Genomic DNA, 52,106 nt, shown 5'->3' with positions numbered 1-52,106 from the left:
TCGTTTGGATCACGCCCGGCGCGGGCCAACTCGACCATCTGTCGGCGGAACTCGGTGGGGTAAGGGGGACGACTCTTCGGCATTTGACAAACACCTCACGCGAAAGCGTTCTCGGTGTCCACCAAACAGGGGCAATCCCAGACCACCACCAGGCCGCGGCCTTGTCGGGCATGGCCCAATTCATCGGCTACGTTGGGGCTGCGTTTGGTCCACTTCTCGTGGGCCTGCTGCATGAAGCGACAGGCGCGTGGTCCGCACCGATGTGCCTGCTGGTCGTGGCGAGCCTGTTGGTGATGGCATTCGCGACGCGGGCTGGTCGCTCCCGCTTCATTGGAGAGGCATAAGGCTTTGAAGCAGAACGGACTGGATCGCGCAGAAGGGTTCGCCCAAATTCCGGAACTACCGCAACGCACAATCGTTGCTGCGGCGCACGTCTCAACAGCGTGTAGCCCACTCGTGGGCGTTTCCTCCCTTGACTTGGGCCGCTCCTCTGTAGGGGGCGGCCCTTTTTCGTGCGCGGTTGATACCTCCACGTCACGTCGGTATTTTTTGGGTATGCGCGAACGGACCGTCGCTGTTGGTTCAGTATAGGTGCATCTTCTCCAGACCACCGTCCCCGGCCGCTTTCGACCCTACCCGGTCGTCGGGGACGTAGTCTTGGTGTTCGGGAAGCGGACGTTGCAGCGATCACGGGCGGGCTCGGCGGTTCTCGCACGGGCAGAGGCGAACCTGGAGGGCGGCCTCATCCTGCGATGAAGGAAGCCAGCTCATCCGGCGTCCCGTCGGGAAACGCCTGCTTCAGGTGGTTCAGGAAAGCCGACACGCGTGCGCTGAGCAGCCGGCGCGTCGGATAGAGGGTCCAAAGTACGATGTCGGGTGCGTCGACGTCGCCCCAGTGGATCAACCTCCCAGCAGCCAGATCGTGGCTCACGAGCGAGACGGGCAAGCGTCCCGCACCGACGCCCGCCCGAACCGCATCGCGAATCATGACGAGCGACGACAGGCCGAGAATCGGCTCGACCTCGATCGTTTCTCGGCCGGCCGGCGTCCTCACCATCCATGCAGTGCGATCGCTCCCTCCCCGCAGGACGGCTGGAACAGTCATGCCGTCGGTGGGCCGGGCGAGGTCGGGGCTCGCCACGACAACCAAGCGGTCGTGCAGGAATGCGCGGCCAACGAGGCCCTCGTCCGGATCGGGGTTGACCCGGATGACGAGGTCGAAGCCTTCTTCGATCATGTCGACGGTCCGATCCTCCGTCGTGACTTCGAGCCGGACCTCCGGGTGCTTCAGGACGAAGCCCGCGGCGAGCTTTCCCATCGCGATCTGCGAGAACAGCAAGGGCGCGCTGATCCGCAGCCGACCCCGCACGCGGTCCCCGCCGGAGGCGATCGCCGCTGCCGTCTCCTCCAGTTCGGTGAGCAGCGCGCCGGCCCGCTCGAACAGCGCGCGCCCTTCCTCGGTCAGCTTGAGAACGCGGGCCCCGCGCTCGAACAGGCGTAGGTTCAGGCTCGCCTCCAGCTCTGCCACGCGCCGGGACAAGGTCGCCTTCGGACGCCCGGCTGCCCGCGCAGCCTTTCCGAACCCGCCATGGCGGGCGACGAGGGTGAAGTCGGCGAGGGCGAGCAAGTCCATTGCGTTCCACCAGCGAGACGGAGCGTCCAAATATAACGGCTGTTGGCGCAGGAGTGGATCGCTCATCTTGAGGTCAGCCAAACGGCTCAACCCGAAGGAGCGATCCCCATGACCATTCTCGTCACCGGCGCCACCGGCCGTGTCGGCCGCCACGTCGTCGAACAGCTCGTCCAGCGCGGCGCCGATGTGCGTGTCCTCACCCGCGATCCCACGAAGGCCGCCTTCCCGGCGAGCGTCGAGGTCGTGCAGGGCGATCTTCTGGACATCACGGCGCTGCGCATCGCCATGACCGGCATCCGCACCCTGTTCCTGCTCAACGCGGTGACGGGCGACGAATTTACCCAGGCGATCATCACGCTGAACATTGCCCGCGAGGCCGGCGTCGATCGGGTCGTCTACCTGTCGGTGTTCGAGGCCGACCGTGCGGTGAACGTGCCGCACTTCGCGGTGAAGTTCGGCGCCGAGCGGATGCTCCAGGCGATGGACTTCAACGCCACAATCCTGCGCCCGAGCTACTTCATCGACAACGAGGTGATGATCAAGGACGTCATCCTCCAGCACGGCGTTTACCCGATGCCGATCGGGGCCAAAGGCGTCGCCATGGTCGACGCGCGCGACATCGCCGAGGTCGCCGCGATCGAGCTGATCCGCCGCGACGCGGCGCCGGGGAAGATGCCGATCGAGACGATCAACCTCGTCGGCCCCGACACGCTCACCGGCGTGGACCTCGCCGCGATCTGGACGGATGTCCTCGGCCGCCCGGTCACCTATGGCGGCGACGATCCGAGCGGGTTCGAGGCGAACATGGCGAGCTTCATGCCGAAGTGGATGGCATACGAGATGCGCCTGATGGCCGAGCGCTACGTCAGCGACGGCATGATCCCGGCGGAGGGCGACCGCGAGCGCCTGACCACGCTGCTGGGTCGCCCGCTGCACACCTACCGCGAGGTTGCCACCGCGCTCGCGTCGGCTTGACCCTCACCGCTGAACGGAAAGAACCGGCTATGCCGACCATCCTCGTCACTGGCTGCTCGTCAAGCTTCGGCCTGGCGACCGCTCGCCGCTTCGCGGATCGCGGGGGGCACGACATCGCCACCATGCGCGCCCCGCGTGAAGACGTGCTGCCGCCGTCCGACCGGCTGCGCGTCCTCCCCCTCGACGTGACCGATCCCGCCAGGATCGCGGCACTGGTGGCGGCGGCGGACAAGGTGGCCGAGGAGATCTGGCGCGCCGTCACCGACAAGGACGCGCCAGCGCACATCCTCGCTGGGGCCGATGCGATGGCTTGGGCGGCTACGATCTAAGACCGCAGCGCCATCGAACGGACGCGCGCCGATGTGCCGAACGCCTTTGACCTGATGAAGATAGGTCGAAGGCGCGCTGGATGAGACGGGCAGGAGGCAGGCGCTCGTGTCGTCGTCATGCGGCCGGCCTGGAATAGCTTTTCAGGTCGTGTTCCGCAGTTACGATGCTCCTGCGTCGAGAGCGACGGCTTCGTCGAAGGTGCGGCGGGCCGCCTCGATCAGGGGCCAATGCTCTCGGATCCAGCCGGTAAAACCCTCCAAGGCCGGCAGCACGCTCGCGCCCATGGCGGTCAACTCGTACTCGACGCGCGGTGGAACCTCCGGGAAATAGTGTCGGACGAGGAGCCCGTCCCTCTCCAGGTTACGCAGCGTCACCGTCAGCATGCGCTGCGTGATGCCCTCGATGCCGTTCTTTATCGCCGAGAAACGCAAACGATGGCCGGGAACGATGGCCAGCAGCAGAAGCGTGAGGATGGTCCACTTGTCGCCCATCCGGGACAGCACGTCGTGCGGCGCACAGGGTTTCAGCCTCGGGCCACGCTCGCTCTCCTCGTAGAGGCGGCCGTACAGGGTCTTTGCCATGGGTGCCCTCCGTGTGCCCGAGGCACATCTGCGTGCCGTCTTCCGGGGAAATCACAGCGGTATACATAGGTAACCATCGAGGCACGAGATGGGCGGAAGCATGCTGCTGTATCAGTTCCGGAAGGGCACGAACCCGCGGCGCGTCATCATCTACCTGGCGGAGAAGGGGATCGACGTCCCGCGTTACGAACTCGATTACGCGAACGGCGAGCATCGCTCCCCGCGCTACCTCGGCATCAACCCATCCGGCCGGGCCCCGACCCTGGTGACCGATGACGGTCTCGCGATCACCGACTCCGCCGCCATCGTCGAGTACCTGGAAGAACTTCACCCCGAACGGCCGATGATCGGCACGGACCCGTCATCGCGTGCGCGGGTTCGCGCCCTGGAGCGGCTTGGCGGCGACTTGGTCGCCCGGAGCCAGCTCTGGCTCTGGAACCGGACCGAAGCCTTCTCGGCGAAGGAGCCGTCTCCCTCGAAGGAGACCGCGGACCGGACGCATCGCTACGTGACGGAGTTGCTGGACATTCTGGAGGTGGAGATCGGCTGGAACGCGTTCCTAGTCGGCGAGGAACCGACCATTGCGGACTTCACGACCTTCACGATCTTTCAGACGGCGCGCGAGCGGTTCGATCTTCCCTACGGAAGCGAGCATCCGCGGCTGGACGCTTGGTACAAGCGTTTCCGGTCACGATCAAGCGCAGACTACTGATAGGTGTCGTACATGTCACGTACCGACAGGAATAATCGTCTAATCTTCTGTTTGCTGATCTTCTGTGCCGTCTATCCGCTCGTGACGGGGCTGGCCTACCTAATGCAGGCTGCGGCCTACGAATGGGAAATCTGGCAACGTCACCTTGTCGTTGTGCCAATCATCGTGCTTGCAATGGTTTTCGTCATCATTCCACGCATACAAGGTTTACTTGCATACTTGATCAATCGCGAACGGTCACCTTGAAGCGACACCTGATCCCGAAAACCATGACCTTATCACGTCCGCTTTCTCATCGTCCGTGCCCGAGAGCGGACAGTCACAAAAACCACCCATAGCAGCCGATCGGGCCGGTACGGTTTGGGTATGGCCCAGGCGAACATAGCCATCAATCTTTTTTGAAAATCCGACGAGACTATCCAAAAGAGGCTTTCTTAACCGAACCAATCATAACAGACCGACAAGCCAGAAGGCTGCAAAGCAGGCGTTGTGAGGTTCTGCTTGGGATAATGAGCGGGCGCTGTGGCGACGTCCGCTTCCATGCATTGCTGCTTGATAGCGGACCAACGGAAATCCACCCAACCCGGTCGGAAACCTCTTCCTTGTCAGCGGACTGGAAGCGGACTTTTCCAAGACGCACAATGAGTCGCGAGTGGCTGCTGAACGTCACAGTATGCTTGGTTCAGTAGCGTGCCCTTATGCGAACGGTGACGAACCGCGAAATTTTCTGGAAGCTGTCTGATTTCTGTTGGATGCCTATCTGGTTTCCGATAGCTTTCCGGGGGTTACCCTCTCTTGTTGACAGCCTCGTAGGCGTCGAGCGCCTTTTCCAGTAGCTCGCCAAGCACCAGTCGCTTCTCGTCGGCCAGGCGGGTGAAGCGTTGAGCGGTCTCCTCCGTTACCTTGAGGCTGAGCTGTTTGTTGCGGCCGGTGCGGTAGCGGCGCTGTTCAACCTTGGCCGCTGCTGGCTTCGCCTTTTCGCGTGGGGCGGACTCGCGGCTGGGGAAACCCTCCGCTTCTGAGACGGCGCGAATTGTCTCGACCGGCGGCTTCGGCTGCTGGGCTGCGCGCGGCGTGGGCTTGAAGTCGTCCAGTCCGCCAAGGTCGAGCTTTCCAAGCGGATCAGTACGTTCAGGCTTGGGCTGGCCGGGCATCACGCAACCTCCTTAGCCTGGTCGCGGCTGTCGCGCAGGCGCTGCACAACCTCCGCGGCGAACTCCGCCGCGTTGTTGATTGCCACAGCAGTGTTAGCGACCCCCTTCCCTGCTAGGCCCTGTAGCGTGCCACCATAGGAGAACATGGCCCGGTAGGCCTCGCGGTCGCACAGGCGGGTTTTTAGCACCGGGATCGCGCGCTCATCGAAGCTCTGCAAGATGTGCTTGAGGGTGTGGGGCATGATCGCCGGGTTCGTGCGTGTGATGAGCACCGTGTAGGGAATGGCCCTCCCCCCGCGCTTCTCAGTGCGCTTGATGAGCCCGATCTGACGAGCAGCCTGCGAGGCATCGAACTGCGAGCCCTGCACGGGGATCACCACTAGGTCGGACATCGAGATTGCGTGGCTGACCATGAGGCTCGCCACGCCCTCCAGATCCACGATCACGAAGGCGGTTGTAGTGGCCGCCTCCTCGATCTTATCCATGATCGTCTCTTCCGTCGCACCGCCCATGACGCGAAGGGTCGTGGGCAGACCCGGCAGCTGTGCCCATTCTTGGACGAATTGATTGGGGTCGGCGTCAATTACGGTGACGGTCGCCCCCTGCTCCGCCAGCATGCTGGCGAGGATGCAGGCAGCTGTAGTTTTACCGGCACCGCCCTTTGGCGACGAGAACGTAATGACGGGCATAGACACCTCTTTGGAAGCTGTCTGGCTTCAGGAAGCTACCGGGCATCTTTTAGACTCCGGGAAGCTGTCAGAAAGCCATCGGGTTTCGGGAAGCTGCCAGCTTAAGGGTAAGCGCCAGGTTAAAACCCATGGCGTCCTGTTTGGAACCAGAAAGCTGTCGGATAGCCGTCAGATTTCGGGAAGCTGTCAGGATACCATATTATAACCGACCACTGTTAGGCGCGTCGGCCAGTTGCTGCCAGGGAGTTACCAGACAGCTGTCAGGAAGCTGATTGGTTTCCATAAAACCATAAAACTTGGCCGTTTTGCTCTGCGATTGAACGGGGCTTATGCGGGTCGAGCTTCTGGCCGAGACACTGCGCGCTCCTGTAAATGTTGTCGCCACGGTCGCCCCCGTCCGACCGCAAACTCTGACCCTGCTGGCGTGGCACGCGCGCAATGATCATCGAACAAGGAGAGATGCATGCCGGAATATGGGGAGGTTTAGGGAGGCGAGGAGGGCGTTATCCGCCACACATAACGTTGACTTAGCCGTGCAGCCCGGCCGAGATGGGCAGTCACGGCCATACTCGCCTTAACGAGTCGCGAGCTGGCCATTCAGGAGAGCAATCGCTGCAGTAGGACCCTGAAAAGCCAACGGGCCCCCCGTCGCCAAACGAGGAGCCCGTCGAAAATCGAAATGGCCTGTGGAGGCCCGGTTCACATCCCCCACAAGCCATGAAGCGCCCACGGGCGTCAAGTCGGAACCCTGGTTCCGGCAACGATATCGGCTTGTCTTGAACGGAGCGCACAACCTGCGCCGCCGATCGTCCCCCTGTGGCCCTGTGGAAAAGGGCCGAGACACGTGTTTGCAGACGAAATCCGCCGCGCGATCGAAGCGGCCGACCGAATCACCCTGCCGCAGGTGACGGCACTGCTGTGGCGTGCCTACGGGGAGGGGAAGGTCACGGAGGCCGAGGCCGAGGCGCTGTCCGGGCTGATCGAGGCGCGCACCGATGCACCGGCAGCCCGACGGTTTTCCCTAGCTCCGCCGGTACCATCGGCCCCAGGCGACAGCCTGCTCCATCAGGATCCCTCAGCATCACGCCGGAGGTCCGTGGGCTCGCGCCCGCGCACAGATGCCAGCATGGAGCGCCGTCGCCGCTGGGCCGCCTCCGGCCGCCTGCCCCCTGGTCTCGCTGCCCGGTTCACGCTGGCCGAGCAGGCGGTCCTCTCCTTGGTGGCCGCCGAGGTCGTGCGTCGGAAGGATTGTCGCCTCGCCGTCGGGCACCTCGCGGCAATCGTCGGCGTGGCCGAGACCACCGTGCGCAACGCCATCCGGGAGGCCGTGAAGCTCGGGCTCGTGACTGTGGAGGAGCGGCGCATCACCGGCTTCCGCAACGCTACGAACATCGTCCGCATCGTCTCGTCCGAGTGGACCGCCTGGCTGCGGCTGGCCCGCAAAGGCTCGGTGCTGAATACCCACTCCTCCCTCCCACAAGGGGGAGGGTGCAAATCCCCGAAGCGCACGCCTACTCAAGTTCTAGATCTGAGGGATTCGGGGAAAACGGAACCGAAAGCAAGCTGCCGAGGGGCAGCGGGCGACCTCGACCGATCAGGCCGTGCAGGAATCCATGTGGGTCGTAAGGCAGGCCGAGCCATGCGGTAGCTGCACGCGGCCGAGCTGCGGCGTCCGCCCTATCGAACGCGCCTCCCGGACGGGGCGGGGCCCGGATCGCTCTGAGCCCCGACACCCCGTCAGGCGGGCCACCTTTTCGCTCCTCGACTGGTCACGTGCCCGGCCGGGGAGACGGCGATTCGAATGTAGGACCCGCACCGATTCGCGGGAAAAGGCGCTGCGCGGGTGGATTACCGAGCCCGATAGCGACCCTGGACGCCCGCCGGCGGCTACCGGGAGGCCAAAAGTGCAGCTCTGCAGCTGCACTGGCCACACAGTTTTGTCGGAAGCCCGCTTTTTCGGGCTCCGTACCCCACCGCGATTTTCGGAGTGGCATCCTGGAGTGTCCGGCCGCCGGCCAGACTTTCATCAGGGGGTCCGCGCACATGCGCATCTCACCATTCACCAAGCAGGGCCTGCGCACCGCCGCGGCTCACATCATCTCCTTCAGCTCGGACGCCCCGAGCAAGGAAGCCTTCGCCAGCTACATGGAGGCCGTGACCGCGTTCTCCGTCCTGGAGAGCGATTTCGTCCCCGTCGGTCAGACCGATTCGCGGTTGCGCGACGACGTCCGGAGCCACCTCAAGGCAGAGCCCATCGCCCCGGTGGCGGACCTCTTCCGGCGGCTCATCACCCGCCGCGGCCCCGTCGGCTCCATCGAGTACGAGGACTGGTCCTGGCAGATGCTGGGCGCGATGGAGACCGTGGACGAGGTCGCCGCGACCCTGGGCACCCTGCACGCGCGCTGGCTCCGTGTGACGGCCTACAGCGCCCTCATCGCCTACGGGACCGCGGGCGCGATGCTGCCCGACGCACCGGAGGGTCTCGCCATCAACGTGGGTCTCGTGCCGTACGATAAGCCGGGCCGGCGCTTCGTCGATGAGGACGACGACGAGGGCGCCGGCGTCCCGGTAGCGGTCCTCAAGCGCCGCTGACGGGCGCCGTGCGGTCGACATCATCAGGGCCGCGGGGCGGGTGCTCCGCGGCGGAGGCGCCGGGGCATCTCCAGCGTCCTCTTGGCCCGCTCCGTGTCGGCGACGTACCGGATGCGAGCCGCCACCAAGGCCGCCTGCGCGGCGAGTTCCGCGAGAGCCCGGACCCGCGTCCGGATGCGCTTCTCCAGCGGCACCAGCGCCCGCGCGAGGAGCCGGCGCCGAGCCTGGGCTGGCAGGACGGTCGAGGTCTTGTCCCGCCCCTGGCGGGTCTCGATGCGCACCAGGCCCAGCCGGAAGACGCTCTCGGCCGCGCGACGGGCGACATGCGCCCGCTCCATCAGGTCGAGGGCCGTCTCGCTCGCCGGCCGTCGGGAGAAGGCCGCCGCGGCATGGCTCCAGATATCCGTCGCCCGGATCGGGCGCGCATCGCCGAGAGGCCTACGCGCGGACACAGCCCGGCGCTCGGCGCCCTCCCCGAGCACGATCCACGACAGGCTGCGGTGGCGCGACATGGCGACATAGAAACGCCCGGCGTCCATCCCCTCCGAGCCGCGCGGAAGCGCCAGGCAGCAGTCAGCGTCGGAAGTCGCACCTTGAGCGCTGTCCACGGTCAGACAGTCTCCCTGGCCGATCAGGATCCGGCCCGTCTCGCGGTCGCGCAGGGCCTGCCATGGGACGAGCGCCTCGCGGCCGGAGGCGGAGCGCAGGATGAGGCCGCCGCGCTCGACACCCTGCACCGTCAGGATCGACCCGTTCACCCCGAGCGCGCCGCGGCCGGCCCCGCGGCCGTAGGTTCGGCGGTAGAGCCGCACCCGGTCCCCGATCGCCACCGGCAGCTCGAACACCGCCCCGGCCTGATCCACCGCGTCGAGGTGCGCCACCTCCGCCCCACGCACGCCCTCCGCTTGTCGCCGACGCCGCATCGCTTCGGCGACGAGCCGCGCATCAGCCTGCGTCAGGGCGAGCATCAGCATCGCGCCCTCGCCGACGGCCTGGACGCGCTCCCACCACAGCGCTGCGGCGGCGTTCGCGGCGTCGGCCTGGGTGCCAGGCGCGAGGCGGGCGCGCCCTTCATCGCGCAGGGTATCGATGACGTCGGCCGCCCGGCCGGCGCGCGCGAGACCCGCGAGCTCGCGCTCTCGTTCGACGCGTTGGCGGACGGTGCTCGTGACCTCGGCGACCGTACCGCCCAGGGCCCGCGAAAGGAGCGACACCGTTCCTCCGGCCTCTACGCTTTGCGACTGGAGCGGGTCCCCCACCGCCAGCAAAACACACCCCGAGGATTCCCGCAGTTCCAGAAGCTCCAGGGCTTGTCTGGACGACGTGAGCGACACCTCGTCGAGCACGACCACGTCGTCTCGGTCGAGCTGCAGCACACCGCTTCGTACGCGGGCGAGAAGGGCGGCGACCGCGAGGCACTGGTCTTGCGGGATCCCGGCATCCGCCAGGGCAGCAGCCTGCCGCCACGCGACGGCGGTGCCGTGCACGCGCCGGCCCTTAGCGGTCCAGGCAGACACCAGTGGTCGCATCAGTGTGGTCTTGCCCGCCCCCGCGCTGCCAATGAGGAGCTGGACGCGGCCGCCCGTGCCGATCGCCTTCATTGCGGCGGCCTGGGCTTCTCCATGCGCGCCGGTGAAATCGAGGGCGGTCGCTGCGGCAGCCGCTTCGACCTCCTCGACGGTAAGGGCGCCCGAGCGGTCCGCTGCTGCCTGCCGGGCAAGGTCTACGAGCCGGGTCTCGCGCGCGACATGCGCGGCCGTCGTCAGCCGAGTTTCGGTCCGGCCGCGTGCGCCCCGAACCTCCCGCACGATCACGGGTGCCGGAATGCCCGCATCCTCGACGTCGGCCGCCAACAGGGCCGCGGTTACATCGTCGATCTCGCTGGCATCCTCGACGCCCGAAGCGACCAACCCGCGCGCGGCGGCGATCCTGGCCGCGGACCCGTCGAGAACCGCCTCGCCGAGAAAGTCGCGCTCGAGGAATGGTGCCGCGGCGGCGCGGGCGATCTCCAGCCGCTCGGCCCTGGTCGGGAGCGGGATCGCCTTGTCCAAATTGGACACACCGGCCGGCTGCCAGCCGAGCGCCTCGGCCTCGCGGCGCCAGCTCTCGACGTCGGCCACATCGTCGACCTTCGGCGCTTTCGGGTTTCCCTGGACGCCGGTCTTGAGCAGCCCCACCCGGCGCCGCGCGTCGAGAGAGTCCCAATCGAGACCTTGGGTGGCGGCATAGGCCCGGGCTGCGGCCTCGCCCTGGGCGGTGCGGCGCGAGAACGCGGCGCGGACCGCCTCCGGCACGGCTCGGACGCGAGCGGCCCCGGTGTCCGGATCCAGGTCGACGGCGACGCCAAGCCTCCGCAGGCCGGTAGCAACATGGGCTTGGTAGAGGGCACCCCATTCGTGCAGACGCCCCCGCAGTTCGGCGAGGTCTGGCGCGCCGACGTGGCCCGAAGGCGTCAGCACCACCGCCGGCACACAGACGTGCGTGTGGATCTGAGGTGTGCCAGCGGCCCGGATGACGGCGAGGTGGCTATAGGCCTCGCCCGTGGCCGCATCCCGGTCCGGGATCTCCACGGTGGGCCGGCTGGTCCAATGGTCGAACGCCAGCCACGCGAGGCGCCCGGCCTCGGTGCCGCTGCGGCCGCCTTTGCCGCGCCGCGCCCGCCCGAGCACCACCTCGATAGCCCGCATGGTCTCGCTGACCGCCTCGCAGTGGACGGCATGAAGCGCGGCTCGCTCGGCGGCCGTCGGTGCCAAGAGCGTCGCGACGGACAGCGCCTTATCGGCACTGAAGCAGAGGTCACAGTAGCCAACGGCCGCCCGGCTGGCCGTGACCGCGTCGCGGTAGGCGGTGGGGCGCAGCGGTCCGCCGTCGGCGCGCCGACCGTGGGCGAGTGCATCCAGGACCTCGCCGGCCGCTGTGGTCTCGGTCGCCCCGAGCAGCTGCAGGGTGCGGGCGCGCAGTATCCCGACGCGCTCCGTCGGCAGAGCCTCGCCCGTCGCGGCATGTCGGCTGGCGAGCACGCGCTCGACTTCCTCGGCGGTCGGCAGCCGGTCGGTCGGGAGCCCTGTCTCCTCGGCCAGCGAGACCGTTGTCGGTCGCTCAGTGCGGCCCGGGATGGGCGCGCCGTCGGCGCGGTGTCCGGCCAGCAGGTGGGCGATGGCGTCGGCGTCCGGCGGTCGGCGCGGGTCGAGGCTGAGGAGACGGCCAAGCGCGGGATCCAGATCCTCGCGCACTCGCGGGAGCGTCACCGTGAAGGCCTCCGATGGCGCATCGGCCGCGCCGGGGGCGCAGCCGTAATAGGCGGCGAGCCTCGCCATTTCGGGCGGGAGCGTCGGCTCCATGAGGTGCGCTGTCATAGCCCGTGCGCCGCTCAGGCCGCCCGCCGATCCGACCCTGTAAGTCAGCACCTGGACGGCTCCTCAAGCGGCCCGTGCGGTGCCGAGCGTTGCCGCCACGGCCGCAGGGATTGCATCGAGACCGGTGCGCATGCCGGCCAGCGTCTCGCCCTGCTCGTCCAGGCTATCCGCGATCCGGCCGAGCGCCTCGGCCAGCCCGTCGCCGCCACCTTCCTCGCCGAGGTCGGTGACGGCCGAGAGAAGCGCCTGCAGCAGCGCCGTATGCGCCTCCTGGCCGGCGACCAGCTGCGCCATGCAGGCGGTCAGCGCGCCGACCTCGCGGCGCAGGTCCGACACCGCCACCAACAGCGCCCCGAGGGCTTCCTGCTCCGCCACCGTGAAGGTCTCCGAGGGTCGACCCTGGCGTTCGCGCCGGCCGACGATTCGGATTGTACCACCCGCGCAGCGTGGCTCACCCGAGCACTATGGGTGCCTTGGTCTGTAGGGGCTGAAACCCGTTCCCCGCGCCCCGCTCGTCCCCGGATGCGGCACCGCTCCGGGCCCCATACTGCCCCTCTCCTCCAGCGGGAGAGGGCACCCTGATGCCCCGCCACGACAAAGGAATCGCCGCCGTCTTCGCGCGGGCCCGGGCAGGGGATCGAAGGCTCTCCCCGTGGATGACCCGGCATCACGACGAGCTGGTGCGCGAGATCGGGACCGGCCGCGTGGAATGGGCTGCAGCCCTCTGCGCCTTCGCCGACCTCGGTCTGACGGATGAGCATGGCCGGCCCCTGACCCGAGACACCGCATCGAGGACCTGGCGACGGGTGCGTGAAGCTGTGGCCGCGGGGCGGCAGGCCGAGGCGACCGCCCGCCCATCTCCGGGTGAACTGGTCCCCGGTGTCCGTCTCATCGCATCCGCTCCGGCGTCTATGCCGGTCAGGCCCCCGCCCGCTCCCGCCGCCGCGCCGATCGCGGGGACGCCGGCCGGCGCCGTCGAGGCGACCGAGCACATCGCGGCCGTCCTCGCCGGCATGAGCGCCAGCCGTGTGCCACTGCCGTCTCAACCCTCGCGCCACCCGCAGCCGGTGCCGATGCGCCCGGTCCACGAAAAGGATCCGACCCCATGACGAAGGCCAAGACCGCCACTCGCCTCGACGAAGCTGTCGCTGCACCATCGCCGACCGTCGATGTCCGCCCGAAGCTGTTTCTGCTGCTCGGCCGCGGCTCCCGCGGGAAGACGCTTTTGGCGCGATGGATGATCGATCGCGCCGCGAACGCCGGCCGGCCGGTCATCCCCGCCGACGGCGACAGGACGAACCAAACCCTCGTGCGCTTCTTCCCGGGTGCCGTGAGCCCGCCCTCGGCCGACGACGCTGACGTGCGAGGCTGGGTCGCCGGTCTCGTCGAGGGGCTGCTCACCGGAGGGCACGACACCCTGCTCGATCTGGGCGGTGGCGATCTCATCCTGAAGGGCGTCGCCCGCGACATGGACCTCTTGCCGTGGCTCATGGGCCTGGGTGTCGAGGTGGTGGTGGTGCACCTCCTCGGACCGTCCATCGACGATGCGACTTACCTCCAGAGCGTCGAGGAGGGCGGTCTCCTCGCGAGCCCGGCGACGATCCTGGTGCTGAACGAAGGCGTCGTGCCGGTCGGTCGATCCGCGCACGCGGCCTTCTCCGAGACCATCCAGACGCAGCCCGTGTTCGGCGCCACGGTCGCCCGGGGTGCGCGTCTCGTCGCGATGCCACGGCTCGAACCGGCGCCTGATCTGGAGGGGACGGGACTGACCTTCCTCTCGGCCGCGCAGGGCCACGCACCGGCCGAGGGCCGCCCGCTCGGTCCTTGGAAGGCTCAGCAAGTCGCGATCTGGCTCCGACGGATGGAAGCCAATTTCGCTTCCGTGTTGGAGTGGCTCCCGTGACCCGGGGCGCCATGCTGGTTCCGGGGCAGGCCCTTTCTGGGGGCCAGCCCGCGAGCTCGGGCGACGCGCTGCGCGAGGCGGCACGTGCGTCCGGGCTCCAACCCGGTGATCCCCTCTGCCCTCTCACGGAGGGGCTGGCGGTGCATGCCGATCACCTCGACGCATGCACCGATGCGCTGGTGGCGGCGAACGCGGCGACGGTCGACGAGCTGCGTTCTCTCCTCGCCGAGGGACGCGAGACCGCCGACGCCGCGGCGGCGCGGTTCCGCGCAGAGTGCTGGGCGACCGAGACCGCCACCGTCGCCAGCCTGTCGACCGCCCTGGCCGATGCCTCGGCAACGGCCTTCGCGGGTCGGGTGCGAGCAATGGACCGCCGCACCGCCGCCCTGGTGTCGATCGGCCTGGTGGCAGCCCTGGCGATGGGCGCGGCCGGCGGCTGGTGGACTGCCGTGACGACGACGCGCGGGGCGATCGCCGAGACGGAGGCGGGACTGCGGGCGGCATTCCGCAACGGGCCCGAGACCGCCCGGCTCTGGCGCGAGCTGATGGAATGGAACGACGCGCGCACGGCCATCGTGAGGTGTCGGGATGGCGGCCACATCCAAGAGGAGGGCGGTCGCAAAACCTGCCGCCTGCTGTTCTGGGTCTCGCCTCCGCTCGCAGCGCCGACGCTGTGAGATCCTGCTCCGCACGCACGCACTGGCTGGCCGGCGGCGTGGCGTGGTCGGTGGTCCCGGGCGCCACCACCAAATTGCTGAGCCCCCCAATCAATAAACCCATCTTTTTAGCGGATGGGGTATTGTTGACATCCGTTTAACGGACTATGTTTCTCTGTAGTCAGCAAGGCGTAGCGATGGGCAAGCTCTACCAGTTCGGAAGCGTCATCGTCCGCGTCTACGCCAACGACCACCTGCCGCCGCACTTCCACGTGCTTACGCCCGACGACGAGGCCCTGGTGGAGATCGCCACGCTCCGGATCATGGCTGGCTCACTCCCAGGCAAGATCGAGCGCGAAGCGCTGGCCTGGGCCGCCGCGAACCACGCCGCCATCGCGGCCGAGTGGAACCGTACCAACACCCGATTTCCGATTGCCTGAGGAGGACTCCGTGACCAAGCCGCTACCCCGCATCGCCACCATCTCGCGCCTCGGCCCGACTGTCCTTGGCGTGATGTGGCGCGATGGCCCGTCCGACCGCGTGAACCTTACCGGATGGATCGCCACGGGCGGAGAAGTTCTAGCCCCGTTGAAGGACGCGGCGGTGTTCGCGACCGCCCGCCTTGGGGATCACGGCGCCTCGGTCGAATGGGGGGATGAGGATGGGGATCTTGCCATCGACGCCCACCATCTGCGGCTCCTGGCGGATGAGCAGCGGCGGTTCGGCCACGAGGAAGCTGCGGCTTGGCAGGCGGCGGCCGGCCTCTCGAACCAAGAGGCCGCCGACTTCCTTGGCATCTCGCTCAGCACGTGGAACGCCTACAAGGCAGGGGCCAACACGGTGCCGGCGTCGGTCTCGATGTCGTGCAGAGCAGCGCTGCGCGACCCCATCCTGCTGCAAGCGCACTACCGCCCTCGGAAGGCTGGACGGCCGCCCCGGGTGAGCCGAGTGGGCGCAGCGTAATGTCGGGCGCTCCTGGTGGGTTTCCGGCGGGGCAGCACTTCATTCCGGAGATGCTGCAGAAGCGGTTTGTCGACCACCGCGGCATGCTGTGGGTCCACGACCGCCGAAGGCCGGAGCGCGGTTTCTTCCGCAGCACGCCGAAAGGAATTTTCAAAGAACGGCACCTTTATACGGTGGCTGGTCCGGATGGTTCACCAAGCGCTCTAGTCGAGCGGACGCTCGGGCATGTCGAGAACGCTGCGGGACCGGTCCTTGATCGCGTGGTCGAGCACGTCCGCGCTGGCGGCAGGTGGGACCTAACGAGTGAGGAGAGGGTGCTCCTGCTCTTCTTCCTCTACGTCCAGCTCAAGGGGTGCCCGGAATTCTTCCGAGGCATTCCTCTCGATGAATCTATGGAGACCTTTGCCGAGGGGTTAATCGCTGCCTGGGAGGACGCCAACGGCCCAATGCCGCCTGAAGATCGGGAACGGCACCTCTCGGCAGACAACCTGGAGGACCTCCAACACTCTGCGCGAATGAAGTCTCTGATGACGCTTTCGCCGCGTGTTCTCGAAGCACTCTACACACGAGGGCTCACGGTAATACACATCCCCCGGCCCGACCGGCAATTCGCCTTGGCCAGCCTTCCGGTCGTTCGACTGAAGTCACCAAGCGGTCGCATGGATCTCGGTGATCCGGAGGTGGAACTCTCGCTACCGATCGCACCGGATGTTGCTATCGCGTCCTACGGCATGGCTGACCTCAACCAAATCGTGCACATCACACACGATACCTCAATTCGAAGGGTCAACTGGGAACTCGCCCGGTCGAGCAACACGATCGCCTCATCTTCGCGCGAGCTGCTGCGATCGCTAACACGCCGATTGCCACCGCCCGTCTGAGGATGACAGCCATGCAGGATCCCGCATGGCTCGTGACCATCGAGACTAAACCCATGTGTCCGTCGCACGATTGCCGGCGAGGCAGAGCCCGGGCATCCTGGTGACCATGCCCGCATAGATATCCACAAGCGTACAGCTGCTACGCTTCGGTGCTCGGCAGGGAACAGGGGGTTAAGACGGTATCGCGGACCATGATGGCCCCATAGCCGGTGCCTGCTTCCGATGCCCCTCCTTGTCCCTCGCAACCACGTTCCTGTCTCGTTCGCGACAGTCTTTCTCATCGCAAGCATCTTATACGATCAGACCAATAAACTTTCTGAAGCTCCTAGAGACGAATATTTCGAAAGATATTTTCTGCCAATTGCTAGCTGTAACAACGGAAAAACACGCAAAGTTGGATCGAATAGTGTAATTCGGCACGAACTGGTAGCAGTAGCTCTGGAGATTGTCCCGAGCCCAGCCAAGCCTATCAATCCATATATATATGATGCGGTTCGAATTGCATTCCGAGATATATATGACGCCCCATTCAGTAAACCATTGGAAAACTCTTCGTCGAGCGGGCCGGATCCATTCTATCATCTCAACCTGACGCTTCGACCGCCATACAACACCTGCCTTTCCCCCGATAACATCCGTCGTAGCTTAAATGGTGGCCTACTGCGTGCCCTTTCGCCTCTTCCAGAGGGCTTCGGCATGACCTTTCCCGACTTCGAGGACGACGCCAAAACCCGCTTCCGACAGGCACTCGCCGAGAAGAGCCTCAGCGCTGTGGCGCTCGAAGACAGCGGGCGTGTCACCCCCATCCCGGACTACTTCTGGCGCTCGGAGGCTGCCGAGGCGGTGTTTCTCGAAGACGCGCCGATCGCCTTCGAGGTCGACGGCCGCCAGGTCACCGGAAGCCCCCTCGTGGACATCATGGCACTGCGAGACGGCTGGCGGTCCGCCTTCACGGGTGCACCTGCGGCCATCGGCATGACGGAGCGGAGCTATAGCCCGTACATCGACTTCCTCATGGATGTCGTTCGCGACCTGGGCATGGTCGATGGCTGCGATGCGCAGGGCAATCGGATCCCCGTCGAGCAGCTCAGCGATCGTATCGTGGCCATGTGGAAGGATCGGAACAAGGGAAGGAAACCGATCCCCTACAGGCTCAGGATGATGACCACGATGCTCCGGCATTTCGATCATGCAACAGGTGGCGCGCTGCCGAAGGGCGCTGAAGAGGCAGCCAATGCCCTTCGAGTGAAGCAGGCAGCGACAACCCCGAAAAAACGGCCGCGCGTCCGCGCCAAATAAGCAATGTGGGGCAATGAGTTAGAGCTTTAAACGCGCTTTTTTAAAGCTATAACGCAACACTTCAGCCCTGCTCTGAGCGATCCTTCGACCATCGTAGCTCCCAAGGCTACTTGGTTCGGAGGGCAACAATGGCCAAGCAGAAGTCGCTCGATCTTAAGGACGAGCCCGCGTTCACCACCGGACCTGCGGCCCGGTACATGGGCGTTGGTCACTCAACACTTAACAAGTGGCGCCGCGAGGGTCGCGCTCCGGCGCACTTCACCCTGAGCTGGAGGAAGTTTCTCTGGCGGAAGCATGACCTGGACGCCTTCATGGCGGCCCGTCGGGTCGAAGCCGCCGTCCCCACCTCGACCGAGGAGGGCCGGTCGTGAGGTTCTACCTGCCCGCCCCCTCGTCGGTGGCTACCATGGCCGATGCCATGGGCGACCACATGGGTCCGCTCCTCCTCCTCGCGGCGCATCGCCAGTGCGCGCTCGGTCTCCAGGACCAGGACCTCGCGCCCTTCCCGGTGCCGCACGTCGGACCTTGGGTCGCCATCATCGGTGACGATCCGCCCTGGGCCGACGGAGCGCGGGGACCGGGCGCGTTCCACGCCGGTTCCCTCGATGCCCTTATGGGCGCTGCCTACGACGTCTCGATCATCTCCCGCAGCGAGATCGTGCCGGACATCTACGACCGCGCGGCCGCTCTCGCGATGGCCGGCCACTCGTCGGTGATCATCGAGACCCTCGCCCAGCACGAGATCGCCTGGGCGGCGCTCGTCCGGGAAGCGGCGCCGGGGAAGCTGAGCTTCATCGCCTGTGACCTGCCAGCAGGGTGGGCGTAATGAGCCTGCCGCCCATCCAAAACCCGGGTCCGACACCTGCGCAGCGGCGGCCGGTCTACCGGCTGCCTCTCCTCCGGGCCGTGTGCCGGCACGGGGCCGGCCTGGTCGTCGTCCACCCCATGCCTGATCCCGTCAGGAACCCCGGCGCGGGGCCCTTCGCCGCCATCGTGGACGATCGGGCCGCACCGGCGGGGCCGGACGCCTTCGACGTGGCAGCCCTGCGACGGCTGCTGCGCCGGGTGCACGGCGCGCTCGTGCTCCTGAACGACTGCACGTCCTCGTACGAGATGGCGGCCTCCGTCATCCGTTACGGCCGCGCCTCGGTGGTCCTCGTCGAGACCACGCCCGCCCATGGCGAGGCGTGGCGATCCCTCCTCCGCCAGGGGCCGCAGGCTCCGGTGGTCGTCCTCAAGCAGCACTGACGGGGCGGGTCGTGGTCACTCTCGAAACCTTGCATAGCGTCCTCGGCGGGAAGATCTGCGGCAAGCGCCTGCGCACCGCTGCCATCGGACGCCCGAAGACGGATCGGTCGGTGTCCATCTGGATCGAGGAGTCGGCGCCAAACGGCTACGCCCTGAAGTGCTTTCGGGTCGGAGACGACCAAGCCGAGCACCGCCATTTCGTGAACGCGGAGGCGAAGCTGGGGCCGGACAGGCGGACGGACGCCGAGCGGTCGGCTCTGCGGAAGGACGCCGGGCAGTCCGAGAGCCGTTCTCCGGCTCCGAAGCTGTCCGACGTGCCAGTGCCGGAGATGACGCCGCCTGAGCCGGGCGAACGCGCGACGAAGTTCCAGGCTGTTGGCCGGCGCGAACCGCCTCCGGTCGCGGGTGAGCTGAAGGGGCGCCGGCACGCCTACATCCGCGACGGGGCGCCGGTGCGCTTCAAGATCAAGAAGACCGTCGGTTCGCCGTGGATCGACTTCTATCGGGTCCTCGACTCGAAGACCGGTCGCACGGGCTGGCAGGCCAGGCGGCCCGCAGGCTTCGTCCCCTGCCCCTACGTCGCCAGCGCCAACCCGTTCGACCCCGTCTTCTCCGGGGAAACGGTGTTCTGGCCAGAGGGTGAGAAGGACGTCGACACGCTCGCACGCTTCGATCTGCCGGCCTTCACCTTCGGTGGCGCCACCGACGTGCCCGAGGGGTGCGGCGAGCTGCTGGCCGGCCGCGACGTGGTGATCCTCCCCGACAACGACGGCGGCGGGCGCATCGGGACCCGCACGAAGATCACTGAACTGGCCGGCCACGCTTCGCGGGTGCGGGTCGTCGATTTCTCTGACCTGGAAGAGGGCAAGGACGTGACGGACTGGATGGAGGCCGGAGGCACCGTCGAGGCGCTGTGGCAGCGGGTCGATGCCGCGACCGAAGTCCCCGTGGCAGCTCCGACGCGCGAGGATTCCTTCGAGCCGACCGAGGCTCGCGCCCCGGATCAGCCCGTCCTGGATCAGCCCGCCCCGGACGAGCCGCCGCGGATCCCGACCCTGGACGAGTTCCGGGCGGTGGGGTTCGTCTTCGACGGCGATACACCCCTGGAGCCGCCCCGGTACATCGTGAAGCCCCTGCTGCCCGCGAAGGGCGTCGGCATCCTCGGCGGCCAGTCGGGGGCGGCCAAGACTTTTTCGGCCATCGAGCTGGCCAACTGCCTCGCGGAGGGGCGCGACTTCTTCGGCCATCGCGTCGTCGAGCGCGTCGGGACGCTGATCATCGCCGCCGAGGGCGCCGGGACCCTGGCGAACCGCCTCGACGCGGTTCGGAAGGCCAAGGGCGGCAGCAAGAACCAACCGATCGTGCGCAGGGAGAAGGTCCCGAACCTGTCCGATCCGGCGCAGGTCTTGGAACTCCAGCGGTGGATCCGTGGCATCGACGCGTGGATGCGCCGGAAGTTCGGGGTGCGCCTGGGCCTGATCGTGATCGATACCCTCATCGCCGCCTTCGGCCTGCAGGACGAGAACAACAGCGCCGAGGCGCAGCGCGTCATCACCCACATGCAGATGCTGGGGGAGCCGATCGACGCCTTCGTCCTGGCGGTCCACCACTACGGCAAGGACGAGCACACCGGCCTGCGCGGCTCCTCTGCATACCGTGCCGGTGCCGACGTCGTGCTGTCCCTCCTGGCCGAACGCAACCAAGCCACCGGCGAGGTGAAGGGGCGGTCGCTGAACAAGGCCAAGCTCCGTGATGGAGAGGAAGGCCGCATCGCCGGCTTCAACCTCCGGTTCGTGGAGCTGGGCACCGACAACGATGATGAGCCGTTCGGTGCCTGCGTCGTCGAGCCGGACCTCGATGCCTCGGCGGTTGCTCCGCCCCCGCGGAAGGAGGCGCTCCCGATCCGCGCCTTCCGCGAGGCTTTCCACGAGGTGATGATCCAGAGCGGCCGAGAGGTGGAGGTGCGTGGGTCCGGGCCTCGGGTGCGCGCGATCACCCTCGAAGAACTGAGGCCCGAATTTCGGCGTCGCTACACGACGGTCGACACCGACGAGACCAAGGCCGACGCGGCGATCCGCCAGGGGCTCAAGCGCGCCATCGACGCCTGCCCGAAGCAGGGTTTCGAAACGGCGACGTGGGGCGGCGAGAAGTGGTTCTGGCGGGTCGATGCGTGACAGCGTGACAGGCGTGACAGGACCGGCTCATGTCACGCTGTCACGGCAGGCCCGAAGCCGTGACGGGACGTGACCCTGCAGGGACCCCCTACGAAGTAGGGGGCCCGCGGGTCACGCCGGTCACGCGGGCCGGATCCTCGGTCTGGTGGAAATTGGGATAGGCATTGGGTGGAAGCCGATGTCACGCGGATCCGGGTTCATCCTGGCGGATCAGAACGGGAGGTCGTCGGGGCGCATCTCGGACGCCAGGTCGATGCCCCGCTCGCGCATCAGCTCGCCGGCGGCACTATCGGCGAGGGTGTTGGCGCCGCGGCCCTGGCTGCCCCGGGGCGGATTCTGGCCCTAGCGGGCTCCAGAACGGGCGCTGCGGCTTCCCGATGGCCCGAGACCCGTCCGAGCCCAGCCACGGGCGTCCTGGGCCGCGCTAGCCCGGTTCTTACGGCCCTCGCGGGGTTCCGGCTCCTCCAAGAGGACGTTCCACCGGGCGATGTAACTTTGATCGCTATTTGGCACTGGTCATCAGCGGTTTCGGTCACCTTGGTTCGGGGAACGCCGACGGGGTCTGCTCCCGCGTCGATCGTGATGAGGCGCCCGTTCAGGCCGCCGCGACGGCGGGCGTGGCCGGCTGGCGCTCCAGGGTCCGGTAGACCGTCGGCCGGGAAATCGAGAACAGCTCGGCCAGGTCGCTGATCGCGTACTCGCCGGTGTCGTACATCCGGCGCAACTCCTTCTGCTGGCGGTCCGAGAGCTTGGGCTTCTTGCCGCGCAGCTTCCCCTTGGCACGCGCCACCGCCATGCCCTCGCGCGTGCGCAGCCGGATCAGGTCCGCCTCGAACTCAGCAAACGTCGCCAGGATGTTGAAGAACAGCTTGCCCAGCGGGTCGACCGGGTCGTGCACGCTGGCGCCGAGCTGGAGCTTCACACCTCGGGCCGTGAGCGCGTCGCCGATCGCGCGCGCGTCCGGCACGGAGCGGGCTAGCCGGTCGAGCTTGGGCACCACCAGGGTGTCGCCGCTCCGGACCGCGGCCAGCGCCTGATCTAGGCCCGGGCGAGCCCGGTTCGTCCCGGTGAAGCCCTTGTCGGTGTAGATGCGCTCGGGCGCCACCCCGAGCTGGACCAGCGCGTCGCGTTGGGCGGCGAGGTCCTGCTTGTCGGTCGAGCACCGGGCGTAGCCGATCAGCACATGCGTCATGAGCTGGACCGTAACGTAAAGGGTCCCCTCATCGCAATTCTTATCGTACCATTCCATTGAGACGCCGCCCGCGCAGGCGGAGCGAGCCTCTGCGGGTGGATCGGCTAAGCGTCCGCTGACCGATCCTCAAACGGACACGCATGCAAAAGCGCCACACAGCCGAAGTGAGCCAGCTCCTGGCAGGGCTGACGTTCAAAGTTCTTTCTGGCATGGATTGAGACTTCTGGCGTACGCTCACGCCTATGGCATACATTGGAGGCGTCCCATGAAAGCAAGGGTAATGCAGGACGGGCGCGTGAGCCTACCGGCCGATCTGCGCAAGCGGCATGGCCTTGCTCGTGGCGGTGAGGTCATCGTCGAGGATACGGGCGACGCCATCGTGCTCCGGACCCTCGATCAGGTCGTCGCCCGAGCACAGGCCCTGAGTCGCAGGCTGGTCGGTGACACGACAGGCGCGTCCGTGGCAGACTTCCTCGCCGACCGAGCCTCTGAGGCCGAAGCCGAATGACGGGCTTCGTCCTTGACGCGTCCGCTCTGCTAGCCCTGCTGCTGGCCGAGCCAGGAGCGGATCGGGTGAAGGCCGTGCTCGACGGGTCTGTCATGACGACCGTCAATCTGGCTGAAGTAGTCAGCCACTACGCCAAGCTCGGGGCTGCACGCCCTGATCTCGAAGCGCTGTTGCGCCCCATGCCGATCCGATGGGCTGTGGTCGATGCCGCGCTGTCGTACGAGGCCGGCATGCTGCGTCCGATCACGGTCGAGGGTGGCTTGTCGCTCGGGGATCGATACTGTCTGGCCCTTGCCAAACGTGAAGGCCTGCCGGCGCTTACCGCAGAGCAGCGCTGGTCGACGATCGCTGAGGCCGCCGGTGTCGTGGTCGAGATGATCCGCTGAGGGCTGCGCTGCAGGACTAGGTCGAGGGTGGAGAGGCGCGTGAAGCCGACGCGCACGTCGGGATCATGCCAAACCGGCGTTTGCCCGCCAATAGAAAAGCCGACACGTTTTTCCGACAAAGATCGGACTGGTTCGAGCGGCAAGCAACACGCGCCACCGGATCGTCGGTAAAACGATCGTTTTAACGACAACGTCGCGTTTTGCGTCGTGCCGGGGAGGCAAAACGCTCGCGGTGGCGTTGTATCCGGTGTGCCGTGAGCCTCGGCGCAGCGTCGAGGAGTTTACGCCGCATGCCGATGGACGAAGTCACCGCCCCACGCCCGCCAGCCCAGGTGCCGCCGCCTTTGGTGCCAGGGCTACGCGGCTTGCTCACCCTCGCCGTCGGCGTCGTGCTGATCGCCGCCCTCTACTTCGGACGCGAGGTGTTCATTCCCCTAGTACTGGCGGTGCTCCTCAGTTTTGTCCTCGGACCGGTCGTCAACCTACTCCGGAGGATCAAGCTCGGACGGGTTCCGTCGGTCATTGTAGCCGTCCTTCTTGCAGTCGCCGTCATCGGCGGCTTTGGCGCGGTCATCGGCACCCAGGTCGCCGGGCTCGCCGGCAACCTGCCGCAGTACCAAGTGACGGTGCAAAAGAAGTTCGCCGGCCTGCAGCAGGGATGGCTCGGCGAGGCCAACCGGGTCATTCAGAAGTTCAACCATCAGGTTCACGACGCGACCCAGAAGGCCGACGCCGCCGGTACGGCAGCGTCGACGGGACCGGCCGGCGACACCCCGAAGGCGCAGCTTGTGCGGGTCCAGGAGCCCGAGATCTCACCGCTGGCTCTGGCCGAAAAGGTGCTCGGTCCGATCTTCGAGCCGCTGACCACGGTTGGCATCGTGCTTGTCGTGGTCGTGTTCCTGCTGCTGCAGAGGGAGGACCTGCGCAACCGCATGATCCGCTTGTTCGGGTCGAGCGACCTGCACCGCACGACGGTGGCCATGGACGATGCGGCCGGTCGGCTCGGCACCTACTTCCTTGCCCAGCTCGGGATGAACGCTGCCTTCGGCATCATCATCGGTGTTGGCCTATGGCTGATCGGGGTGCCCAACCCCCTGCTGTGGGGCGTGTTCTCGGCGCTGATGCGGTTCGTGCCCTACATAGGCGCTTTCATCTCGGCTGTGTTTCCCCTCGCGCTCGCCGCCGCGGTCGACTCGGGCTGGACCATGGTCATCGCCACGGCCGCCTTGTTTCTGGTAGCCGAGCCCCTGTTCGGACAGGTGATCGAACCGCTTCTATACGGGCACTCGACCGGCCTCTCACCCTTCGCGGTGATCGTCTCGACTCTGTTCTGGGGCTTCCTGTGGGGGCCCATCGGCCTGATCCTGGCCACGCCTTTCACGGTCTGTCTCGTGGTGCTCGGTCGCCACGTCGACAGCCTGGAGTTCCTCGACATTATGCTCGGTGATCGGCCGCCACTGACGCCCGTGGAGAACTTCTATCAGCGCATGCTGGCCGGCGACCCAGACGAGGCGCGCGATCTCGGCGAAACCATGCTGAAGGAGCGTTCCCTGTCCTCTTACTACGACGAGGTTGCGCTCAAAGGCCTCCAACTGGCGGCCAACGACTATCAACGTGGGGTTGTCACGCCAGCGCAGCTGGAAAACATCCGCGCCTCGGCACGTTCCCTTGTCGAAGATTTTGAAGTGCACGAAGATGTCGAGCCTGCGGGAGACGCGAAAGCGATGAACCCGAGCGAGACCCTGACCTTAGCTGAGCGAGCCCATCCCAGAAATGAAGCCGTGCCAGGGCAAGCGCCACCGCAAGAGATGCTTCCCGAAGCGTGGAAAGGCGAGACGCCCGTGCTGTGTGTGGCAGGACGCGGCCCTCTCGACGAGGCCTCCTCGGCTATGCTGGCCCAGCTGCTGCGCAAGCACGGACTTGGAGCACGGGTCGCCGGTTACGAGGCTGTTTCACGCGACCGCATCCGCGATCTCGACCTGACCGGCGTGGCGATGGTGTGCATCTCCTACCTCGACATCACCGGCAACCCGGCGCACCTGCGCTACCTCCTTGAGCGGCTGAAGCGACGCGCACCCGACGTTCCGGTCCTAGTCGGCCTCTGGCCGGTGGGCGATAAGGTACTCACCGATGCCAGCGTTGGACGCCAGGTCGGGGCCGATGCCTATGCGTCCTCGCTCCGGCAGGCCGTGGAGGCTTGCCTGGCCGCTGCCAGTGCAACTCAGGTCAGTACCGCCCAGGCGGCATAAGCGGGCTTCTAAAAACATGTACTAGCATGACATCATCTTGATCGCTCGGAAGGATAACCACGACCTACGGTAGGTTGCGGGCAGGCACACCGGAGCACAAGCGCGGTGCGCCTGCTGTTCTGAGCAGCGAACTTTAGAGCGGTTCAAGCAGCCGCCTTCTCGACCGTCTCGGCAAGCTGACTGGCGAGTTCGTCGCCCTTGTAGATTTCGTCCACCGCCTGCTTCAGCTTGGCCGCATCGTCTGTGCGACCGAGGGCTTTGGCGTAGGCGGCGGCCGAGCCGAAGCCGGCGAGGCCGTAATGCGACATGCGCTGGTACTGCGCGATGATCGCTACGTCGCGCAGCTTGCCGTCGCTCGACGCCTCCTTGCCGCCGTGCTTCAGGGCCTCGGCCACGAGGCCCTCCATGCCCTTGCAGTGCTCGGGCTTAGTCTCACCGCCATTGGCTTGGATCAGGCTCCTGAGCACGTCGGTGTGCTTCTGGATCCCGCCCACCGATTTTTCCAGCATCTGCTTCAGTTTGGCGTCGCTAACCTGCCCGTTGAGCTGCTGCACGGCCCGGACCATCTGGTCGTTGGCCGACCAAAGATCCTGCATCTCGTCGAGATAAACCTCTTTCAGGCTGTTGGGTGCTGACATCGTTTCCTCCATTGGGTTGTTGATGCCTCGCAAACCGAAGGGACATCACGGCGTTCCGGTTGCCGGCATTCCCGCGTCGTTCCGCCCAGGGTCACAGAAGGGGACACGTCCGGAACCCCACGACTGCCGTCGAAGATTTCACTTCAGCCACCGTCGTTCGCACCAGGGCTTTCCGCACGTTCGAACGTTAGCGTTCCGCGAGGAGAGACGCCGATGGTCGATGACACGCGTCACATACAGATGCGGCAGATCGTGGCTGGCCTGTCCGAGGGCGTGATCCTGATCGAGCCGGATCAGACCATCGCCTACGCGAACGCCGCCGCCGTGATGATGCATGGAGTTGCCGACGCCGGCGATCTCGGCGCCACCGTGTCCGAGTACCGTGCGAACTTCACGCTGCACTACCGCAATCATCGGGAGATCGGCCCGCTGCAGCATCCCCTCGACCGGGTGCTCGCCGGCGAGGTGTTCCGCGACGTCGTGGTCGAGTTAGTCCCGAAGCGGGATCCCACACACAGGTGGATGCATCGCATCCGTAGCCTGGTGACCATCGACACGGATGGCACGCCGAGTGGCCTCGCCCTGGTGATGCAGGACGTGAGCGAGCGCTACCAGGCCGAGGCCCGGTTCGAGCGGATGTTCAACGCCAATCCGGCCCCGGCGATCATATGCCGGATTGCCGATCTGCGCTTCGTGCGGGTCAACCACGGCTTCCTCGACCTCACCGGCTACCATCGCGACGATGTGCTCGGCCGGAGTTTCTGCGAGATCGACCTGCTACGCGAGGCCGAGCGGCGCGAGCTGGCGATCCATCGTCTGCATGAGGGTCGTACCATCCCACAGATGGAGGCTCAGCTCGCAACGCCTTGTGGGAGGGGCCGCTACGTGATCGTGGCCGGGCACGCTATCGAGATGCCGGGCCCGGGCGGCGTCGAGCCGTGCATGCTGTTCACCTTCGCCGACCTGGAGGATCGCCGGAAGGCCGAGATGGCCTTACGTCACAGCGAGGAGCGCTTTGCCAAGGCGTTTGACCTGTCCCCCGTACCGAGCGCGTTGATGGATGCGGACGGTTTGGAGATCACCAGCGTCAACCAAGCCTTCGTCACCACCTTCGGGCAAGTGCCCGAGGTCGCAGGTGGTCAGTTGCTCACTGACCTCGCGCTCTGGGTCGACCGCGCCGAGCAACGCAAGTTCTCCCGCGATCTCAGGAGGCTCGGCAGCGTTCGCGGCTTCGAGGCCGCGCTGCAGGATGCGGCGGGCACCGAGATCGACTGCCTCGTCTCGGCCGAGCGGGTGAGCATCAACGATGAGGCGTGCGTGCTGTGCGTCCTGCAGGACATCACCAGTCGCAAGCGCTCGGAGCGGGAACTGATCACCGCCATCGAGGCGGTGATGGCGGACGCGTCGTGGTTCAGCCATGGGGTAATCGACAAGTTGGCGACCCTACGTCACCCGTCACGCTCCGTCCGGCCGTCGGTCGACATCGAGAACCTGACGATCCGCGAGCAGGATATGCTCACGCGGATCTGCCAGGGTGCCACCGACCACGAGATCGGAGCCGAGCTGAAGCTGTCGCCGAACACCGTGCGCAACCACGTCTCAAGCCTCTACCGCAAGCTCGGGGTCAACCGCCGTAGCGCGGTGGTGGTGTGGGCGCAGGAGCGCGGCATCGGGCCGAACACGCGGCACGGGCGCTGAAGCCGACGAAAAACCGTGACAGAACTACCAAACCGATTTGGTGCAAATGTACTTTATGTAAATCGTCGGAACTTCGAGTAGATCACCTGATTACGCAGTGGTAGCTCTGCTCACGCGAGCATCTCGGAAGATCATCCCAGTGGGTTGATACGAGGAGATCCGTGTGACCGGGCGTCGGAAGGTGCTCTCGCCTGACCATGCCCGGGCGCTGATCAAGGAAGCCATCGGCATCATCGAGGGTGACCGTGCGATCCAGGCGGAAGCCGCCGCCGAGATCGCCGCGATCGAAGCCGCACATACGTCGTCGAACCCTGGGCCGAGATCAAAGCGCGCGATCCGCACGTGATGCTGGGTCACGAGCGAACGCGTGGGCTGCAGTCGCGGCTTCTGCGCGCCCCGAGCGTGCCTGAGGTGAAAGACCCCCAACGCTGACTGAGAGAACTGGAGCCGAACCATGTCACTCCTCGCCTGGATTGTGCTCGGCCTCGTCGCCGGCTTCATCGGCAGCAAGGTGGTCAACAACACGGGGCAGGGGTTGCTCGTCGACATCCTGCTCGGCGTGGTCGGGGCGGTGGTCGGCAGCTTCCTGTTCAAACAGTTCGGTGAGCCCGGCGTCTCAGGGCTCAATCTCTACAGCCTGGTCGTCGCCGTCATCGGCGCCGTCAATCTGCTGTGGCTGTACCACGCCCTGATCGGCCGTCGCTGGGTGCTCTGAACCCTAGCAAAACCCGCTTCCGCCGCTTCCGGCGGAAGATCGAACCACTAACCTGAGAGTACCGAGCATGGCGCTGACACCCGACACCACCCGTCCGGCCTACGACCGCGACCTCCCCACCGACAGCGCGGTCACCCCCGCGGAGGACATGCGCACGATGGCGCTGCACTCCATCTCCTGGGGCGCGGTGTTGGCCGGCGCGGTGATCGCGCTGGTCGCCCAGGTCATCCTCAACATGATCGGGCTCGGCATCGGGCTCTCGACCGTCGACCCGGCTGGCAACGGCACCCCGACGGCCGGCAGCTTGTCCTCGGGCGCCGGGATCTGGTTCGTGATCTCAGGGATTCTCGCCTCCACCGCCGGCGGCTGGCTCGCCGGGCGCCTCTCGGGCAAGCCGGCCAACACCACCACCGCCTACCACGGGCTGATCGCCTGGGCGGTCTCGACGCTGGTCGTCGTGTACCTACTATCCTCGGCAGTCGGCGGCGTCGTCAGCGGCGCGTCGAGCGCGGTGTCGAGCACGCTCGGCGGTGCCGGCAATCTGATCGGTGGCTCGGTGAAGACCGCCGCACAGGCCGCCGCCCCGTCACTGCCAGGCATGGACAACCCGTTCTCGAACATCGAGAGCCAAGTCCGCAACGGAACCGGCAATGATCCGGACGCCCTGAAGAACGCCGCCGTCAGCGCGATGCGCGCCGCGGTCACCGGTGATGCCACCCAGCAGAAGGACGCGCAGGAGAAGGCTGCCCAGGCTCTCGCCAAGGCGCAGAACATCCCGGTCGATCAGGCCCGGACCCAGGTCGCCCAGTATGTGCAACAGTTCAACGACGCGACAGCCAAGGCGAAGGAGCAGGCCAAGCAGGCGGCCGATGCCGCCGCCCGTGTCGGCTCGCAGGGGGCGCTCTACGGTGCCTTGGCGCTGATCCTCGGCGCACTATCGGCCTTCTTCGCGGGTCGTGGCGCCGCCGTCGACCCAGTCGTGAGCCGCACCGGCGTCGCCATCACGAGCCAGCGTCGGGTGTGACCATGAGCGATCCCGCCGCCACCGAACCGCACCTCCTAGGGATGCAGGGCGAACACGCGACGGAGATCGCCGTCGGCGAGACCGTAACGCTCCCGCTGATCGCCGAGACCGCCCGCATTGACAAGCGGGCGGTGGAGACCGGGCGAATGCGGGTCTCGACCCGGACCGAGACCATCGACCAAATCCTGCGCGAGACCCTGCACAGCGACATGGTCGGGGTCACCCGAGTGGCTATCAACCGGACGCTGTCCGAGGGCGAGGTGTCCCCGGTGGTCCGCGAGGAGGACGGGGTGACCATCATCCCCGTCCTCGAAGAGATCCTCGTCGTCGAAAAGCGCCTCGTCCTGAGGGAGGAGGTGCACATCCGCCGGACCACGGCGGATGAGGAGGTCGAGGTGCCGGTGACGCTGCGCAGGCAGCACGCCGTAGTCGAACGCGTGTCCCCGGACGGGCACGTCACGCAGCAAAGCATCCCGCATCCCACTGAGGAGACGAAATCATGAGCCAGACCATCACCGCATTGTACGACGTCCTGAGCCAAGCCGAGGCTGCACAGGTCAAGCTGGTCGCCGCCGGGATCCCGCAATCCGCGATCCGGCTCGTGCCGGGCACTCGGACGGGCACGACTACCACGACCGCACCGGCCCGCGAGGAAGGCTTCTGGGGTTCGCTGAAAGACATGTTCATGCCGGAGGAGGATCGGCACACTTACCAGGAAGGTCTGAGCCGCGGCGGCACGATGCTCACCGCCACAGTCGAGCAGGCACAGATCGAGACCGCCTACGACATTCTGGAGCAGCACGGCTCGGTCGATCTCGACGAGCGCGAGGCGACGTGGCGCAAGGAGGGCTGGAGCGGCTACACCGGTGAGACGGCAACGGGCGCGACGGCGACCACCGGTGCGCTGCGCAACCCGACCACGGCCGAGGTGGCAGGTGGCATTCCGGCGACGGGCGGCACGGCGGCGTTCGCGGCCGGTGAGCGCGATGGCATAACAAACCGCGAGACGGTCGCGGGTACTGCGGGTGATACCGAGTATATCCCGGTGGTCGAGGAGCGCTTGAACGTCGGGAAGCGCGTGGCCGACAGCGGCCGCGTGCGGGTGCGCTCCTACGCCGTTGAGAAGCCGGTCGAGGAGCAGGTGACGCTGCGCGACGAGACCGTGCACGTCGACCGCCGCGCCGTCGATCGCGCGCCGACCCCGGTCGATGAGGCGTTGTTCGCAGAGAAGACGATCGAGGCTACCGAGATGCGCGAGCAGGCGGTGGTGTCGAAGGAGGCCCGGGTGGTCGAAGAGGTCGGGATCCGCAAGCAGGCCGCTGATCGGGTCGAGACGGTGTCGGACACGGTCCGCCGTACCGAGGTCGAGGTCACGGACGAGCGCGGCAACACCAGCCGCACGGGTACGACTGGCAACACCACTGGAACCGATCCGCGCAAGCCGCTTTAATACCGCCCTGGACGAAAGCGGCGAGGCGACGGTGTGCCCGCCTCGCCGCTACTCCCACCGAAACTGCCTACCCACCCCGCACTGATGAAATCGCAGTCTGGGGTAGGCAGCGCGTACGATGCACAGCGCCAGGGTCGTCAGACTGGCCTTGATCTGGCGGTTGCCCCACCATGAGTGCAGAACCGGGCATTCACCACGATCCGACGGGGCATAAGAATTGGACGCTGCAGGCATAATCGTCGGCATCCATGGCCTAGAGAACAAGCCCCCACGCGATGAGAAGTGGCGGTGGTGGAGAGCAGCCGTCGCCGAGGGCTTGCTGCGGAACTGCGGCCGGGACGGCGGGGAGTTCTCGTTCGAGTTCGTGTACTGGGCCGACCTACGCTACGACCATCCGCTCCTCGGTGAGGCCAACGACGAGCCTTACCGACCTGACGAGGGGTCCGGACCATTCCCGCGCCATCAGCCGGGATCCGACGCGACCTTGAACGACGGCGTTATCGGCAAAGTCTACCGCGGCTTGGCCGCGCTCCAGTCGGCGACGGGAGCGACGCCACTCGACGACGCGATCCTCGAACATCGCTTCGACGACCTGTGGCACTACCATTCCGAGACGCCGTTCGCCCGACAGGTTCGGCGTCGGCTCATCGATGTGCTCGAACAGCATGCCGGGAGGCGAACGTTCCTGATCGCGCACTCGATGGGCTCGATCATCGCCTACGACGCCCTACGCATGCTCGAACGCGAAGCGCCATCCGTACGAGTCGAGCATCTGGTGACATTGGGTTCACCGCTCGGCCTCGCGGAGGTGCGGGCGAAGATCGGAGAGGAGAACGGTGAGGCTCGGGTTCCCAACAACGTGGATCGGTGGACGAACATGGCCGACAATCGCGACCTCGCCGCGGTAGCCGGTGAACTCTCGGACACCTTCGTGCCCAACGACCGCGGTGTTGGCGTGACGGACATGGCGGTAGTGAACGCCTACCTGCGCCCGAACGGTTCGGCGAACCCGCACAAGTCCTACGGCTATCTTCGAACGCCAGAGCTCTCGGAGCTGGTGCTCGGCTTCATGTCACAAGCACGCACCGAGCGCGAGCAAGGGTAAACCGCTCCGATGTCAGGTCATCAGCGGCACTCTTGGCCAAGATTTCACGCAGAGGCCACGGTATGCCACACAGCGCCGTTTTGTTCCAATAGAGCTTGCTCTAGCGGAACGCACCAGAAGTGAGCAGCGTAGCCGTTCCATCGAATATTTTTCGACTTTTGGAACGCGCCGGCGCGAACATCCTGGACCCTTGTGGAACGCGGCAAGACAACTACGCACCTAACATGACTGACGAACAGGCTTCCGCGCGACATTTGTAGGAAAAATCATCGAATTGCCGACATATAGACTGATAGGATAGCAGTCTTGTTTGAGTGTAGTGGTGATGCAAGCTATCTCGGATCAGCGATCGGCCCCCTGAAGAGATACGGGAACCATCTCACGGTCCTGGCGCAACTGGGCTTAACGCGGTGAGACGAGCCAGGCGGTGGACGGCCCGACACACAAGCCGCGACAAACCGTACGTCAAACAATCCGGCAACCATGCACCGCAAATTAAAACATTCGTTCTTATAACGGCCCTATTAGCTATCTTGTGTGCTGCCTGACAGCCTCAATCTAGGGCCCTCGTGCGATGAGCGCTGATCTGCACCACCTCGGCGCGGCGCAGCGCAAAATCGTGCTCCCTGCGATCCAACTGGATCCGAGTGTTGCCCCGCTTCTCACCTGGAACCGATATCTCGATGTGATCCGGCACGGCCTGTTGATGATCGACGCCTCGGGGCGGGTCGCTATATCGAACAATCCAGCCGAGCGCCTCCTCTCCAACATGAAGGTCGAGCAGACGGCTAATCTATCCGCGATGCAGTTACTTCGTGCCTTGTGCGCGGGAGCTTCGCAATCGCGGCAAGAAATCTTCAAGTCTCTGCGACGCGCACTCGACCTTCAAACATCCGCTTCGTTCGAAGTGACGGGCCAGGATCACACGCTGCAGGTCGAGATCCGTTCCATCGCGGGTGAAGGTTGGGTTGCAACCCTAGAAGATGTCAGTGCGCGCAAGGCGAGCGAGGCGCGCGCAGACGAATTGGCGCGTCTCGATCCACTTACCAGCCTACCAAACCGCCTGCTCTTGCGAGAACGTCTGGCCGAGGCTCTGGCACGCTTGCAGCGCAACGGCGAGGCATGCGCTCTACTGCTCATCGACCTCGACCGGTTCAAGCCGGTCAACGACACGCTCGGCCACCCGATCGGCGACGCACTTCTCGCGAAGGTCGCCGACCGCCTGCGTTCGACCGTGAGGCCCACAGACACGGTGGCCCGGATTGGCGGCGATGAGTTCATCATTCTGCAAATTGGCATCCGCGAGGCTGCCGACACACAGGCGTTGGCCCGGCGCCTCGTCGATCTGATCGGCCGGACCTACATGGTCGAGGGCCACCTTCTGACGATCGGAGCTAGCGTCGGCGTAGCGCTCGCGCCCGCAGACGGGACGAGTGCGGATAAGCTCCTGAAGAACGCCGATCTAGCCCTGTACCGGGCCAAGCTTGACGGGCGTGGGACGTACCGCTTCTTCGAACCGGAGATGGACGCGCGCATGCAGGCGCGCCGCCGGCTCGAACTCGACATGCGTCAGGCTCTGGCCCGACGCGAGTTCCAGCTCCACTACCAGCCCCAGATGCAGCTCGAGGGCGATAAGCTGATCGGCTGCGAAGCCTTGATCCGCTGGAAGCACCCTGAGCGCGGGATGATCTCGCCACTTGATTTCATCCCGCTTGCCGAGGAGATCGGCCTGATCGTGCCGATCGGCGAGTGGGTCCTCCGTCAGGCCTGCCGCGATGCGATGACGTGGCCCACTGCGATGTCGGTCGCGGTGAACGTCTCCCCTGCTCAGTTCAAGAGCGACCGGCTTGTCGAGACGATCCTCTCGGCGCTCGCCAGCTCAGGTCTGTCGGCCAAGCGGCTGGAGGTTGAGATCACAGAGGGCGTTCTCCTGCAGGAGAGTGAGAAAACCTTGCAGACGCTCCATCGACTGCGTGAACTTGGGGTCCGCGTTTCGATGGACGATTTCGGTACGGGCTACTCGTCCTTGAGCTACCTGCGCAGCTTCCCGTTCGACAAGATCAAGATCGACAGGTCGTTCGTGAAAGACCTGTCGAGCAAACCCGATGGGGATGCGATCATTCGGGCGATCGCGGGCCTCGGCAAGAGCCTCGGTATGACGACAGTTGCCGAAGGCGTCGAAACGCCAGAGCAGATGCAGCGCATTCGCGATGAAGGCTGCACAGACGTTCAGGGCTATCTCATCAGCAGGCCCATACCGGCGGAGGATCTTCTAGAATTCTTGGCGAGCTACCAACCATAAGCTTAGTCCACACAAATTATTGGACATCCTATGAGCGAACTCTACCGCCTCGTCTACGCCAGTAAAAACTTGTTTCAAGGATCGGAGGCCGAGCTAACGGCAGCCGTCGGGCAGATCCTGGCCGCATCGCAGAGGAATAACGCTCGGTCGGATGTGACCGGCGCGCTGATGTTCAACACCGGCGCCTTCGCCCAGGTCTTGGAGGGACCGCGACAGGGAGTCGAAGAAACCTTTGAGCGGATCCAGTGCGATGATCGCCACGGCGACGTGACGGTTCTTCAGTGCGGTCCGACGGAGAGCCGCAGCTTTGCAAACTGGTCCATGGCCTTCGTCGGCGCGTCCGCCGGGGGACAAGCACACTTCAGCCGGCTCGCAGCCGAGAGCGGGTTCGACCTGTCCAGGCTGGACGGTGATGCCGTGTTCGCCATGCTGCACGAACTGGTGTTGGATGAGGAGGGCGTGCCGATCTCGCGCGTCGCCGCTCCGTCGATCGGGCCGGCTGAGGTCCTCCCCCCGACAGGGCTCGATGTCGAGCAACTGAAAGCAGAAATCGCGCAGCTTCGACCGGACGCGGCAGCCACTCAGATGTCATCACCGGCGAGCGGTAAGCGCACTGCTGAGGTCGAGTGTGGTGGGTCACGAACCCTCCCCACCGGCGATGTGAAACGCTCGTCGAAGGGGGCGACTGACGCTGCCCTCTATGTGCTCAAAGCCGCCCTGGCGAGTGAGCGGCAACGCACGAGCGATCTACGGACCGAGATTGATGCGTTGCAAGTCGCTTTGGCATCGAGCGAGGATCAACTCGATGCCATGCGGGTAGAACGGGATCGTTGGGCTGGGCATGCGCAGCTTCTCGCGACAGCGATGGCCCAGGAAGCTGGTGACGTCCAAACGGCGGCTCACCGCGTCGGTTCGTTTGAAACGCCGCCGAACGGGCAGGCGCGTTTGCAAAACGTTGCAGACGTTCTTGCCGCCTAAACGCACCAGCAACGCCGTTCGCGGTGAGCGCCGTGTGCGCGATCATGGCGCGTTCCGCGTCTGCCATATGCCCGGGCCAAAGGCGCTGGCGGTCGTGGAAGGCATGACAAGTGGCTTTAACGGAACTCTGGTGCGTGCCTTTCGCCTTGTCGCTACGGCGTTCGGCGCATGATCGAACGAAGAGCCACCACACGTCACCCTGTCGTCGTCCCCGCCCTGTGCCTTCGCCGCGACGGGTCCGAGTTCCACGCGGTCACCGTCGACATCTCGTCTGAAGGATTGAGACTGCGATCGGCAACGCTGCCGTTGGTCGACGAGCGCCTCACCTGCAACATCCGCGACATCGGAGCTGCTCAGGTCTCGGTCGTGTGGGCGGGGAGCTGTGACTTCGCCGTGCGCGTCATCGGCACGACCCCCTCGGCGACCTGCCGCTGATCCTCAACGTCGCCCTGTCAGTGGACGCGATCGAGGCCGAGTGGCGGGTGAAGGCGCTGGTCATCGGCGGCATCGTGCTGCTGCTGTGCGGCGTCACGATCGCGCTGTCGCTTCTGTTCGGACGCGAGTTGCGCCGCCGCGAAGCGATGCAGGCTGAACTCGAAAGGCTATCGCTGACGGACGCTCTGACGCGTCTGCCGAACCGCCGGGCGTTCGAGGATGCCGGTGCCCGGGCCTGGGAGGAGGCGCGGCGCGGCGGCAGGCCGCTCTCCCTGCTCATCGTCGATGCCGATCACTTCAAGCGCTTCAACGACCGCTATGGCCATCAGGTCGGAGACGAGGTGCTGCAAGGCTTGGCACGTTGCCTCTCGGCCAGCGTCCATCGCCCCCGTGATCTCGTCAGCCGCATCGGCGGCGAGGAGTTCGCCATCCTCCTGCCAGACACCGATCAGGCCGGTGCCCTACGTATCGCGGAGAAGGTCCACGCCGAGGTGTCCACCTTGGCGATCGGATCGGCGGGTATCGGAGCCGGCGCCGTCACAGTGAGCATCGGGCTGGCGAGCGCAGTACCCACTGCTGCGGCGATCACCGCGCTGATGGACCTGTACCGGCTTGCGGATGGCGCCCTCTACGAAGCCAAGGCGGGTGGTCGTAACCAGACCCGCTGTACGAAGCTACAGGACATCCCGGCTGCTTCACAGAAGTGGGGACTTCAGGTCGTCGGCGCCTCTTAGGTAGACGCACGCAGTTCTGTAGCCACGCTGGGCTCAACCTTTGCCCTGCGCCCAACCTTCAGTTCGCGCTCAGCCATAAACCAGACCTGTAGTTCGTAGCCCTCAGGCCGATAGTGTCGTCCCCATAGATCGTAGGCATGCTCACGGATTAGATCGGAGGAGAGCGCCTCGGTTGGTTCCACGGTCTGAGACTTTCCCCGGTTGAGACCAGCCGGTCACTGCCTCATGGCGTCACGGCGCACGTCTCGGCATGCTGGATAAGCCAATCGATGTGAGCGAGCCCCTTACTCGCCTCGACGCTCAGGTCTGCGTTGATAGTGTCGAGCCGAGTGTCGCCGCTCGGTGCCCGCGTCTCCAGGTCGGCGAAGATCGCGCCGAGTTCATCACGCTGCGCACGCAATCTCGTCAGGATCGCCCCGAACTGTGCCGCCGACAGGGTCGCTGCACGACCGTCTGCCAGTAGTTCTGCTGCAGGAGCGTCGAAGGTAGCGAGCGCGGATGCCTTGTCACCTCTGCGACGGAACGGGATGACGGTGCGAGTCACGGGGCTCGGGCCCTCAGCCGACCGCGCGCGCGGCCTCACGCACTTGGCGCGTGGCCGCATCGACCTGCTCACTGGCCCGCGCGATCGCCTCCATACCGCCGGCGATTGTCGTCACCCCGTGGGCGGCCGTGTGCATGCTGCCCGACATCTCCCTGGTGACCGCCGATTGCTCCTCCACCGCCGCCGCGATCGCTGCCGAGACCTCATCCAGCTTGCGGATCGTGCCCTGGATCGAGCCGATCGCATCGACCGCCTCACGCGTCACCGCCTGCGTCGCCGTGATCTGAACCCGGATCTGGTCAGTCTCCTTGGCGGTCTGCTCGGCCAAAGCCTTGACCTCGGACGCCACCACGGCAAAGCCCTTGCCCGCCGCGCCCGCTCGGACTGCCTCGATGGTGGCGTTAAGCGCCAGCAGGTTGGTCTGAGAGGCGATTCCCTGGATCATCGTCACGACGTCGCAGATCTGCGCCGCCTGCCCGCTCAAGCCCGCCACGATGCTGCCGGTGTGCCGAGCCTGCTCGACGGCCTCGCCGGCCATCCGCGCGGCGTGGCTGACCTGCTGGCTGATCTCGCCGACCGAGGCCGACAGCTCCTCCGCACCTGAGGCGACGCACTGGATGTCGTTCGAGACCTGCCCGACCGTGCCCGCCGCCTCCGCCGTCTGCCGGGTGACGTCCTCGACCGCAGTGCCGATCGCGTCGAGGTCCGCTCCGATGGTTCGCTGTGCCTCGGCCCGGCGTTGACGCTCGCTCACCTGGGCGGTGATGTCGGCGGCGAACTTCACCACCTTGAGTACGGCGCCGTCCGCGTCGGTGATCGGGTTGTAGGTCGCTTGCATCCAAGTCTCACGACCACCCTTGGCGATGCGCTTGAACTCACCCGAAACGAACTCGCCACGACCGAGCCGGCTCCAAAAACCTTGGTAAGCCGCTCCCGCCCGCTCGGTCGCATCTACGAACAGGCTGTGATGACGCCCCCGGATCTCGTTGAGCCGGTAGCCGACCGCGTCGAGGAAGTTCTGGTTGGCGTCGAGGATCGTGCCGTTCGTATCAAAGGCGATCACCGCCTGCGAGCGGTGCGGGGCGGCGAGCTGGCCGTCGAGATCGAGCAGCCGCAGCTTCTGCGCGGTGACGTCGGAGGCGAACTTGACGACCTTCACGACATGGCCGGCGCGATCGAGCACCGGGTTGTAGCTCGCCTGGATCCAGACAGTTCGACCGCCCTTGGCGACACGCTTGAACTCGGCGGACTGGAAGGTGCCTCGGCGCAGCCCGTCCCACAAAGCGCGGTACTCAGCGCTATCGCGATAATCCGCCCCGACGAACATCTCGTGGTGCTGGCCCTGCACCTCCGGGAGCGTGTAGCCCATCGCCGTCAGGAAGTTGGCATTGGCGGTGAGGATGGTGCCATCGGGCTGGAACTCGATGACGGCCTGCGAGCGATCCAAGGCATCGAGCTTGGCCGCGTGATCCGCATGCCTCTGCATTCCACGGAACATGGTCTTTTCCCCCGAGATCGTTGAGGCAGCTCGACAGCGGATCGGGAGGTCGGCGGTTAGGGGAATGCGGCCCGCTGATGCGCTATCCAGGTGTATCACCGCTTGCGGCAACACTGCGCGACAAGCGTTATTTATCGCTTAACACCATAATAGACCGGTATGTAGTCGCCTCAGAGAGACTGATTTCAGATCTCGATTTGAGTAATTACGCTTCCGTTATCAAAAATAATACAACTTACGCGTGCTCGAAGATCGCGAGGTTGCGCAGCGTGCCGGTTAACGCATCGTTGCTTGAGGCAGTGAGTTCGTAGCGCCCGGCCGCGCTAATGGCGGGGCGCCCAATTCGGCGGAGGACCTCGCGTTCGAACGAGACGAAGTTCTCAATCCGACCATCGGCGGCGCACAGCGGCCGGCAGTCGATCTCGGCCCGGTACTTGGTGCCGTCGGCACGGTAGTTGGTCAGGTAGCCGTGGAAGCGTTCACCGGTCGCTAGGGCACGATGGAAGGTGTCGAGCGTCTCCCGTCGCGTCTCCTTGCCCTGCATGAAGCGCGGGCTTTGTCCGATGATGTCACTCAGGTCGCGTTTGACGAGGCGCCCGAAAGCGGGGTTGGCGTAGAGGATCGTCGGGCCGGGTGGGTCGATCATCACGTCGGTGATGATGATGCCGACGTTGGCATCGTGAGCCAGGGCGCGGATGAGTTCGAAGGCCGTCATTTCATAGCAAGGCTATCTGCATCCTGAGCGTGTGGTAACGCCATCAGACGCATGACCGTCCAGTAGCGTCCTCAGCGGCCACATGCCTGCAAATGAGATCCAAAAGCGAGGCACAAACGCGCATGCGGGCCGCCTCAGACTGAGAAGTAATCATCTATAAATATAACGTATGTTGGCAATCTCGGACGTGCATAAATAGTCTTATGACCTGCGCATATAGGAAGCTTGGTTCGATGCGCCGCCATTAATTAACCGGTTGAGCCTAGGTTGGATGCCTCGGAGCTTGCCATGCAGTCCGTCTACACGTGCCTCACTCAGGCGCACGATCACCAGCTAATCCTGCTCGCCGCAGGGGTCTGTGTCGTCGGCGTCTACGGCTCGTTCACCGTCGCGACCCATGCGGCGCGCTCGGAAGGGCGTGCGGCTCGTCTCTGGGGCGGCGCCAGCGTAATTGCTTCGGGCTGCACTGCCTGGGCTACCCACATGATCGCGTTGCTGGCCTACCAGCCTGGCATGCCTTCCGGGTTCGAGCCGACTCTGACTGCATTCTCGCTCCTGATGGCTGTCGCGGGGATCGGGGTCAGCGTCGCCCTCGCGATCGGTCAACGCAATCGGATCCGGCGCCTCCTCGCCGGCCTCGTTCTCGGCGTCAGCATCACCACGCTGCATTACCTCGGAGAGAGCGCCTACCTCGTCGCGGGCACTGTCACCTGGGACATGCCTCTGGTGGCTGTGTCTGTACCGGCGAGCATCCTCATGTTCGGTGCGGCCATAGTCGTCGCTGGGGAGCGTCGCCGCGACCTGCGCCGGGCTGCAGCGCCCCTCTTGGTCGTCGCGATCGGCGTCCTGCATTTCTGCGGGATGGCGGCCATGACGCTGACCTTCGATCCCGAACATCCGCTCCCGCCCCAGGCGGTTCCGCCCGAGGTGATCGCGCCCGTCGTGGCAAGTGTTTCGCTCGGCCTACTGGCCCTGGCCGTGGTTGGGCTACGTTTGACCCTGAACGCCAGGGCTCAGGCGCGGCGAGATCAGGAACGCCTGCGCGAGTTGGCGAACCTCGCCGTCGAAGGTTTGGCTGTCTGCGAAGGGGAGGTGATCACGACGGCCAACCGAAGCCTGGAGCTGTTGTCGGGCCTCGACACGGCCGAACTGGTCGGCCGCAGCCTATCTGCCCTGCTTCCTGGCCTTACCATCTCGACGCTCCCGGAGCGCGAGGAGCGGGAAGCGGAGTTGGTCGGCGCCGACGGTCAACGCGTGCCCGTGCGCGTTCTGCGCAGCGAAGTCCCGCTCGGCGGCAAGCGCCAGACCGTGCTGGCCATCCGCGATCAACGGGAGCGTCTGCAGACCGAGTCCAGGATACGCACGCTCGCCTTCTCCGACGCGCTGACCGGTCTGCCAAACCGTGCCCATTTCCACGATTTGGTCGCGCTTCACGCCGCGTCGTATCGAGAGCACGGCCGCGCCTTCGCGGTCCTAATGCTCGACCTCGACCGGTTCAAGCTGGTGAACGATACCCTCGGACACGGCCTCGGCGACATGCTGCTTCGAAAAGCAGCCGAGCGTCTCAAGGCAGCGCTGGGCGAGCACGACCTCGTCGCACGTCTCGGCGGCGACGAGTTCGCCGTCCTGCAGATCGATGTCGCCGGTCCGGAAGCGACACACGCGCTGGCGTCGAACATCGTCGAACTCATCGGCCGTCCATTTCTGATCGATGGCCAGCTCGTCAATGTCGGCGCCTCTGTCGGCGCAGCGCTCGCACCGATCGACGGCGTTGAACCTGACCAACTACTGCGCAACGCAGACCTCGCGCTGTACAAGGCCAAGGCGGATGGCAAGGGCACGTTCCGCAGGTTCGAGCCTGCGCTCGATGCGCGCATGCAGGCCCGGCGCGGGTTGGAGGCCGATCTGCGGCGCGCCATCACCGTTCAGGAGTTCGAGCTATACTACCAACCGCTCGTCGATGCCCGCTCCGGACGTATCACCGCAGCAGAGGCGCTGGTGCGTTGGCGTCATCCCGAGCGCGGCCTCGTCTCCCCCGCCGACTTCATCCCATTGGCCGAGGAGACGGGTCTCATCGGCCCCCTGGGACAGTGGGTGCTGCGCACGGCGTGCGCTCAGGCAGCGCGTTGGCCGGCGCACATCCGGGTCGCCGTCAACCTTTCGCCCGCTCAGTTCCGGGACGTGCGGCTCGCCGACACGGTCAAGGCTGCGCTCGCCGCATCCGATCTCCCTGCCAGCCGGCTGGAGCTGGAGATCACCGAGGGCGTCCTCCTGGCAGACGAGGAGCGCACACTCGCTACGCTGACCCGATTGCGGGCGGCGGGCGTGAGCATCTCGATGGATGACTTCGGCACGGGCTACTCCTCACTCAGCTACCTTCGGCGCTTCCCGTTCGACAAGATCAAGGTCGACCAGTCGTTCATTCGCCAGCTACCGGGCGATCTGGAAAGCGCCGCGATCGTTCGGGCCATCATCACCATGGGGACCTGTCTCGGCATGGCGATCACGGTTGAAGGGGTGGAAACGGCCGAGCAGTTCGCGTTCAGCGCCGCGGAAGGCTGCGATCAGGTTCAAGGGTACCACGTCAGCCGGCCCCTGCCGCTGGCCGAATTCCTGTCGTTCGTTGACGCGCGCGAGGCCGCATGAACCCGCCGGGCAATGCCGACCTGTTTCGGTTGGTTTATCGCAGCCGCAGCGCGATCAAGGGCACCCGTGAGGACGTGCGGCAGGCGATCGACGCCATCTTGGCCGTGTCGCGGCGTAGGAACGCCGAAGCCGGGGTCACGGGCGCGCTGATGTTCACGCGGCTCTTCTTCGTGCAAGCCCTGGAGGGCCCAACGGCTGCCATAGAGGCGATCTTCGATCGGATCTGCTGTGATCTGCGCCACACCAGCGTCGAGGTCGTCGAGTGCGGACCCGTTCTGGAACCGGCATTTGGCGAGTGGCCAATGAGCCACCTAGTCCCAGACGCAGACGCCGGAGCGCTGCTTGACCGGGTCGAGCACGAGACCGAACTCGCCGATGCCGCTGCAGCTGCGATGAAACTGATGGCTGCCCTGATCCGGCCTGAGCAACGCATCAATGCTCCAGCGCAGCAGTCTGCGGCCTGAACTCAACAAGACCCCCGGTCGTATGCGAGCGCGGCGGCAAGACGTCTGGACCTATCGGATCTGCGTTCGTCATTCCGCCCGCTCGCAGACCCTAACTGTGTAGTCCCGGTGTGTGATGGTGCATCATCGATCCTGACGCGTCAGGCGGAGGATGCACTGTGGCAGGAGTTCTTCACGGCAGCGCCCGAACGACGCCGCGTGGACAACGGAATGGCATTCGCCGATCTCCCCACGAATAGGACCGGGCCAAGCCGCCAGTTCCTCGGACCGCATATCTTCGATCGCGTCTGCATCGAGCACGGCATCGAGCATCGTCTGACCAAGCCATACCATCCCTGGACCAATGGCCAAGCCGAGCCCATGAACCGGACGATCAAGTGCCTGCCCTCACGAAGGCGGGGATGCGACCGTCAAGGTCTTCCAATACGAAAATCTGGAGAGCCTGAAGGCGCACGTCCTGACCTTCGTCACGGCCTACAACTTCGCCAAGCGCCTCAAGGCGCTCCGTTGGAAGACCCCGTTCCAGACCCTCTGTCAAGCCTGGATCAAACATCCAGATCGGTTCAGGATCGACCCGCGCCACCTCATCCGGGGACCATGCAACAAGGCACCGAATAGGTCGATAATCCGGAAGTCGGAGAAGCGCGCGAGGCCGCCATAATTGTGAATGTTGTATGCATCTATCTTAGCTATCAATCTTGCGAATTTTCATTCGTTTACATCATCCCTTTACGAAATATTATGGGAGAATGAATTTAGATTTCACATAACGTGACGCAATGACGCGTGTCATGGAACAGGAAGCATGGGATCGATTTTATACATCTGCGTCTGGGATAGATTGCCAGGTATAAATTGGAATCTTTGGAATTTCGATGGATTATTATGGAAACAGAGAGTATAGATGAGGATTACCGCCTCCGCAGGCGAAGTATGAATTCCGAACTTGTCATCGCGGGACGGGCGGTGGCCGTAAATGTATGGGAGTTCGCCTGCTCATGACGAAGCCTTAATATCTCCCTTTACGGGACAGTCGTCGCTCTGGACCCAGCCGCGATCCCGTTCGTCAGGGTGCGCGTGCGGATTGGCCCCCTATGCTGCCGTCGTGAGGCCCCTAAGACACCATCGTCGTTCAGTGCGCCGAGCCGTTCACAGCTGACACCTTCGGAGAGCATGTGCGGCCATGAGCTTGAACCGCCCTATGGAGCTGCGCTTGCGCCGCCGCTCAGGCCCCCTGAAACGGAGCATCGCTCGGTGGGATGGCTGGCGCGCCCGTCTCGCGATGGTGCGGGCGACAATCCCGGCCCTCACCGTGTTCGCTGCCTGCCTGATCGTGCCCTTCATCATCCTGTGCGCGATCGTCGGGCACAAATGGACCGCCGCCGAGCAGGCGCGATCGACGGCGCAAATGGCCACCTTGGCCGACGCCACGGCCGACGATGTCGCGCGCTTCCTCGACGGCCACGTCACGATCCTGCGCGCGCTCGCGACCTCGCCCGCCCTCGACCACAACGACTTCGACCGCCTCGCGCAGCAGGCTCGCGAACTTCTGGAGGACGAGGGTATCGGCGTCACGCTGCGCGGCCCCTCCGGGCAGATCCTCCTCGACACGTCGGGGGTCTCGTCCGCAGGACACGCGGACGTGGCGGGCCTGCCTGCGGAGGTGGCGCACGCCTCGCACGTGTCGGATCTTGTCGAGCGCGGAGCGGGCAAGAGCCTGATCGTCACCCTCGATATGCCCGTGGTGCGCGACGGTGCGCGCCGCTTCACCCTCAGCGCCGTCCTGCATCCCGTCGCATTCGATGATCTGCTGCGGCGCGGCGGGGTCGGGGGGGGCCTGATGGGCGCGGTGGTGGACCGGCAGGGCCGGGTGATCGGCCATTCCGCCACCAGCGATCTGCAGGTTGGCCAAGTCGTGACCGGCTTCGAGCAGCTCAGGGGCAATCAGGGCTTCTGGCTCGGTACAAACCCCAGAGGGCTGCCGCTCCGCGTGGCCTACCGGCGCCTTCATGACACTGGCTGGATGGTCAGCATCGCCATGACGGAGGCGGCCTTCCGCGCGCCGCTGGAGCGCTCGCTCTGGGGGCTCGGCACCCTGACACTCGCCCTGATCCTGGGCGCTGCCGTCCTCACCGTCCCGGTTATACGGCGCATGCACGCCGCGCGCCGGAAGCTGAACGAGACTTCGGAACTGCTGCGTCTCGCCCAGGCGGCGGCGGGCGCGGGTGTGTGGGATTGGGATGTGCGCGGCGACCGCGTTCGCTTGTCGCCCCTCAACGCCCGCATGCATGGGCTGCCAGTGCCGGACGACGCCCCCGACATGCGGCTCGTCATCTCGGTCGCCGCCTGGGAAGCGCGGGTGTTCCCGCAGGACCTCCCCGCAGTCTGGGAGGGCATCGAGCGCGCCAGGACCGCGGGGGGGACCTTTAGCGCGGAGTTCCGCACGCACGATCCCGAAGCGACGAAAGGCTATCGCTGGGTGCAAACCCTCGGCAGCGTCGTGCGTGACGAGCACAGCGGCGAGGCCGTCCGCTTCGTCGGCCTGCACCTCGACGTGACCGCGCGGCGCGAGGTCGAGGAGACCCTGCGCGCGAGCGCGGCCCGGCTGAGCGCCAGCGAGGAGCGGCTGGCGCTGGCCCTCGACAGCGGCCAAGGCGGCCTGTTCGACTGGGACATCGCGGGAAAGGAGACGTGGTTCTCGCAGCGCTGGCTCGACGGTTTGGGCTACAACGGCGACGCGAGGCTGCACGCCGACGATTACTGGATGGACACGGTCCATCCCGAGGACCGCGAGCACGTCCGCGCGCGCATGCGCGCGCACCTGAAGGGCCTGACCCCCGCGTTCGAGTGCGAGTACCGGCAGAGGCGCACGGACGGAAGCTACATCTGGGTCCTGAACCGAGCCCGTGTGACCGCTCGGGCGACGGATGGGTGGGGGCTGCGGCTGGTCGGCACGATGATCGACATCTCGCAGCGCAAGACGGCCGAGCTAAGCATCGAGCACATGGCGCTGCACGACGCACTGACCGGCCTGCCCAACCGCACCCTCTTCCGCCAGCATCTCGACCGCGCCGTACGCCGGGCTGTCTTCGCCCCGCATCGCCACGCCTTGCTCGCGCTCGATCTCGACCGCTTCAAGGCCGTCAACGACACCTATGGTCATCCCAAGGGCGACCGAATGCTGTGCCTCGTGGCCGAGCGCATTCGTGCGGCCGTGCGCGAACAGGACACCGTCGCACGGCTCGGCGGCGACGAGTTCGCAGTGATCCTGGGCGACATCGATGGCGCGGAGGAGACCTGCCGGATCTGCGAGCGCATCATCGCCGCGGTGGACGAGCCGATCCTGCTCGACGACGTGGCGATCGACATCGGCGTGAGCGTCGGCGTCGCGCTCATGCCCGACGACGGCGCGACCGCCGAGGAGATCTTCCAGCGCGCCGACGCGGCGCTATACGAAGCCAAGGCGGCGGGCCGGAACACCTACCGGATGTTCGAGGCCGAGGCCCATGCCCGCACCGCTACGCGCAGCCTACTCGCGCTGGACATGAAGGAGGCGATCCGGCGCGGTGACTTCTTCCTCGTTTACCAGCCGATCATCGATGTGACGAACGGCTCCGTCGTCAGCTTCGAGGCGTTGATGCGCTGGCGGCATCCCGAGCGCGGGTTCATCTCGCCGGGCGAGTTCATCCCGGTGGCCGAGGAGACCGGCCTGATCGTGCCGCTCGGCACCTGGGCGCTGAAGGAGGCGTGCCGCGAGGCGCTGAACTGGCCCGAGCCCCTGCGCATCGGCGTCAACGTCTCGGCGGTGCAGTTCCGCGGCGGCCTGGAAGAGGCGGTTATCGCCGCGTTAGCCAGCAGCGGGTTGCCTGCGGAACGCCTCAAACTTGAGGTGACGGAGAGTCTGCTGGTGCAGAACTGGGAGCAGGCCGTGGCGGTGCTGCACCGGCTGCGCGCACTCGGCGTGCGGATCGCGCTCGACGACTTCGGGACCGGGTATTCGTCGTTGAGCTATCTGCGCCGCTTCCCCTTCGACAAGCTGAAGATCGACCGGGCGTTCATCCGCGACATTGCCGATCCGGATGCGGCGGCGATCGTGCGGGCGGTGGTGGGCATCGGCGAGCGGCTGGGCATGGGTATCGTGGCCGAGGGGGTCGAGACAGTCGAGCAGCTTGAACTTGTACGCCGGGAGGGCTGCACGCAGGTGCAGGGCTACCTGTTTAGCAAGCCGCTGCCGGCCGCCGAGGCGCGCGCATTCGCCAAAGCTCACCGCGAGCAGGCGGCGGCCTGATGGAGGACCAGCGTGCCTCTCGGCGGTTCAGCGAGGCGGTAGCACGGCGCAACTTGCAGGCGACTGTGGCGCGACAGGTCTTCCATACGCGATCTGTAAGATGCATCCTGTAGGTGTGCTCACCGCTTCGCCATCATCTGGCGTCCCGATCCGGGCTGTAGGATTGCCCTCGCATGTACTCGCTTGCCCGATCAGAACCGATCCTCGACACCGCCGCGGAGCCTCAGCGACGTGACCGCTCACGCGAGCAGCTTGCTCGGATCGCCGCTACGCTGAACTTGTCCGCTGAGGCGTTCCGCAACGAGCCCCTTTCATCCGCTTCGTCCGGCAAACAAGCTCCGACAGATCCACGCGAGGCGCTCGAACTATTCGGACTATTTGCGGCCATCACCGATCCAGGGAAGCGACGGGCTTGCCTCGCCTTCGTGCGGGCCGCGGCTGAGAAGAGCGAGATCTTAGAAGCATACCTGCTGCGCCATGTGTTCCCGCATCTGGTCGGCGTTGAAGTTGGGTTCCTTGACCATGCCATGTAATATCTTGAAGAACCGAGCAATATCTGTCGGGTGCCTGCTGTGCCATGTTTCCGTCGATATGAAACTGTCTATTTTTTGGTAATCCATCGATTATCTCCTTTGTTGTTTGATAAATAATAGTATTTAGCAAAATCGAAATTTCACCAGAACATCGGGTATACTGCGCAAAAAGAAACCCTTTTGCCCGGTCAGGCCGGAGGCCGCTATTGGTGGTTTGCGGTCCGCTGGCTTCGGAGCGGAGACGGCCTCAAGGCCGACATTGCTCAAGCAGGTTCACAGCCTCAATCATGCGCCGAACCATCGCGTCATAGCTTGGCCGACGGCCGCCGCGTCGGGCGCGGTGTCACCTGCCCAGGCGACGATCCCGTCGGGCCGCACCAGCACGGCTTGCAAGCCCAGCCGGTCCTGCACGTCCCCCGCGACATATTCGATCCTTCCGGCTCGTCGGCCCGCTAGCGCTCGAAGCGGCGAACCGGAAACGAAGTCCAAGAGCAATCCCCTGCCTTCGCGCAAGAGGCTGCCGGCTCTCCGCCCGTCGCTCAGCACGAAATCGGGAACGCTACACCCCGCCAGCGGATGGCTGCCGCCGAGATCGTAGCGGAGCGAGACGCCCCACACGCGCTCGGCGAAGTAGGTTGCGCCGTCTGGCGTCTCGATCAGGTCGCGGATGATGGCTTCGAGCGCGCGCGAGCTTCGGCTCGGCCGCATCAGCGCGACCTGCGCTCGCGACCAGTCGAGGACGCGTGCACCGACCGGATGCCGTTCGCGCTCATAGCTGTCGAGGAGGCCCGCCGGCGCATCACCGCGGATCGTGGCCGCCAGTTTCCATCCCAGGTTCATCGCATCGCCGAGCCCGAGGTTGAGGCCCTGCCCACCCAGCGGCGAATGGATGTGCGCGGCGTCGCCGGCTAGCAGCACGTGGCCGGTGCGATACGCGCTCGCCTGAAAGGCGCGGTCGGTCCAGGTGGTGGCGAGTTCAAGCTTGGTCACGGTGACATCGACGCCCGAGATCCTGCGTAGGACCGCCTCAACGTGTTCGCGCGTGATCGGCGCGGAGCGATGGAAAGCACCCCCGTCGAAGTCTGCCATCGCGATCGTGCCGGGCGGCGTGAACAGGTACATGCCCTCCGCGGTGTAGTGGCGGCCGGGCGGGAGCGCGTCCGCGCCGGCTAAAGCGGCTTGGATGGAGTACCCTGTAAATTCAGGCTCGGTGCCCTCAAAGCCGATGCCTGCCACCTTGCGCACCACGCTGCGGGAGCCGTCGCAGCCAATGAGCCAGCGGCCTCGGAACGCCTGACCATCTGCCTGGATGACAACACCTTCATCCGTCTGAGCGAAGCCCTCGACACCCCTGCCTCGTAGGATCTCTACGCCCGACGCCTCCACGCGCGCGGCCAGCACGCCTTCGATGCTCGCCATATCCGCAGCCAGGTTGCTGACCGGGCCGGGAAGGCGATGTGGCCAGCGCGCGGTGTCGATCCGGTCGTGGAAAAACTGGATGCCGGCAAAATGGCCGCCCGGACGGCGCGTCTGCTTCATCCAATGCGCTGTCCCCGGCGTGGCGCGGCTGGCCGCGCAGGCCTCGATCTCGCCCAACAGACCGCGTCGGTCGAGGCTCTCGATAGTCGGGACCGACAGGCCACGCAGCCCGAACGGAACACGCTTCAAGGGTGAGGACGGATCGGGCGCCTGTTCGAGGACCAGGACAGAGCAGCCGGCTAGCGACAACTCGCAGGCGAGGAACAGGCCGACGGGACCTGCGCCAGCGATGATCGTATCGTAAAGCGTCGTTGATGCGGGCATGGTTGGGCTCCGATGTCGATGTTCGACCGGAGCGTTTCCCGAACCTGAGACCCGCACGGACGAACAGCCGGACGCGCCAGGGCGTCCTTCGTTCGTCGTGGGGATCTGAGGCACGGAGCCAAAGACCAGAGCTTTCGTCACCGAAAGGACTTGGGCTTACCAAACCAAGTCTGCCTTTTCCGACATCGTCAGGATAGCGCGGCGGCGAACAGGCTGCAATGGTCACGCTACGCAGGTTGGAGAATGGCATTCTCAACAAGGTCCGCTTGCGGGTACAGCACGATGTTCTCACTCACCGTCCGGCTTGGGTCGATTTTGTTGAAAAACTCGGGGTCATGCCGAAGCAGCACCGCGAACCGCGCAGGCGCGAGAAATTTCTACCAGTGGATTGGCAATAAATACCTTTGGTCGTGAGATCGCATCCTCAGCGGGAGATCAACGTTCTCCGACGCACCGCCCTTGGCGATGCTCGAAGCACCGCATTCGAGTTTTTCAACGAAATCGGTCGAAAGAAGCCTTTGGAGGCGATCGACACAACATCTAGACCGCGCGAAATAGAACGGTTTTGCGCGGGCCATGCGGCTGCAAACAGGGCTGCTGTGCACCATGCAGTCATGGCGTTGACATGAGCCTCTGCCGAGCTTAGGCGGGCCGTAGACGAGCCGCTGGAGCCGCTCGCGTAAGCGTTAACGTCAACCAACGCACACCCTCGATCGCCAGAAAATCTGGTTGTCGTGCAGCGTTAGGTTGTACGTTGTCCTCCTCTTCTCATGTCGCCATAGCGACAACGCGCTCGACCTCTGGTCTCGTCCTCGGGATCATTCTCATCGGGGCCAATCTCCGCGCGCCGATCACCAGCCTGGGGCCGGTGCTCCCTGACATTCAGAGCGGTCTCGGTCTGAGCGACACGGGCGCTGGCCTTCTCAACGCGTTGCCGCTCCTAATCTTTGCAGTACTCTCGCTCGTGGCGCCCGCCATCGGACGGCGCTACGGCCTGGAGCGCATCTTAGGCTCGGCCATACTTGCCATCCTGGTTGGGATGCTTCTTCGTTCGTCCCCTCTGCCCGGTGCAATCTGGATCGGCACGACTCTGCTGAGCGCCGGCATTGCGTTCGGCAACGTGCTCCTGCCCGGCCTTGTAAAGCGCGACTTTCCCACTCGCGCGTCCGGGCTGATCGGCCTCTACGCGGCGGCCATGGCGGGCACCGCGGGCTTATCGGCCGGTCTTGCGGTTCCGATCTCTCGACTGCCGGGGTCTGACTGGCGCTGGTCGCTCGGCGCCTGGGCTCTGCTCTCGCTGGCGACACTCATTCTGTGGGTGCCCCAGTGGCGCGGCCCCCAGCATCATCTCGCCGGACCCGGTGCCCAGGCCAAGCCAAGCGTCTCGACTTGGCGGCATCCCATCGGCTGGCAGGTGTCGCTGTTCTTCGCGTTCCATTCCTTCGTCTTTTACGCGCTTGTGGACTGGTTTGCGTCTTATGCCGTCAGCTCCGGTCTGACTCTGGCAACGGCTGGGTTCTACCTGCTCGTCTACCAAGTCATCGCGATCAGCACTAATCTCGGCACTGCGTCGCTTATCCATCGGTTCAAGGATCAGTCACTACTCGGCTTCGGCTGCGGCCTGCTGCTGCTGATAGGATCCATTGGCATGCTGCTATCGCCGGGCTTGTCGCTGTTTTGGCTCGGATGCGCTGGCCTCGGCGCGGGCGTGGCCATGGTGACGAGCTTGTCCCTGTTTGCCCTGCGGACCCATGACTGGGATTACCCCGTTTTTGTGGACGGTTCAGGGGGCTTGGCTGAGCAGGGTCTCGGGCAACGGGTCGGAGCGGGTTTCATTCTCGTAGACGACGGGCGAGCGGTAGCCGAGCGCCGAGTGCCGGCGCAGCGGATTGTAGAAGCCCTCGATATAGCTGAAGCAAGCCATCCGAGCCTCGGCCTGCGAGCGGAAGCAGCGGCGGCCGAGCAACTCACATTCGAGGGTCGAGAAGAAGCTTTCGGCCATGGCGTTGTCGTAGGCATCGCCGACCGAGCCCATCGAGGGGCGTACGCCAGCCTCTCGGCATCGATTGCCGAAGGCCAGCGACGTGTATTGCGAGCCCTGATCGGAGTGGTGGATGACATCGCGGGGCCTGCGCTGGGTGACGGCCATCTCCAGAGCGTCCATGACAAGTTCCGAGCGTAGGTGAGTCGCCATGGCCCACCCGACGATCCGGCGGCTGAAGGCGTCGAGCACCACCGCGAGATAGAGGAAGCCGGCGGCCGTGGGCACGTAGGTGATGTCGGCTACCCAGAGCCGGTTCGGGGCGGTGGCCGCGAAGTTGCGGTCGACGAGGTCGGGGGCCGGTCGCGCCTCTCGATCTCGCCGCGTCGTGACAGGCCCGCCGCGCCGATGGCTGGTTCCGACGAGACCGGCTTCGCGCATCAGCCGGGCGATGCGTTTGCGAGAATGCCGTTCACCCTGGTCGCGTAGATCGGCGTGGACGCGCGGTGCACCATAGGTCTCATGCGAGCCGAGATGGACGGTGCGGATCCGCTTCAGCAAGGCCGTGTCTGCCAACCGTCGCGCCGATGGCTGCCGGTCGACCCAGGCATAGTACCCGGCCTTCGATACGCCGAGCGTGCGCGCCATGGCGGCGATGGGGAAATCGGCCTGGTTGGCGCTCATGAACCGGAAGACCCCGAGGGGAGAACCCCGGTCTCCCGAGCGAACCAGGCCGTCGCGCGAGAGAGGATATCGCGCTCCAGCTTCAGCTGCCGGTTCTCGCGCCGAAGCCGGACGAGTTCGTCGCGCTCGGCGGCCGTCAGGCCCGGATCGGCAGGCGGCGGCTTCGCCTCACGTCGGCCTTCGCTGCGATCGGCCTCGGCAACCCAGTTGCGGATGGCCTGCGCGGAGGGCTCGAACTCGCGAGCCAGATCGTTTGGATCACGCCCGGCGCGGGCCAACTCGACCATCTGTCGGCGGAACTCGGTGGGGTAAGGGGGACGACTCTTCGGCATTTGACAAACACCTCACGCGAAAGCGTTCTCGGTGTCCACCAAACAGGGGCAATCCCAG

48 protein-coding genes and 4 pseudogenes are annotated in these 52,106 nt (G+C 65.6%); 38 read left to right on the top strand and 14 right to left on the bottom strand.

Features of this window, described 5'->3' with window-relative positions; genetic code table 11:
* A pseudogene (locus tag MKL20_RS05310) lies at nt 1–344 on the top strand (hypothetical protein); the annotation flags it as partial.
* Between the two features lie 398 nt (nt 345–742).
* Here the strand turns inward: MKL20_RS05310 and MKL20_RS05305 are convergent.
* The gene (locus MKL20_RS05305) at nt 743–1,633 is read right to left on the bottom strand and encodes a LysR family transcriptional regulator (protein ID WP_244035815.1); all 891 of its coding nucleotides are present in this window, start codon (nt 1,631–1,633) and stop codon (nt 743–745) included.
* Nucleotides 1,634–1,741: 108 nt separating this feature from the next.
* Here MKL20_RS05305 and MKL20_RS05300 point away from each other — a divergent pair, with 108 nt between their 5' ends.
* A complete protein-coding gene (locus MKL20_RS05300; RefSeq protein WP_244035813.1) occupies nt 1,742–2,608 on the top strand; it encodes an SDR family oxidoreductase in 867 nt (288 codons plus the stop codon).
* A gap of 29 nt (nt 2,609–2,637) precedes the next feature.
* On the top strand, nt 2,638–2,937 hold the full coding sequence (locus MKL20_RS33235) for an SDR family NAD(P)-dependent oxidoreductase (RefSeq protein ID WP_409568118.1): 300 nt from the start codon (nt 2,638–2,640) through the stop codon (nt 2,935–2,937).
* Nucleotides 2,938–3,096: 159 nt separating this feature from the next.
* Here the strand turns inward: MKL20_RS33235 and MKL20_RS05290 are convergent, their stop codons facing one another.
* Nucleotides 3,097–3,519 carry a winged helix-turn-helix transcriptional regulator gene (locus MKL20_RS05290; RefSeq protein WP_244035812.1) on the bottom strand — a complete coding sequence of 141 codons (423 nt, stop codon included), beginning with the start codon at nt 3,517–3,519 and terminating at the stop codon, nt 3,097–3,099.
* A 100-nt stretch (nt 3,520–3,619) separates the two neighbouring features.
* Between MKL20_RS05290 and MKL20_RS05285 the strand changes: the two genes are divergently transcribed.
* On the top strand, nt 3,620–4,231 hold the full coding sequence (locus MKL20_RS05285) for a glutathione S-transferase family protein (protein WP_244035811.1): 612 nt from the start codon (nt 3,620–3,622) through the stop codon (nt 4,229–4,231).
* Nucleotides 4,232–4,243: 12 nt separating this feature from the next.
* Nucleotides 4,244–4,477 (top strand): hypothetical protein, encoded by a 234-nt coding sequence (locus MKL20_RS05280; protein ID WP_244035810.1) that lies wholly within the window; start codon nt 4,244–4,246, stop codon nt 4,475–4,477.
* 539 nt (nt 4,478–5,016) lie between these two features.
* Here the strand turns inward: MKL20_RS05280 and MKL20_RS05275 are convergent.
* Both MKL20_RS05275 and MKL20_RS05270 read right to left on the bottom strand, forming a co-directional pair.
* Entirely contained in the window at nt 5,017–5,385 is a 369-nt protein-coding gene (locus MKL20_RS05275) for a stability/partitioning determinant (RefSeq protein WP_244035809.1), read from the bottom strand.
* The gene (locus MKL20_RS05270; RefSeq protein WP_244035808.1) at nt 5,385–6,074 is read right to left on the bottom strand and encodes a ParA family protein; all 690 of its coding nucleotides are present in this window, start codon (nt 6,072–6,074) and stop codon (nt 5,385–5,387) included. Before MKL20_RS05270 ends, MKL20_RS05275 begins: the two co-directional genes overlap by 1 nt.
* 844 nt (nt 6,075–6,918) lie before the next feature.
* Between MKL20_RS05270 and MKL20_RS05265 the strand changes: the two genes are divergently transcribed.
* Nucleotides 6,919–7,722 (top strand): GntR family transcriptional regulator, encoded by an 804-nt coding sequence (locus tag MKL20_RS05265; RefSeq protein ID WP_244035807.1) that lies wholly within the window; start codon nt 6,919–6,921, stop codon nt 7,720–7,722.
* A gap of 395 nt (nt 7,723–8,117) precedes the next feature.
* Nucleotides 8,118–8,666, top strand: a complete 549-nt coding sequence (locus MKL20_RS05260; protein WP_244035806.1) for a hypothetical protein — start codon at nt 8,118–8,120, stop codon at nt 8,664–8,666.
* Nucleotides 8,667–8,689: 23 nt separating this feature from the next.
* On the opposite strand, the gene mobF is transcribed toward MKL20_RS05260, so the two are convergent.
* Both mobF and MKL20_RS05250 read right to left on the bottom strand, forming a co-directional pair.
* On the bottom strand, nt 8,690–12,022 hold the full coding sequence (gene mobF / locus MKL20_RS05255; protein ID WP_244035805.1) for a MobF family relaxase: 3,333 nt from the start codon (nt 12,020–12,022) through the stop codon (nt 8,690–8,692).
* Between the two features lie 63 nt (nt 12,023–12,085).
* Nucleotides 12,086–12,397, bottom strand: coding sequence for a hypothetical protein (locus tag MKL20_RS05250; protein WP_244035804.1), 312 nt, complete (start codon nt 12,395–12,397; stop codon nt 12,086–12,088).
* A gap of 206 nt (nt 12,398–12,603) precedes the next feature.
* On the opposite strand from MKL20_RS05250, the gene MKL20_RS05245 reads away from it, so the two are divergent.
* The 11 genes from MKL20_RS05245 (at nt 12,604) to MKL20_RS33120 (ending at nt 21,146) form a co-directional block, all read left to right on the top strand.
* Nucleotides 12,604–13,131 (top strand): hypothetical protein, encoded by a 528-nt coding sequence (locus MKL20_RS05245; protein ID WP_244035803.1) that lies wholly within the window; start codon nt 12,604–12,606, stop codon nt 13,129–13,131.
* A complete protein-coding gene (locus tag MKL20_RS05240; RefSeq protein WP_244035802.1) occupies nt 13,128–13,925 on the top strand; it encodes a hypothetical protein in 798 nt (265 codons plus the stop codon). Before MKL20_RS05245 ends, MKL20_RS05240 begins: the two co-directional genes overlap by 4 nt.
* A complete protein-coding gene (locus tag MKL20_RS05235; protein ID WP_244035801.1) occupies nt 13,922–14,602 on the top strand; it encodes a hypothetical protein in 681 nt (226 codons plus the stop codon). Before MKL20_RS05240 ends, MKL20_RS05235 begins: the two co-directional genes overlap by 4 nt.
* A 176-nt stretch (nt 14,603–14,778) precedes the next feature.
* Nucleotides 14,779–15,021, top strand: coding sequence for a DUF4160 domain-containing protein (locus MKL20_RS05230; RefSeq protein ID WP_244035800.1), 243 nt, complete (start codon nt 14,779–14,781; stop codon nt 15,019–15,021).
* A 10-nt stretch (nt 15,022–15,031) separates the two neighbouring features.
* Nucleotides 15,032–15,544, top strand: a complete 513-nt coding sequence (locus MKL20_RS05225; protein ID WP_244035799.1) for a hypothetical protein — start codon at nt 15,032–15,034, stop codon at nt 15,542–15,544.
* The gene (locus MKL20_RS05220; RefSeq protein ID WP_244035798.1) at nt 15,544–16,425 is read left to right on the top strand and encodes a DUF4238 domain-containing protein; all 882 of its coding nucleotides are present in this window, start codon (nt 15,544–15,546) and stop codon (nt 16,423–16,425) included. The genes MKL20_RS05225 and MKL20_RS05220 overlap by 1 nt, the downstream gene beginning before the upstream one ends.
* Nucleotides 16,426–17,121: 696 nt before the next feature.
* Nucleotides 17,122–17,724, top strand: a complete 603-nt coding sequence (locus MKL20_RS05215) for a hypothetical protein (RefSeq protein WP_244035797.1) — start codon at nt 17,122–17,124, stop codon at nt 17,722–17,724.
* 128 nt (nt 17,725–17,852) lie between these two features.
* Nucleotides 17,853–18,095: a helix-turn-helix transcriptional regulator gene (locus tag MKL20_RS05210; RefSeq protein ID WP_244035796.1), complete on the top strand. Its 243-nt coding sequence runs from the start codon at nt 17,853–17,855 to the stop codon at nt 18,093–18,095.
* On the top strand, nt 18,092–18,550 hold the full coding sequence (locus MKL20_RS05205; RefSeq protein WP_244035795.1) for a hypothetical protein: 459 nt from the start codon (nt 18,092–18,094) through the stop codon (nt 18,548–18,550). Before MKL20_RS05210 ends, MKL20_RS05205 begins: the two co-directional genes overlap by 4 nt.
* A complete protein-coding gene (locus MKL20_RS05200) occupies nt 18,550–18,972 on the top strand; it encodes a hypothetical protein (RefSeq protein ID WP_244035794.1) in 423 nt (140 codons plus the stop codon). Before MKL20_RS05205 ends, MKL20_RS05200 begins: the two co-directional genes overlap by 1 nt.
* Before the next feature lie 110 nt (nt 18,973–19,082).
* Nucleotides 19,083–21,146 carry an AAA family ATPase gene (locus MKL20_RS33120; protein WP_244035793.1) on the top strand — a complete coding sequence of 688 codons (2,064 nt, stop codon included), beginning with the start codon at nt 19,083–19,085 and terminating at the stop codon, nt 21,144–21,146.
* 595 nt (nt 21,147–21,741) lie between these two features.
* Here MKL20_RS33120 and MKL20_RS05190 read toward each other — a convergent pair.
* Nucleotides 21,742–22,338, bottom strand: coding sequence for a recombinase family protein (locus MKL20_RS05190; RefSeq protein WP_244035792.1), 597 nt, complete (start codon nt 22,336–22,338; stop codon nt 21,742–21,744).
* A 265-nt stretch (nt 22,339–22,603) separates the two neighbouring features.
* Here MKL20_RS05190 and MKL20_RS05185 point away from each other — a divergent pair, with 265 nt between their 5' ends.
* The 3 genes from MKL20_RS05185 to MKL20_RS05175 all read left to right on the top strand — a co-directional run bounded on the left by MKL20_RS05185 (nt 22,604) and on the right by MKL20_RS05175 (nt 25,481).
* On the top strand, nt 22,604–22,846 hold the full coding sequence (locus MKL20_RS05185) for an AbrB/MazE/SpoVT family DNA-binding domain-containing protein (RefSeq protein WP_244035791.1): 243 nt from the start codon (nt 22,604–22,606) through the stop codon (nt 22,844–22,846).
* On the top strand, nt 22,843–23,232 hold the full coding sequence (locus tag MKL20_RS05180; RefSeq protein WP_244035790.1) for a PIN domain-containing protein: 390 nt from the start codon (nt 22,843–22,845) through the stop codon (nt 23,230–23,232). The genes MKL20_RS05185 and MKL20_RS05180 overlap by 4 nt, the downstream gene beginning before the upstream one ends.
* A 290-nt stretch (nt 23,233–23,522) precedes the next feature.
* On the top strand, nt 23,523–25,481 hold the full coding sequence (locus MKL20_RS05175) for an AI-2E family transporter (RefSeq protein ID WP_244035789.1): 1,959 nt from the start codon (nt 23,523–23,525) through the stop codon (nt 25,479–25,481).
* A gap of 143 nt (nt 25,482–25,624) precedes the next feature.
* Here MKL20_RS05175 and MKL20_RS05170 read toward each other — a convergent pair whose 3' ends face one another.
* Nucleotides 25,625–26,119, bottom strand: a complete 495-nt coding sequence (locus MKL20_RS05170; protein ID WP_244035788.1) for a ferritin-like domain-containing protein — start codon at nt 26,117–26,119, stop codon at nt 25,625–25,627.
* 213 nt (nt 26,120–26,332) lie between these two features.
* Between MKL20_RS05170 and MKL20_RS05165 the strand changes: the two genes are divergently transcribed.
* The 11 genes and pseudogenes from MKL20_RS05165 to MKL20_RS05120 form a co-directional block, all read left to right on the top strand.
* Entirely contained in the window at nt 26,333–27,817 is a 1,485-nt protein-coding gene (locus tag MKL20_RS05165; protein WP_244035787.1) for a helix-turn-helix transcriptional regulator, read from the top strand.
* Nucleotides 27,818–27,980: 163 nt separating this feature from the next.
* The gene (locus tag MKL20_RS05160; RefSeq protein WP_244035786.1) at nt 27,981–28,163 is read left to right on the top strand and encodes a hypothetical protein; all 183 of its coding nucleotides are present in this window, start codon (nt 27,981–27,983) and stop codon (nt 28,161–28,163) included.
* 108 nt (nt 28,164–28,271) lie between these two features.
* The gene (locus MKL20_RS05155; RefSeq protein WP_244035785.1) at nt 28,272–28,532 is read left to right on the top strand and encodes a GlsB/YeaQ/YmgE family stress response membrane protein; all 261 of its coding nucleotides are present in this window, start codon (nt 28,272–28,274) and stop codon (nt 28,530–28,532) included.
* Nucleotides 28,533–28,599: 67 nt separating this feature from the next.
* Nucleotides 28,600–29,556, top strand: a complete 957-nt coding sequence (locus MKL20_RS05150) for a PhnA-like protein (protein ID WP_409568117.1) — start codon at nt 28,600–28,602, stop codon at nt 29,554–29,556.
* A 2-nt stretch (nt 29,557–29,558) separates the two neighbouring features.
* Nucleotides 29,559–30,059 carry a YsnF/AvaK domain-containing protein gene (locus tag MKL20_RS05145; RefSeq protein ID WP_244035784.1) on the top strand — a complete coding sequence of 167 codons (501 nt, stop codon included), beginning with the start codon at nt 29,559–29,561 and terminating at the stop codon, nt 30,057–30,059.
* Nucleotides 30,056–31,006: a YsnF/AvaK domain-containing protein gene (locus MKL20_RS05140; RefSeq protein ID WP_244035783.1), complete on the top strand. Its 951-nt coding sequence runs from the start codon at nt 30,056–30,058 to the stop codon at nt 31,004–31,006. The genes MKL20_RS05145 and MKL20_RS05140 overlap by 4 nt, the downstream gene beginning before the upstream one ends.
* Nucleotides 31,007–31,223: 217 nt before the next feature.
* Nucleotides 31,224–32,111, top strand: a complete 888-nt coding sequence (locus MKL20_RS05135) for a lipase family alpha/beta hydrolase (RefSeq protein ID WP_244035782.1) — start codon at nt 31,224–31,226, stop codon at nt 32,109–32,111.
* Between the two features lie 574 nt (nt 32,112–32,685).
* Nucleotides 32,686–34,413, top strand: coding sequence for a putative bifunctional diguanylate cyclase/phosphodiesterase (locus tag MKL20_RS05130; protein ID WP_244035781.1), 1,728 nt, complete (start codon nt 32,686–32,688; stop codon nt 34,411–34,413).
* A gap of 30 nt (nt 34,414–34,443) precedes the next feature.
* Complete coding sequence (locus MKL20_RS05125; RefSeq protein ID WP_244035780.1) at nt 34,444–35,391, top strand: BLUF domain-containing protein; 948 nt, start codon at nt 34,444–34,446, stop codon at nt 35,389–35,391.
* A 168-nt stretch (nt 35,392–35,559) separates the two neighbouring features.
* The gene (locus MKL20_RS33230; protein ID WP_409568116.1) at nt 35,560–35,826 is read left to right on the top strand and encodes a PilZ domain-containing protein; all 267 of its coding nucleotides are present in this window, start codon (nt 35,560–35,562) and stop codon (nt 35,824–35,826) included.
* Nucleotides 35,808–36,560 (top strand): annotated as a pseudogene (locus tag MKL20_RS05120) (GGDEF domain-containing protein); the annotation flags it as partial. The gene MKL20_RS33230 and the pseudogene MKL20_RS05120, both read left to right, overlap by 19 nt.
* Here MKL20_RS05120 and MKL20_RS05115 read toward each other — a convergent pair.
* The 4 genes from MKL20_RS05115 to MKL20_RS05100 form a co-directional block, all read right to left on the bottom strand.
* Entirely contained in the window at nt 36,557–36,742 is a 186-nt protein-coding gene (locus MKL20_RS05115) for a DUF2934 domain-containing protein (RefSeq protein ID WP_244035779.1), read from the bottom strand. The pseudogene MKL20_RS05120 and the gene MKL20_RS05115 sit on opposite strands and share 4 nt — an antisense overlap.
* A gap of 41 nt (nt 36,743–36,783) precedes the next feature.
* Nucleotides 36,784–37,104 carry a hypothetical protein gene (locus tag MKL20_RS05110; RefSeq protein WP_244035778.1) on the bottom strand — a complete coding sequence of 107 codons (321 nt, stop codon included), beginning with the start codon at nt 37,102–37,104 and terminating at the stop codon, nt 36,784–36,786.
* 13 nt (nt 37,105–37,117) lie between these two features.
* The gene (locus tag MKL20_RS05105) at nt 37,118–38,602 is read right to left on the bottom strand and encodes a PAS domain S-box protein (RefSeq protein ID WP_244035777.1); all 1,485 of its coding nucleotides are present in this window, start codon (nt 38,600–38,602) and stop codon (nt 37,118–37,120) included.
* 235 nt (nt 38,603–38,837) lie between these two features.
* Nucleotides 38,838–39,317: a PAS domain-containing protein gene (locus MKL20_RS05100; RefSeq protein WP_244035776.1), complete on the bottom strand. Its 480-nt coding sequence runs from the start codon at nt 39,315–39,317 to the stop codon at nt 38,838–38,840.
* Nucleotides 39,318–39,605: 288 nt separating this feature from the next.
* Here MKL20_RS05100 and MKL20_RS05095 point away from each other — a divergent pair, with 288 nt between their 5' ends.
* The 5 genes and pseudogenes from MKL20_RS05095 (at nt 39,606) to MKL20_RS05075 (ending at nt 47,248) form a co-directional block, all read left to right on the top strand.
* The gene (locus MKL20_RS05095; protein WP_244035775.1) at nt 39,606–41,963 is read left to right on the top strand and encodes an EAL domain-containing protein; all 2,358 of its coding nucleotides are present in this window, start codon (nt 39,606–39,608) and stop codon (nt 41,961–41,963) included.
* On the top strand, nt 41,960–42,427 hold the full coding sequence (locus MKL20_RS05090) for a BLUF domain-containing protein (protein WP_244035774.1): 468 nt from the start codon (nt 41,960–41,962) through the stop codon (nt 42,425–42,427). Before MKL20_RS05095 ends, MKL20_RS05090 begins: the two co-directional genes overlap by 4 nt.
* Nucleotides 42,428–42,628: 201 nt before the next feature.
* A pseudogene (locus tag MKL20_RS05085) lies at nt 42,629–43,088 on the top strand (integrase core domain-containing protein); the annotation flags it as partial.
* Nucleotides 43,089–43,610: 522 nt separating this feature from the next.
* On the top strand, nt 43,611–46,715 hold the full coding sequence (locus MKL20_RS05080) for an EAL domain-containing protein (RefSeq protein WP_244035773.1): 3,105 nt from the start codon (nt 43,611–43,613) through the stop codon (nt 46,713–46,715).
* 173 nt (nt 46,716–46,888) lie between these two features.
* Nucleotides 46,889–47,248, top strand: coding sequence for a hypothetical protein (locus MKL20_RS05075; RefSeq protein WP_244035772.1), 360 nt, complete (start codon nt 46,889–46,891; stop codon nt 47,246–47,248).
* Between the two features lie 285 nt (nt 47,249–47,533).
* Here MKL20_RS05075 and MKL20_RS05070 read toward each other — a convergent pair whose 3' ends face one another.
* Complete coding sequence (locus tag MKL20_RS05070; protein WP_244035771.1) at nt 47,534–49,051, bottom strand: FAD-dependent monooxygenase; 1,518 nt, start codon at nt 49,049–49,051, stop codon at nt 47,534–47,536.
* Between the two features lie 754 nt (nt 49,052–49,805).
* Here MKL20_RS05070 and MKL20_RS33225 point away from each other — a divergent pair.
* A pseudogene (locus tag MKL20_RS33225) lies at nt 49,806–50,777 on the top strand (MFS transporter); the annotation flags it as partial.
* A 57-nt stretch (nt 50,778–50,834) separates the two neighbouring features.
* Here the strand turns inward: MKL20_RS33225 and MKL20_RS05065 are convergent.
* A protein-coding gene (locus tag MKL20_RS05065; protein WP_244035770.1) for an IS3 family transposase occupies nt 50,835–52,048 on the bottom strand; the annotation gives its coding sequence in 2 pieces (ribosomal slippage) (nt 50,835–51,769 and nt 51,769–52,048; 1,215 coding nt in all).
* Nucleotides 52,049–52,106: the final 58 nt, after the last annotated feature.

The sequence above is a fragment of the Methylobacterium sp. E-066 genome (genome assembly GCF_022829635.1).
GTDB lineage: Bacteria > Pseudomonadota > Alphaproteobacteria > Rhizobiales > Beijerinckiaceae > Methylobacterium.
Note: the sequence above shows the minus strand (reverse complement) of the source record. Positions and strands in the feature narration are given on the sequence as shown.

Excerpts from the sequence above, each read along its gene's own strand:
- MKL20_RS05305 (WP_244035815.1), bottom strand. The coding sequence starts at position 1,633 with ATGGACTTGCTCGCCCTCGCCGACTTCACCCTCGTCGCCCGCCATGGC.
- MKL20_RS05300 (WP_244035813.1), top strand. The coding sequence starts at position 1,742 with ATGACCATTCTCGTCACCGGCGCCACCGGCCGTGTCGGCCGCCACGTC.
- MKL20_RS33235 (WP_409568118.1), top strand. The coding sequence starts at position 2,638 with ATGCCGACCATCCTCGTCACTGGCTGCTCGTCAAGCTTCGGCCTGGCG.
- MKL20_RS05290 (WP_244035812.1), bottom strand. The coding sequence starts at position 3,519 with ATGGCAAAGACCCTGTACGGCCGCCTCTACGAGGAGAGCGAGCGTGGC.
- MKL20_RS05285 (WP_244035811.1), top strand. The coding sequence starts at position 3,620 with ATGCTGCTGTATCAGTTCCGGAAGGGCACGAACCCGCGGCGCGTCATC.
- MKL20_RS05280 (WP_244035810.1), top strand. The coding sequence starts at position 4,244 with ATGTCACGTACCGACAGGAATAATCGTCTAATCTTCTGTTTGCTGATC.
- MKL20_RS05275 (WP_244035809.1), bottom strand. The coding sequence starts at position 5,385 with ATGCCCGGCCAGCCCAAGCCTGAACGTACTGATCCGCTTGGAAAGCTC.
- MKL20_RS05270 (WP_244035808.1), bottom strand. The coding sequence starts at position 6,074 with ATGCCCGTCATTACGTTCTCGTCGCCAAAGGGCGGTGCCGGTAAAACT.
- MKL20_RS05260 (WP_244035806.1), top strand. The coding sequence starts at position 8,118 with ATGCGCATCTCACCATTCACCAAGCAGGGCCTGCGCACCGCCGCGGCT.
- mobF (WP_244035805.1), bottom strand. The coding sequence starts at position 12,022 with ATGACAGCGCACCTCATGGAGCCGACGCTCCCGCCCGAAATGGCGAGG.
- MKL20_RS05245 (WP_244035803.1), top strand. The coding sequence starts at position 12,604 with ATGCCCCGCCACGACAAAGGAATCGCCGCCGTCTTCGCGCGGGCCCGG.
- MKL20_RS05240 (WP_244035802.1), top strand. The coding sequence starts at position 13,128 with ATGACGAAGGCCAAGACCGCCACTCGCCTCGACGAAGCTGTCGCTGCA.
- MKL20_RS05230 (WP_244035800.1), top strand. The coding sequence starts at position 14,779 with ATGGGCAAGCTCTACCAGTTCGGAAGCGTCATCGTCCGCGTCTACGCC.
- MKL20_RS05220 (WP_244035798.1), top strand. The coding sequence starts at position 15,544 with ATGTCGGGCGCTCCTGGTGGGTTTCCGGCGGGGCAGCACTTCATTCCG.
- MKL20_RS05215 (WP_244035797.1), top strand. The coding sequence starts at position 17,122 with ATGACCTTTCCCGACTTCGAGGACGACGCCAAAACCCGCTTCCGACAG.
- MKL20_RS05210 (WP_244035796.1), top strand. The coding sequence starts at position 17,853 with ATGGCCAAGCAGAAGTCGCTCGATCTTAAGGACGAGCCCGCGTTCACC.
- MKL20_RS05200 (WP_244035794.1), top strand. The coding sequence starts at position 18,550 with ATGAGCCTGCCGCCCATCCAAAACCCGGGTCCGACACCTGCGCAGCGG.
- MKL20_RS05190 (WP_244035792.1), bottom strand. The coding sequence starts at position 22,338 with ATGACGCATGTGCTGATCGGCTACGCCCGGTGCTCGACCGACAAGCAG.
- MKL20_RS05185 (WP_244035791.1), top strand. The coding sequence starts at position 22,604 with ATGAAAGCAAGGGTAATGCAGGACGGGCGCGTGAGCCTACCGGCCGAT.
- MKL20_RS05180 (WP_244035790.1), top strand. The coding sequence starts at position 22,843 with ATGACGGGCTTCGTCCTTGACGCGTCCGCTCTGCTAGCCCTGCTGCTG.
- MKL20_RS05175 (WP_244035789.1), top strand. The coding sequence starts at position 23,523 with ATGCCGATGGACGAAGTCACCGCCCCACGCCCGCCAGCCCAGGTGCCG.
- MKL20_RS05170 (WP_244035788.1), bottom strand. The coding sequence starts at position 26,119 with ATGTCAGCACCCAACAGCCTGAAAGAGGTTTATCTCGACGAGATGCAG.
- MKL20_RS05165 (WP_244035787.1), top strand. The coding sequence starts at position 26,333 with ATGGTCGATGACACGCGTCACATACAGATGCGGCAGATCGTGGCTGGC.
- MKL20_RS05155 (WP_244035785.1), top strand. The coding sequence starts at position 28,272 with ATGTCACTCCTCGCCTGGATTGTGCTCGGCCTCGTCGCCGGCTTCATC.
- MKL20_RS05150 (WP_409568117.1), top strand. The coding sequence starts at position 28,600 with ATGGCGCTGACACCCGACACCACCCGTCCGGCCTACGACCGCGACCTC.
- MKL20_RS05145 (WP_244035784.1), top strand. The coding sequence starts at position 29,559 with ATGAGCGATCCCGCCGCCACCGAACCGCACCTCCTAGGGATGCAGGGC.
- MKL20_RS05140 (WP_244035783.1), top strand. The coding sequence starts at position 30,056 with ATGAGCCAGACCATCACCGCATTGTACGACGTCCTGAGCCAAGCCGAG.
- MKL20_RS05130 (WP_244035781.1), top strand. The coding sequence starts at position 32,686 with ATGAGCGCTGATCTGCACCACCTCGGCGCGGCGCAGCGCAAAATCGTG.
- MKL20_RS05125 (WP_244035780.1), top strand. The coding sequence starts at position 34,444 with ATGAGCGAACTCTACCGCCTCGTCTACGCCAGTAAAAACTTGTTTCAA.
- MKL20_RS33230 (WP_409568116.1), top strand. The coding sequence starts at position 35,560 with ATGATCGAACGAAGAGCCACCACACGTCACCCTGTCGTCGTCCCCGCC.
- MKL20_RS05105 (WP_244035777.1), bottom strand. The coding sequence starts at position 38,602 with ATGTTCCGTGGAATGCAGAGGCATGCGGATCACGCGGCCAAGCTCGAT.
- MKL20_RS05100 (WP_244035776.1), bottom strand. The coding sequence starts at position 39,317 with ATGACGGCCTTCGAACTCATCCGCGCCCTGGCTCACGATGCCAACGTC.
- MKL20_RS05095 (WP_244035775.1), top strand. The coding sequence starts at position 39,606 with ATGCAGTCCGTCTACACGTGCCTCACTCAGGCGCACGATCACCAGCTA.
- MKL20_RS05090 (WP_244035774.1), top strand. The coding sequence starts at position 41,960 with ATGAACCCGCCGGGCAATGCCGACCTGTTTCGGTTGGTTTATCGCAGC.
- MKL20_RS05080 (WP_244035773.1), top strand. The coding sequence starts at position 43,611 with ATGAGCTTGAACCGCCCTATGGAGCTGCGCTTGCGCCGCCGCTCAGGC.
- MKL20_RS05075 (WP_244035772.1), top strand. The coding sequence starts at position 46,889 with ATGTACTCGCTTGCCCGATCAGAACCGATCCTCGACACCGCCGCGGAG.
- MKL20_RS05070 (WP_244035771.1), bottom strand. The coding sequence starts at position 49,051 with ATGCCCGCATCAACGACGCTTTACGATACGATCATCGCTGGCGCAGGT.